52 protein-coding genes (2 of these 52 running past the window's edge) are annotated in these 57,265 nt (G+C 70.8%); 37 read left to right on the top strand and 15 right to left on the bottom strand.

All coding sequences use genetic code 11. From position 1 onward, the window contains the following. The 6 genes from ACWEOW_RS03805 to ACWEOW_RS03780 all read left to right on the top strand — a co-directional run. On the top strand, nt 1-310 hold the 3' portion of the coding sequence (locus ACWEOW_RS03805; protein WP_452267820.1) for a 1-acyl-sn-glycerol-3-phosphate acyltransferase. Its footprint begins 557 nt before the window's first position; the window shows 310 of its 867 coding nt (coding positions 558-867); its start codon lies off the left edge, out of view; it ends in the stop codon at nt 308-310. Nucleotides 311-315: 5 nt separating this feature from the next. Then, nucleotides 316-1,539 (top strand): MacS family sensor histidine kinase, encoded by a 1,224-nt coding sequence (gene macS, locus ACWEOW_RS03800; RefSeq protein WP_452267819.1) that lies wholly within the window; start codon nt 316-318, stop codon nt 1,537-1,539. A 45-nt stretch (nt 1,540-1,584) separates the two neighbouring features. Then, a complete protein-coding gene (locus tag ACWEOW_RS03795) occupies nt 1,585-2,295 on the top strand; it encodes a response regulator (protein ID WP_452267818.1) in 711 nt (236 codons plus the stop codon). A gap of 108 nt (nt 2,296-2,403) precedes the next feature. After that, nucleotides 2,404-3,786 (top strand): class II 3-deoxy-7-phosphoheptulonate synthase, encoded by a 1,383-nt coding sequence (locus ACWEOW_RS03790; protein WP_452268027.1) that lies wholly within the window; start codon nt 2,404-2,406, stop codon nt 3,784-3,786. Nucleotides 3,787-3,799: 13 nt separating this feature from the next. Next, nucleotides 3,800-4,861 carry a threonine aldolase family protein gene (locus ACWEOW_RS03785; RefSeq protein WP_452267817.1) on the top strand — a complete coding sequence of 354 codons (1,062 nt, stop codon included), beginning with the start codon at nt 3,800-3,802 and terminating at the stop codon, nt 4,859-4,861. Between the two features lie 107 nt (nt 4,862-4,968). Then, the gene (locus ACWEOW_RS03780; RefSeq protein ID WP_452268026.1) at nt 4,969-6,684 is read left to right on the top strand and encodes an alpha/beta hydrolase; all 1,716 of its coding nucleotides are present in this window, start codon (nt 4,969-4,971) and stop codon (nt 6,682-6,684) included. 89 nt (nt 6,685-6,773) lie between these two features. Here ACWEOW_RS03780 and ACWEOW_RS03775 read toward each other — a convergent pair whose 3' ends face one another. The 3 genes from ACWEOW_RS03775 to ACWEOW_RS03765 all read right to left on the bottom strand — a co-directional run bounded on the left by ACWEOW_RS03775 (nt 6,774) and on the right by ACWEOW_RS03765 (nt 10,755). Beyond that, nucleotides 6,774-7,673: a DMT family transporter gene (locus ACWEOW_RS03775; RefSeq protein ID WP_452267816.1), complete on the bottom strand. Its 900-nt coding sequence runs from the start codon at nt 7,671-7,673 to the stop codon at nt 6,774-6,776. 11 nt (nt 7,674-7,684) lie between these two features. Further along, entirely contained in the window at nt 7,685-9,724 is a 2,040-nt protein-coding gene (gene pknB / locus ACWEOW_RS03770) for a Stk1 family PASTA domain-containing Ser/Thr kinase (RefSeq protein WP_452267815.1), read from the bottom strand. A gap of 86 nt (nt 9,725-9,810) precedes the next feature. After that, nucleotides 9,811-10,755: a LysM peptidoglycan-binding domain-containing protein gene (locus ACWEOW_RS03765; protein ID WP_452267814.1), complete on the bottom strand. Its 945-nt coding sequence runs from the start codon at nt 10,753-10,755 to the stop codon at nt 9,811-9,813. 306 nt (nt 10,756-11,061) lie between these two features. On the opposite strand from ACWEOW_RS03765, the gene ACWEOW_RS03760 reads away from it, so the two are divergent. Then, nucleotides 11,062-11,445: an Rv2175c family DNA-binding protein gene (locus tag ACWEOW_RS03760; RefSeq protein ID WP_452268025.1), complete on the top strand. Its 384-nt coding sequence runs from the start codon at nt 11,062-11,064 to the stop codon at nt 11,443-11,445. A gap of 34 nt (nt 11,446-11,479) precedes the next feature. On the opposite strand, the gene ACWEOW_RS03755 is transcribed toward ACWEOW_RS03760, so the two are convergent. Next, nucleotides 11,480-12,586, bottom strand: a complete 1,107-nt coding sequence (locus ACWEOW_RS03755) for a polyprenyl synthetase family protein (protein ID WP_452267813.1) — start codon at nt 12,584-12,586, stop codon at nt 11,480-11,482. A gap of 92 nt (nt 12,587-12,678) precedes the next feature. On the opposite strand from ACWEOW_RS03755, the gene metF reads away from it, so the two are divergent. Next, nucleotides 12,679-13,587: a methylenetetrahydrofolate reductase [NAD(P)H] gene (gene metF / locus ACWEOW_RS03750; protein ID WP_452267812.1), complete on the top strand. Its 909-nt coding sequence runs from the start codon at nt 12,679-12,681 to the stop codon at nt 13,585-13,587. A gap of 10 nt (nt 13,588-13,597) precedes the next feature. Here metF and ACWEOW_RS03745 read toward each other — a convergent pair whose 3' ends face one another. Together ACWEOW_RS03745 and ACWEOW_RS03740 are read right to left on the bottom strand one after the other, a co-directional pair. Continuing rightward, nucleotides 13,598-14,350: a DUF4126 family protein gene (locus ACWEOW_RS03745; RefSeq protein ID WP_452267811.1), complete on the bottom strand. Its 753-nt coding sequence runs from the start codon at nt 14,348-14,350 to the stop codon at nt 13,598-13,600. Nucleotides 14,351-14,664: 314 nt separating this feature from the next. After that, a complete protein-coding gene (locus tag ACWEOW_RS03740; protein WP_452267810.1) occupies nt 14,665-15,201 on the bottom strand; it encodes a YbaK/EbsC family protein in 537 nt (178 codons plus the stop codon). A 238-nt stretch (nt 15,202-15,439) separates the two neighbouring features. Here ACWEOW_RS03740 and ACWEOW_RS03735 point away from each other — a divergent pair, with 238 nt between their 5' ends. The 6 genes from ACWEOW_RS03735 to ACWEOW_RS03710 all read left to right on the top strand — a co-directional run bounded on the left by ACWEOW_RS03735 (nt 15,440) and on the right by ACWEOW_RS03710 (nt 23,530). Next, nucleotides 15,440-15,934: a DUF6504 family protein gene (locus ACWEOW_RS03735; protein WP_452267809.1), complete on the top strand. Its 495-nt coding sequence runs from the start codon at nt 15,440-15,442 to the stop codon at nt 15,932-15,934. 43 nt (nt 15,935-15,977) lie between these two features. Further along, nucleotides 15,978-16,427, top strand: coding sequence for an SAV_6107 family HEPN domain-containing protein (locus ACWEOW_RS03730; protein WP_452267808.1), 450 nt, complete (start codon nt 15,978-15,980; stop codon nt 16,425-16,427). 185 nt (nt 16,428-16,612) lie between these two features. Beyond that, nucleotides 16,613-20,476 (top strand): DNA polymerase III subunit alpha, encoded by a 3,864-nt coding sequence (locus tag ACWEOW_RS03725; RefSeq protein WP_452268024.1) that lies wholly within the window; start codon nt 16,613-16,615, stop codon nt 20,474-20,476. 258 nt (nt 20,477-20,734) lie between these two features. Continuing rightward, nucleotides 20,735-21,499 (top strand): class I SAM-dependent methyltransferase, encoded by a 765-nt coding sequence (locus ACWEOW_RS03720; protein ID WP_452267807.1) that lies wholly within the window; start codon nt 20,735-20,737, stop codon nt 21,497-21,499. A gap of 123 nt (nt 21,500-21,622) precedes the next feature. Beyond that, entirely contained in the window at nt 21,623-22,996 is a 1,374-nt protein-coding gene (gene dinB, locus ACWEOW_RS03715; protein ID WP_452267806.1) for a DNA polymerase IV, read from the top strand. A gap of 129 nt (nt 22,997-23,125) precedes the next feature. Next, on the top strand, nt 23,126-23,530 hold the full coding sequence (locus ACWEOW_RS03710; protein WP_452267805.1) for a DUF3040 domain-containing protein: 405 nt from the start codon (nt 23,126-23,128) through the stop codon (nt 23,528-23,530). A 164-nt stretch (nt 23,531-23,694) separates the two neighbouring features. On the opposite strand, the gene ACWEOW_RS03705 is transcribed toward ACWEOW_RS03710, so the two are convergent. Then, the gene (locus ACWEOW_RS03705; RefSeq protein ID WP_452267804.1) at nt 23,695-24,183 is read right to left on the bottom strand and encodes a DUF456 domain-containing protein; all 489 of its coding nucleotides are present in this window, start codon (nt 24,181-24,183) and stop codon (nt 23,695-23,697) included. 106 nt (nt 24,184-24,289) lie between these two features. After that, nucleotides 24,290-24,514 carry a DUF7455 domain-containing protein gene (locus ACWEOW_RS03700; protein WP_452267803.1) on the bottom strand — a complete coding sequence of 75 codons (225 nt, stop codon included), beginning with the start codon at nt 24,512-24,514 and terminating at the stop codon, nt 24,290-24,292. A gap of 364 nt (nt 24,515-24,878) precedes the next feature. Between ACWEOW_RS03700 and ACWEOW_RS03695 the strand changes: the two genes are divergently transcribed. From ACWEOW_RS03695 to ACWEOW_RS03665, 7 genes are all read left to right on the top strand, one after another. Next, nucleotides 24,879-27,014: a DNA gyrase/topoisomerase IV subunit B gene (locus tag ACWEOW_RS03695; RefSeq protein ID WP_452267802.1), complete on the top strand. Its 2,136-nt coding sequence runs from the start codon at nt 24,879-24,881 to the stop codon at nt 27,012-27,014. A 164-nt stretch (nt 27,015-27,178) separates the two neighbouring features. Next, nucleotides 27,179-28,390 carry an AAA family ATPase gene (locus ACWEOW_RS03690; RefSeq protein ID WP_452267801.1) on the top strand — a complete coding sequence of 404 codons (1,212 nt, stop codon included), beginning with the start codon at nt 27,179-27,181 and terminating at the stop codon, nt 28,388-28,390. Between the two features lie 22 nt (nt 28,391-28,412). Next, on the top strand, nt 28,413-29,300 hold the full coding sequence (locus tag ACWEOW_RS03685; RefSeq protein WP_452267800.1) for a DUF58 domain-containing protein: 888 nt from the start codon (nt 28,413-28,415) through the stop codon (nt 29,298-29,300). Continuing rightward, nucleotides 29,287-29,766, top strand: a complete 480-nt coding sequence (locus ACWEOW_RS03680; RefSeq protein WP_452267799.1) for a hypothetical protein — start codon at nt 29,287-29,289, stop codon at nt 29,764-29,766. Before ACWEOW_RS03685 ends, ACWEOW_RS03680 begins: the two co-directional genes overlap by 14 nt. Continuing rightward, complete coding sequence (locus ACWEOW_RS03675) at nt 29,757-30,746, top strand: vWA domain-containing protein (protein ID WP_452267798.1); 990 nt, start codon at nt 29,757-29,759, stop codon at nt 30,744-30,746. Before ACWEOW_RS03680 ends, ACWEOW_RS03675 begins: the two co-directional genes overlap by 10 nt. After that, entirely contained in the window at nt 30,743-31,753 is a 1,011-nt protein-coding gene (locus tag ACWEOW_RS03670) for a vWA domain-containing protein (protein ID WP_452267797.1), read from the top strand. The genes ACWEOW_RS03675 and ACWEOW_RS03670 overlap by 4 nt, the downstream gene beginning before the upstream one ends. Then, nucleotides 31,750-32,598 carry a tetratricopeptide repeat protein gene (locus tag ACWEOW_RS03665; RefSeq protein ID WP_452267796.1) on the top strand — a complete coding sequence of 283 codons (849 nt, stop codon included), beginning with the start codon at nt 31,750-31,752 and terminating at the stop codon, nt 32,596-32,598. The genes ACWEOW_RS03670 and ACWEOW_RS03665 overlap by 4 nt, the downstream gene beginning before the upstream one ends. A 12-nt stretch (nt 32,599-32,610) precedes the next feature. Here ACWEOW_RS03665 and ACWEOW_RS03660 read toward each other — a convergent pair whose 3' ends face one another. The 3 genes from ACWEOW_RS03660 to ACWEOW_RS03650 are packed head-to-tail and all read right to left on the bottom strand — an operon-like array spanning nt 32,611 to nt 36,883. Continuing rightward, on the bottom strand, nt 32,611-33,720 hold the full coding sequence (locus ACWEOW_RS03660) for a sucrase ferredoxin (RefSeq protein WP_452267795.1): 1,110 nt from the start codon (nt 33,718-33,720) through the stop codon (nt 32,611-32,613). Continuing rightward, complete coding sequence (locus ACWEOW_RS03655; RefSeq protein ID WP_452267794.1) at nt 33,717-36,206, bottom strand: DNA gyrase/topoisomerase IV subunit A; 2,490 nt, start codon at nt 36,204-36,206, stop codon at nt 33,717-33,719. The genes ACWEOW_RS03660 and ACWEOW_RS03655 overlap by 4 nt, the downstream gene beginning before the upstream one ends. A gap of 56 nt (nt 36,207-36,262) precedes the next feature. Beyond that, nucleotides 36,263-36,883 carry a nitroreductase family protein gene (locus ACWEOW_RS03650; protein WP_452267793.1) on the bottom strand — a complete coding sequence of 207 codons (621 nt, stop codon included), beginning with the start codon at nt 36,881-36,883 and terminating at the stop codon, nt 36,263-36,265. A 55-nt stretch (nt 36,884-36,938) separates the two neighbouring features. Between ACWEOW_RS03650 and ACWEOW_RS03645 the strand changes: the two genes are divergently transcribed. From ACWEOW_RS03645 to ACWEOW_RS03630, 4 genes are all read left to right on the top strand, one after another. Continuing rightward, nucleotides 36,939-39,632, top strand: a complete 2,694-nt coding sequence (locus ACWEOW_RS03645) for a bifunctional acetate--CoA ligase family protein/GNAT family N-acetyltransferase (RefSeq protein ID WP_452267792.1) — start codon at nt 36,939-36,941, stop codon at nt 39,630-39,632. Nucleotides 39,633-39,751: 119 nt separating this feature from the next. Beyond that, nucleotides 39,752-40,354 carry a DUF5998 family protein gene (locus tag ACWEOW_RS03640; RefSeq protein ID WP_452267791.1) on the top strand — a complete coding sequence of 201 codons (603 nt, stop codon included), beginning with the start codon at nt 39,752-39,754 and terminating at the stop codon, nt 40,352-40,354. A 105-nt stretch (nt 40,355-40,459) separates the two neighbouring features. Beyond that, nucleotides 40,460-41,617 (top strand): alkaline phosphatase family protein, encoded by a 1,158-nt coding sequence (locus ACWEOW_RS03635; protein ID WP_452268023.1) that lies wholly within the window; start codon nt 40,460-40,462, stop codon nt 41,615-41,617. Nucleotides 41,618-41,628: 11 nt separating this feature from the next. Further along, entirely contained in the window at nt 41,629-42,309 is a 681-nt protein-coding gene (locus ACWEOW_RS03630) for a thymidine kinase (protein ID WP_452267790.1), read from the top strand. A gap of 107 nt (nt 42,310-42,416) precedes the next feature. Here the strand turns inward: ACWEOW_RS03630 and sepH are convergent, their stop codons facing one another. Then, on the bottom strand, nt 42,417-43,817 hold the full coding sequence (gene sepH / locus ACWEOW_RS03625) for a septation protein SepH (RefSeq protein ID WP_452267789.1): 1,401 nt from the start codon (nt 43,815-43,817) through the stop codon (nt 42,417-42,419). Between the two features lie 180 nt (nt 43,818-43,997). On the opposite strand from sepH, the gene ACWEOW_RS03620 reads away from it, so the two are divergent. The 3 genes from ACWEOW_RS03620 (at nt 43,998) to ACWEOW_RS03610 (ending at nt 46,674) form a co-directional block, all read left to right on the top strand. Beyond that, the gene (locus ACWEOW_RS03620; RefSeq protein WP_452267788.1) at nt 43,998-44,636 is read left to right on the top strand and encodes a trimeric intracellular cation channel family protein; all 639 of its coding nucleotides are present in this window, start codon (nt 43,998-44,000) and stop codon (nt 44,634-44,636) included. 68 nt (nt 44,637-44,704) lie between these two features. After that, nucleotides 44,705-45,805, top strand: coding sequence for a ferrochelatase (locus ACWEOW_RS03615; RefSeq protein WP_452267787.1), 1,101 nt, complete (start codon nt 44,705-44,707; stop codon nt 45,803-45,805). 11 nt (nt 45,806-45,816) lie between these two features. Beyond that, nucleotides 45,817-46,674 carry an inositol monophosphatase family protein gene (locus tag ACWEOW_RS03610; protein WP_452267786.1) on the top strand — a complete coding sequence of 286 codons (858 nt, stop codon included), beginning with the start codon at nt 45,817-45,819 and terminating at the stop codon, nt 46,672-46,674. Between the two features lie 7 nt (nt 46,675-46,681). On the opposite strand, the gene ACWEOW_RS03605 is transcribed toward ACWEOW_RS03610, so the two are convergent. Further along, nucleotides 46,682-46,867, bottom strand: a complete 186-nt coding sequence (locus tag ACWEOW_RS03605; RefSeq protein ID WP_452267785.1) for a hypothetical protein — start codon at nt 46,865-46,867, stop codon at nt 46,682-46,684. A gap of 360 nt (nt 46,868-47,227) precedes the next feature. Here ACWEOW_RS03605 and ACWEOW_RS03600 point away from each other — a divergent pair, with 360 nt between their 5' ends. The 5 genes from ACWEOW_RS03600 to ACWEOW_RS03580 all read left to right on the top strand — a co-directional run bounded on the left by ACWEOW_RS03600 (nt 47,228) and on the right by ACWEOW_RS03580 (nt 50,215). Continuing rightward, nucleotides 47,228-47,527 (top strand): DUF4193 domain-containing protein, encoded by a 300-nt coding sequence (locus tag ACWEOW_RS03600; protein WP_452267784.1) that lies wholly within the window; start codon nt 47,228-47,230, stop codon nt 47,525-47,527. A 44-nt stretch (nt 47,528-47,571) separates the two neighbouring features. Next, complete coding sequence (dut, locus tag ACWEOW_RS03595) at nt 47,572-48,150, top strand: dUTP diphosphatase (RefSeq protein ID WP_452267783.1); 579 nt, start codon at nt 47,572-47,574, stop codon at nt 48,148-48,150. Between the two features lie 102 nt (nt 48,151-48,252). Next, the gene (locus ACWEOW_RS03590; protein WP_452267782.1) at nt 48,253-49,032 is read left to right on the top strand and encodes a DUF3710 domain-containing protein; all 780 of its coding nucleotides are present in this window, start codon (nt 48,253-48,255) and stop codon (nt 49,030-49,032) included. Nucleotides 49,033-49,074: 42 nt separating this feature from the next. Continuing rightward, nucleotides 49,075-49,467 (top strand): OB-fold nucleic acid binding domain-containing protein, encoded by a 393-nt coding sequence (locus ACWEOW_RS03585; protein WP_452267781.1) that lies wholly within the window; start codon nt 49,075-49,077, stop codon nt 49,465-49,467. Further along, on the top strand, nt 49,460-50,215 hold the full coding sequence (locus ACWEOW_RS03580; RefSeq protein WP_452267780.1) for a DUF3159 domain-containing protein: 756 nt from the start codon (nt 49,460-49,462) through the stop codon (nt 50,213-50,215). Before ACWEOW_RS03585 ends, ACWEOW_RS03580 begins: the two co-directional genes overlap by 8 nt. Nucleotides 50,216-50,273: 58 nt before the next feature. Here the strand turns inward: ACWEOW_RS03580 and ACWEOW_RS03575 are convergent, their stop codons facing one another. Together ACWEOW_RS03575 and ACWEOW_RS03570 are read right to left on the bottom strand one after the other, a co-directional pair. Continuing rightward, nucleotides 50,274-50,960, bottom strand: coding sequence for a potassium channel family protein (locus ACWEOW_RS03575; protein WP_452267779.1), 687 nt, complete (start codon nt 50,958-50,960; stop codon nt 50,274-50,276). Nucleotides 50,961-50,983: 23 nt separating this feature from the next. Continuing rightward, nucleotides 50,984-51,646 carry a potassium channel family protein gene (locus tag ACWEOW_RS03570; protein ID WP_452267778.1) on the bottom strand — a complete coding sequence of 221 codons (663 nt, stop codon included), beginning with the start codon at nt 51,644-51,646 and terminating at the stop codon, nt 50,984-50,986. 237 nt (nt 51,647-51,883) lie between these two features. On the opposite strand from ACWEOW_RS03570, the gene ACWEOW_RS03565 reads away from it, so the two are divergent. The 4 genes from ACWEOW_RS03565 to acnA form a co-directional block, all read left to right on the top strand. Further along, nucleotides 51,884-53,845: an APC family permease gene (locus tag ACWEOW_RS03565; RefSeq protein WP_452268022.1), complete on the top strand. Its 1,962-nt coding sequence runs from the start codon at nt 51,884-51,886 to the stop codon at nt 53,843-53,845. Continuing rightward, the gene (locus ACWEOW_RS03560) at nt 53,842-55,119 is read left to right on the top strand and encodes a class I SAM-dependent RNA methyltransferase (protein ID WP_452267777.1); all 1,278 of its coding nucleotides are present in this window, start codon (nt 53,842-53,844) and stop codon (nt 55,117-55,119) included. Before ACWEOW_RS03565 ends, ACWEOW_RS03560 begins: the two co-directional genes overlap by 4 nt. Further along, entirely contained in the window at nt 55,119-55,583 is a 465-nt protein-coding gene (locus ACWEOW_RS03555) for an MOSC domain-containing protein (RefSeq protein ID WP_452267776.1), read from the top strand. Before ACWEOW_RS03560 ends, ACWEOW_RS03555 begins: the two co-directional genes overlap by 1 nt. 189 nt (nt 55,584-55,772) lie before the next feature. Further along, on the top strand, nt 55,773-57,265 hold the 5' portion of the coding sequence (gene acnA / locus ACWEOW_RS03550; RefSeq protein WP_452267775.1) for an aconitate hydratase AcnA. It continues 1,285 nt past the right edge of the window; 1,493 of the gene's 2,778 nt are visible here — the first part of the coding sequence; its start codon is at nt 55,773-55,775; the stop codon falls past the right edge of the window.

Here is a 57,265-nt window from a genome sequence, read left to right as displayed (position 1 = left end):
GGAGGACGACCGTTTCGTCCTGCGCTCGATCACCGACGAGATCATGTACGAGCTCATGCTGCTGTCGGGCCAGGAGTACGTCGACATGTACGCCACGTCGATGAAGGACCGTCTCGTCGCGGCGGCCCGGGCCAAGGCACGTGAGCTGCAGGAGGCGGCCAAGCCGGGCAGCGCGGCGCCCGAGCTGGAAGAGGCGCTCGACGCGGCCGAGGGGCGGGAGCGAGCCGCCAAGGCGGACCCGAGCGAGGCGGAGGCGGACTCCGACACCGACGACGACGAGGGCCACGGCCCCGTGGTCGCAGCCTCCTAGCCCTCATGCTCCGGTCGCTGCGACCGCGCGACGAGAGGCACGAGCTGGCGACCCCCTCGACGCCCACGCCGCGAGCCGTCCTCGACGACGAGCACGCGATCGTGCGCGCCCTCTGGCGCGCCGTCGACGTCTTCCGATGCCTGGCGCTGCTGTATGCCGTGTGGTCGGTGTGGGCGCGCCACGCCGAGATCGCACACCTGGGCGGCGCGATCGCCGTGCTCGGGGTGCTCACCGGGTGGACGGTCGTCCAGACCGTGCGCCCGATGCGCACGGTCCGGGCCTACTCGGTGGAGCTCGCGATCGGGTGCGCTGCGATCCTGGCTACCAGGCTCGTCGACACGCCCGAGGTGATCATGGGCGGCGCGCGGACACTCCCGTCCATCTGGCCGTCGGCCGCGATCGTCGGCTTCGCGATCCTGCGCGGTTGGCGGGGCGGCATCATGGCGGCCGCGATCGTCGCGACGTGCTCGTTCATCGAGGTCATCGAGCCGACTCCGAACACGATCTCGAACTCGGTCTTCGGCTTCCTCCTCGGCGGCTGCGTGGGCTTCTGCGTCGACCTCGCAAGGTCGAGCCACGCGGCGCTGGCCGAGGCGATGCGCCGCGAGGCGGCCCGGGTCGAGCGCGATCGGCTCGCCCGCACGGTGCATGACGGGGTGCTGCAGACTCTCGCCTTCATCCACCGTCGCGCGACCGACATCGGCGGCGAGACGGCCACCCTGGGCGCGATGGCGGGCGAGCAGGAGCGCATCCTGCGCACTCTCGTGAGCCAGACCGACCTCACCGAGGTCGACCGGGCGGTCACGGGCGACGCCGACCTACGCGCCCTGCTGCGCCACGTCGAGGCGGACGACGTGCAGCTCGTGGCACCGGCCGACCCGATCCTGCTGCCTCGCAAGGTCGCCGACGAGGTCGTCGCAGCGGTCGAGGCGGCACTGGACAACGTGCGCAAGCATGCCGGCGCCGGCGCGCAGGCCTGGGTCCTGCTCGACGACGAACGGTCCGGAGTCGCTGTCACCATCCGGGATTCCGGTTGCGGCGTGTCGGCGAGCCGGCTCGAGGAGGCCGTGGGACAGGGACGGCTGGGCGTCTCGTCAAGTATCAGGGCGCGCCTGGCCGACCTCGGAGGGAGTGCGACCATCACCTCGGGAGCGGCGGGTGGCACGACCGTGGAGCTGCGGGTGCCGCGGAAGGACACAGCCCGGCGCACCGGCTCTGCGCCCACCTGAGACCGCAGCAGCAACCGGCACCAGCCACACAGACGGAGGAGGACCGTGACCGACCAGCACGACCTGACCAGCGAGGCGAATGCCGGTGGGCGGATCCGTGTCGTCGTCGCCGACGACCATCCGATGTGGCGCGACGCGGTCGCCCGTGACCTCGCGAGCGCCGGCTTCGACGTGGTCGCGACCGCCGATGACGGTCGCTCGGCTGTGGCGCGGACGAGGGCGACGAGCCCGGACGTGCTCGTGCTCGACCTCAACCTCCCAGGTCTCAACGGGGCCCAGGTCTGCGCCGCGCTCGCGGCGGCCGAGGTGCCGACCAGGATCCTTATCCTGTCGGCGAGCGGTGACCAGCAGGACGTCCTCGAGGCGGTCAAGGCAGGCGCGCTCGGGTACCTCGTCAAGTCGGCCGGCCGGGACGAGTTCCTCGCGGCGGTGCGGGCGACCGCGGCAGGAGAGCCGGTGTTCACTCCGGGGCTCGCCGGCCTGGTGCTGGGTGAGTTCCGGCGGGCCCAGGCGGCGCCGAGCGACGAGCGTGCGATCCCCGAGCTCACGGCGCGCGAGACGGAGGTCCTCAAGTACGTCGCGACCGGGATGGGCTACAAGGAGATTGCGGCAACTCTGTTCCTGTCGCACCGCACCGTGCAGAACCACGTGCAGAACATCTTCGGCAAGCTGCAGATGCACAACCGCGTCGAGCTGGTCCGTTTCGCGATGGAGCGCGGGATCGACCTGTCGGACCTCACTGATCCGGATGCCTGACCGGATCGCAGCTCGGCGCGCCCGAGCTGCGGGAGCGATCGTCGTCATTTCGGGATGCGGACCCGTGCAGGTCCCGCACTGGGCGCCGTCTACGCTGTCTGGGTGAACATGAGGACCGTCACCGCCGATGTCGGCCTCGAGCCCGCTGCGGGCTCCGAGGCGCTCGCCGCCCTGACGGCGGCGGCAGCCGAGCTCGAAGCCGCACAGCAGCCGAGCTGGCCGGACACCGCCGCCCTCGCCCAGGCCACCGAGACCCTCGCCGCGTATCCGCCCCTCGTCTTCGCCGGTGAGTGCGACATCCTCACCGACCGGATGGCCAAGGCCGCCGTCGGCGAGGCCTTCGTGCTCCAGGGCGGCGACTGCGCCGAGACGTTCGCCTCCGCGACAGCGGACAACATCCGCGACCGCATCAAGACGATCCTGCAGATGGCCGCCGTGCTCACGTACGGCGCATCGGTGCCGGTCATCAAGGTGGGCCGGATGGCCGGGCAGTACGCCAAGCCGAGGTCCTCGTCGGTCGAGACCCGTGAGGGCGTGACGCTGCCTGCCTTCCGTGGCGACATGGTCAACGACTTCGCGTTCCACGAGACGGCCCGGATGCCCGACCCGCAGCGGCTTGTTCAGGCCTACCACGCGAGCTCGGCGACGTTGAACCTGGTACGCGCCTTCACCACCGGTGGCTTCGCCGACCTGCGTCACGTGCACGACTGGAACCGCGGCTTCGTCGCCAACTCTGCGAACGCGCGCTACGAGAAGCTGGCTCGCGACATCGACAAGGCGATGCGCTTCATGGCGGCCTGCGGCGCCGACTTCGATGCGATGCGGACGGTCGAGTTCTACGCCGCGCACGAGGCGCTGCTGCTCGACTACGAGCGTCCGCTCACCCGCATCGACTCGCGCTCGGGGCGCCTCTACGACACGTCCGGCCACTTCGTCTGGGTCGGCGAGCGCACTCGCCAGCTCGACGGCGCGCACGTCGACTTCGTCTCGCGGATCAGCAACCCGATCGGGGTCAAGCTCGGCCCCAAGGCCGACATCGACGAGGTGCTCCGGCTCATCGACAAGGTCGACCCCGACCGGACGCCCGGCCGCCTGACGTTCATCACCCGGATGGGAGCGGGCACGGTGCGGGACGCGCTGCCGGCGCTCGTCGACAAGGTCACGGCGTCCGGGGCGACGGTCACGTGGATCTGCGACCCGATGCACGGAAACACGTTCGAGTCCTCGACGGGCTACAAGACGCGCGACTTCGATGACATCGTCGAAGAGGTGCGCGGCTTCTTCGAGGTGCACCGGTCGCTCGGCACGATTCCCGGCGGCATCCATGTGGAGCTCACCGGCAACGACGTCACCGAGTGCCTCGGCGGCGCGGAGAAGATCATCGACTCCGACCTCGAGAAGCGCTACGAGTCCGTCTGCGACCCCCGCCTGAACCACCAGCAGTCGCTCGAGCTGGCGTTCGTCGTCGCCGAGATGCTGGGTCAGGCGTGAGACCATCGCGCCTGTGACCGCCAGCCCGTACCACGCAGACCTGCTCAGCGACACCCTCACCAAGCCGTCCGACGCGATGCGCGCCGCGATGGCCACCGCGGAGGTCGGCGACGACGTCTTCGGTGAGGACCCCACCCTGCGGGCCCTCGAGGAACGGGTCGCCGGCATGCTCGGCCAGGAGGCCGCCCTCTTCACGCCGTCCGGGTCGATGGCCAACCAGCTCGGCGTGCGCGTGCACGTCAGGCCGGGCGAGGAGCTTGTCGGAGACTCGCTTGCCCACGTGGTGCGAGCCGAGCTCGGTGCGGCGGCGGTGCTGTCGGGCATCTCGTCGCGCACCTGGGTGTCCGAGCGAGGCCGTTTTCGGGCGGACGACGCCGCCGCCCTGATGATCACCGGCGTCGGCCCGTACCAGGTGTGCACCTCGCTGGTCGTCGTCGAGAACACCCACAACTTCGGCGGTGGCACCGTCCAGCCGATCGAGGAGATCCGCCGGGCCCGCTCGGTCACCCGCGAGCGCGGGGTGGCGATGCACCTCGACGGGGCGCGCCTGTTCAACGCTCATGTCGCCTCGGGCGTGTCGCTCACCGACTACGGTCGCGAGTTCGACACGGTGTCGGTCTGTCTGAGCAAGGGCCTCGGCGCACCGGTCGGAAGCGTGCTCGCCGGCTCGGCAGAGGCGATGGCCGAGTCGCGCATCTGGCGCAAGCGCTTCGGAGGCGGCATGCGTCAGGCCGGGATCCTTGCTGCTGCGGGCCTCTTTGCGCTCGACAACAACATCGAGCGACTCGCCGACGACCACGCGCGCGCCCGGCGGGCGGCCGAGGCGATGGTGGAGGCTGTGCCCGGCTCGGTCGACCTCACCACGGTCGAGACCAACATCGTCATCGTCGACGTCTCCGCGGCCGGGTGGGCGTCTTCGGCGTTCGTCGCGGCGGCGCTCGACGCAGGCGTGCGGACGTATGCCGTGGGGCCGGGTGCCGTGCGCCTCGTCTGGCACCTCGACGTTGACGATGCAGGCACCGACGCCGCGATCGACGTCCTCACCGGCCTGCTCCGCAACCCGCCGACCGCCTGACTTCTCGGACTCCGACGGCGACAACCCGACGCGTTTCTCCGGTGCGCGTGGGTTCGAGGCCCTACGTTGGGGCCGTCAGGGGCCCGGACGTCCAGGAGGTCGCCTTGGTGCGCCAGACCGATCCAGATGAGTCCACGTCGGCCATGGGTGCGTCCACCCAGCCGGCGCAGACACCGCCTCCCACCGGCATGCTGAACCGCATGGTCCGGTGGGCGAGGCTCACGCTCCCCGGCTGCTGGGGCGCGGTCGTCTTCGCAGCGGTGTCCTACACCCCGTCGCTGTTGCCTCGGGGCGGGCTCCTCCAGGGCATCGTCTGCGGCATCACGGGCGCCATCGGCTACGGCCTCGGCGTGACCGTCGCGTGGATCTGGCGAGCCTTCGCCGACCGGCAGGCCCGTCCGCCGCAGCCGAGGTCGTGGCGGGTGTTCCTCATCGCCGGTGGCGCCCTGCTGGCGCTCGCGTTCGGCTTCGGCCAGTACTGGCAGTACGAGATCCGTCGGATCATGGGGGTCGACGAGTACAACATCGCCCTCGTCATCCTGTCGCCGCTGTTCGCGGTCGTGCTGTTCGGGCTGCTGCTCGCTGCCGGACGCGGCATTCGCGCGCTCTACCACCGCGTCGTCCACCTGCTCAAGCGGTGGATCGGCCCGCGCGCCGCGAACTTCGTCGGCTGGGCGCTGGTCGCCTCGTTCGTCTACCTGCTCGTCACCGGGGTGCTGCTCGACGGCCTCCGGAACATCGCGGACCAGACGTTCTCGGTCCGCAACGGCATCACCGAGGAAGGCGTGACGCAGCCGACGACGGCCCTGCGATCCGGCGGAGCCGGGTCCCTCGTGCCCTGGGACACGCTGGGTCGCGAGGGACGCACGTTCGCCGCGTCCGGCCCGTCGGCGAGCCAGATCCAGGCGGTCATCCACCATGCGGCTAAGGAGCCGATCCGCGCCTACGCGGGCCTGGAGTCCGCCGACGACGCCGAGGCCAGGGCCCGCCTGGCGGTCGACGACCTCGCTCGGGCCGGAGGCTTCGACCGAGCCGACCTGCTCGTCATCACGACGACCGGGAGCGGCTGGGTCGACCCGGCCCTCATCGACAGCTTCGAGTACCTCAGCGGCGACTCGGCGGCAGTGGCGATGCAGTACTCCTACCTGCCCTCGTGGATCTCCTACCTGGTGGACCAGTCCAAGGCCCGAGAGGCCGGGCGGGCGCTCTTCGACGCGGTCTACGAGCACTGGATCGGCCTGCCACAGGACCACCGCCCGCGGCTGTATGTCGCCGGCGAGAGCCTCGGGTCGTTCGGTGGGGAGACCGCCTTCAGCGGCGAGTTCGACCTGCGCAACCGGACCGCAGGCACGGTCTTCGTCGGACCGCCCAATTTCAACACCCTGTTCCGCGAGTTCTCCGACCACCGCGACTCGAACAGCATGGAGATCCAGCCGGTCTACAAGGACGGCCGCACCGTGCGCTTCGCCAGCGACGCCAGCGCGGACATCCCACCCGACGGCCAGCCCTGGGAGGGCAACCGGGTGCTGTACCTCATGCACGCCTCCGACCCGATCGTCTGGTGGAGCCCGAACCTCATCTTCAGCGAGCCTGACTGGACCAGCGAGCCGCCCGGCAAGGACACGCTCGACATGATCTGGATCCCCTTCGTCACGTTCTGGCAGGTGACGGCCGACCTCCCCTTCTCGACGGGCGTGCCGGGCGGGTTCGGCCACAAGTACACCGAGGAGCAGGTCGACGCGTGGAATGCCGTCCTCAAGCCTCAAGGGATCACGCCGGACGTGCTCTCCGCGGTGCGCGACGCCGTCGCTCACGACGACTGAGTCGGGCCGCCATGCTTGTGGGGCCGGAGGCGTGGCCCGACCCTGCAAGCATGGCGTGAGAGCCGAGGCAGAGCTTCCGGGGAGATGGGTCAGACCTCGTGGTGGAGGGCCTCCGCGGGCAGCTCACCGGGGCGTCGGCGCGCGAGGAGCTCGACGGCATACATGGCGGTCAGCACGAGGGCGCCGCCGACGAGCATTCGCCACGTCAGGGACTCGTCGCCGAGGGTGACGGCGAAGAAGGCCGCGAACACCGGCTCCAGGGTCATCACGATCGCCGCCCGCGTGGCGGGCATGTGCGCCTGGGCCCAGGTCTGGACCCACAGCGACAGGATGCTCGCAAAGACGACCATGTAGAGCACGGAGGCCCACTGCGCCGGAGTGGTCGGCAGGACCACCCCGCCCGGGAGTGCACCGATGAGGCAGATGACCCCGATGACGACCATCTGCACGACGGACAGGCCCGTCGCGCTGTCCGCCGAGGTGAACCTGCCGAGGCCGACGATGTGCAGCGCGTAGAGCGCCGCGGCGAGCAGCGTGATGGCCTCGCCGACACCGACCGAGAGCCCGTTGAGCGACAGGAGGGCCAGGCCGGCCGTCGCGAGTCCTACTGCGGCCCAGGTTGATCCGGGCACGCGTTCTCGAAGTAGCACGGCCGTGAAGATCGGTGTGAGCACAACGTAGGTGCCGGTGATGAACCCCGACACCGATGCCGGCGTCGTGGCGAGGCCCTGTGTCTGGAAGATCTGGGCGAGGCCATAGAGGGCACCGAGGCCGAGGCCGATGACGAGCTGCCGCCGGGTCAGGGCGCGCACCGGCTTCCAGAACAGCACCAGCATGATCACTGCAGCCAGGCAGAACCGCACGGCGAGGAAGTCGACCGGTGGGATCACGTCGACGAGATCGCGGATCAGGAAGAAGGTCGAGCCCCACACGGCGGTCAGGGCCACGAGCAGGAGCGTGGCAAGGCGCGACTGCGCAGCAGGGTGCATGGGGCGGCGACTCAGACGATCGTCAGCGTGATGGTGCTGCCCTTGGGGGCGGACTGGCCGGGCGTCACGCTCTGGACACGGACGAGGTCGAACAGCTTTCCGAACGGGTAGTCCTTCTGGACCTTGAACCCGAGGTTGGTGAGGGTCTTCTCGGCCTGTGCGACGGGCTGGCCCACGACGTTGGGCACCTGGACCATCACCGGTCCCTTGGAGACGACGATGGTGACGGTGTCGCCGCGGTGAAGGGTGCCGTTCGCCGGGGTCTGCGAAACCACCTGTCCCGCCGCCACGGTGTCGCTGTTGACGTCGTCACCGCGAGCGACCTTCAGGCCGGCACCGGTGATCGTTGCGGTCGCGGCATCGACGGGCGAGCCGCGGACGTCGGGGACCTTGATGGGCTGTCGGCCCTTGGACACGACGAGCGCGACCATGGTCGCCCGCCGAACCGACGTGCCCGGCGCCGGGATCTGCGAGATGACGACGCCCTGGGGCACTGTCTCGCTCCACTTCCCCTCCGTCTCGCCGACCCGAAGCGTGAGTGGCGCGAGCACTGCGGTGGCGTCGGCGGCCTTGGTGCCGACGAGCTTGGGCACGGCATACCGCTCCTGGCCCTTGGACACGACGACGTTGACCGTCGAGCTCTTGGCGACCTCGGTGCCGGGGGCCGGATCGACCCGGATGACCACGCCCTTGGGCTTGGTCTCGGAGAACTCCTCGGTCTGGTCGATCGACAGGGAAGCCTGGTCGATGGCGGCCTGAGCCGCGCTTACCGGCTGGCCGAGGACCGCTGGCACGACGGTCACGCCGCCGGGACCGGCGGTGAACCACCAGCCGGCCGCGCCGCCGAGCACGAGCAGTGCCGCTGCGAGCCACCAGGGCCACCGGGCCCGCCGGCGGCGAGTCCGGCTCAGTGGCAGGGCGGTGGTCCGCTCGACCTGCGGCTCGCGCGGGTCCTCGTCGTGGACGGGAAGCCCGGCGAGGGCCGAGCGGGACGATCGCGCGGCGTGGTCGTCGAAGTGGCCAGGACCCTCATCCGGCATGCGGCGCGAAGACGTGCCTGAGGGCGCCGCCTCGGAGAACGCGTCGGCGATCGCGTAGCGCGAGCCGTCGGCGACCGCGCCGGCCACCGCGCCGGCCGACGGCGGCAGGCCGGGGGAGGACCGCACGTCGACGGCGACGCCACGCCGGTCGAGGTCGGCCGGCGTGAGCTGGGACCGGACGCTGCGCAGCGCGGAGACGAACTCCGTCGCGGACTCGAACCGGTCGTCCGGCTCGAGGGCCGTGGCGCGAGCGACCAGCAGGTCGAGCTCGGGCGGGACGGCGTCGACGATCGAGGACGGCTCGGGAATCGAACCGTGGACGTGCTGGTAGGCGATCTGGATCGGGGTGTCGCCCGTGACCGCCTTGCGCCCGGTGAGCATCTCGAACAGGAGCAGCCCGGCTGCGTACACGTCGCTGCGCTGGTCGGCCATACCGGACTCGACCTGCTCGGGGGACAGGTACGACACCGTGCCGAGCAGGACGCCCGTCTGGCTCGTCGTGGACTGGTTGGTGATGGCCCGCGCGAGGCCGAAGTCGGCGACCTTGACCTCGCCGTCCCGCCGGACGATGACGTTCTCCGGCTTGACGTCCCGGTGGATCATCCCTGCCGAGTGGGCCGCCCGCAGGGCGAGCAGGATCGGCTCGAGGATCGCCAGCGCCTCGCGGGCCGTGAACGGCGCCTCCTCGTGGATGACGTCCCGCAGGGTCTTCCCGTCGACGAGCTCCATGGCCAGGAACACGTCGCCGTCGTCCTCGCCCTGGTCGTAGACGGCGACGACGTTGGGGTGGCTGAGGCGGGCGGCCGAGCGGGCCTCGCTCCGGAACCGCTCGACGAAGACGTCATCGGTGGCCAGGCCCGGGCGCATGATCTTGAGGGCGACCTGCCGGTCGAGGCGTCCGTCCAGCGCCACGTAGACAGAGGCCATGCCCCCGTCTGCGAGGTGAGAGAGGATCCGGTAGCGACCGTCGATGACCCGACCGACGAGCGCGTCCGCCACGCTGGACGTCACGGGGGAAGTTTACGGGCTGAACCAGCGCATCCCGTGCAGGCCAGCCGCGGGGACGGCAGCTTCGGGGGTGCGCCCGGCCTGGGCGTTCAGAGCTTGGCGTAGATGGCGAGGACTGCCGCGACGTACTTCTTCGTGTCCTCGTACATCCCTTTGGTCCGCACCGAGCGCAGTCCCTGGTAGTACCCCGCGATCGCCTCGTCACGGTCGTCGGCCGTGGCCTGCAGCGCACGGAGGATGAGCACACCGGCGGTGATGTTGTCCTGGGTGTCGTAGCGGTCGAGGGTGCGACCGGCGAGCTCCGACGCCCAGGCGATGGAGGTGGGCATGATCTGCATGACCCCGACCGCGTCGGTGTACGACACGGCCCGCTGGAACCAGCCGGACTCGAGCCAGCCGACCGCGAGCGCGAGCTTAGGGTCGACGCCGTGCCGGGTCGCCGTGGCTCGAATCATGTCGGCCGTCTGGGCGCGCGTCGGGACCTGCTCGTGGGCGAGCTTCGCCTTGCTTGCGGCAACTGCCTTCTCGGTCTTCGTGGATGGCTTGTACCCGGCCGGCGGGGCGGTGCTCGGAGCAGGAGGCGCTGGCGGCGCGGGCACGATGATGCGCTGGCCGACGAAGATGAGATGAGCGTTCTTGAGCGTGTTTGCGGCAAGCAGCTTGGTCAGAGACACGTGGTAGCGCACGGCGATGCCGGACATCGTGTCGCCCGCCTGCACGATGTGGACGCGTCCCGTGGCGGCCGGCTTGGAGGCCCCGGGTTTCGGCGTCGTGGGCTTCGAGGTGGGCTTCGAGGTGGGGGCCGCGCTGGCCGGGCCCGGCACCTGCAGCCGCTGCCCGATGTGGATCATCGCTCCGCCGCCGGCCAGCTCGTTCTTCTCCACGAGGGCGGCGACCGTGGTGTGGTGCGCTATCGCGAGCGCCCAGAGGGTGTCGCCTGGTCGCACCACGACAGTGGTCCAGGTCTGAGGTCTGACGGGGGCAACGACGGCGTGGGGCGGCTGCGCCAGCGCGGCGACGTCGGCGAGGGGCATTCCGGAGGTCCTTTCCTGAGCCCGAGTGCTGTGATGCGGCGCGTGGAGGGGTTCGGGAAGGGCTTTATGGTAGTTGAGTGAGCAGAGTGACGCATGTGACGTTAGCGCACAGTTGAGCACTAAAGTGAAAATACAACATTGTAATTCGTGCCTCTGCGAGCGCCCCGTGGCGCCTGGGCGCTACCTCGGCCAACCCGTATGCCGGCTCATCGCGTCACCATGTCGCGCCCCGCCAGGCGCGCAGTGGCAGACTTTTCGCTCGTGAGCGACAAGCAGGTGCGGTCGAGCCAGACCGACGGGACGAACCTGACCGAATCCGGTGACGACACGGCCGGCGACCTCGAGTCGCTGGTGGGCGAGTGGCTGACGGTCCCCGACATCGCGGAGCAGCTGGGAGTGCCGCTGGCGAAGGTGCGGCAGTACCTCGCGGACCGTGAGGTCCTCAGCGCTCGCATCGGGCCACGGCGGGTGCCGTCGGTGCCGGCGAAGTTCTTCGACACGGCGGGCCCCCGACCCGAGCTGCGGGGCACCTTCACCGTGCTCGCCGATGGTGGCATGGACGACGGCGAGATCATCGAGTGGCTCTTCACCCCTGACCCCACGCTCCCGGTCGAGGGGGCGCCGATCGATGCGCTCCGCGCTGGGCACAAGACCGAGATCAGGCGCCGAGCGCAGGAACTCGCCTTCTGACGAGCGGGCCCGCGGAGCTCGCCCGCCGCCGCGGTCAGGCGTGACGCGCCGTCGACACGTCGACGAGCTCCTCCAGCACGTCGAGCGCGTCGGCGTCGAACTCGCCGGTCCCCCGAGCCTGCTCCACCGCCTTGCGGGAGTCGTCGGCGAGCGCCGTGATCAGCCCCTCGACCCGATCCACCGCGCCGGTCCTGACGAGCACCTCCCGGATCTGCTCGACCCCGGACAGGTCGAGGTCGTCGCGGCCCAGCAGTCCTTCGACCGTCGCGCGATCCATGTCGGACGCCGCGTCGAGTGCGTGGGCGACCAGAACCGTCCGCTTGCCTTCGCGCAGGTCGTCGCCGGCGGGTTTGCCGGTCGCTTCCGGGTCGCCGAACACGCCGAGCAGGTCATCCCGCAGCTGGAACGCCTCGCCGAGCGCAAGGCCGTAGTCGGACAGCGGGGCGAGCGAACGATCTGGGGCCCCGCCGACAAGCGCGCCGATGAGCAGCGGGTGCTCGATGGTGTACTTCGCGCTCTTGAAGCGAATCACCTTGCGTGCCGATGCGACTCGCGCGTCGAGGTCAAGGCCTTCCCACCCGCGGACAGACTCCAGGAGGTCCAGGAACTGGCCGCCCATGAGCTGGGTCCGCATGGTGTCGAACAGCTGTCGGCCGCGGGCGAGCTCGGCAGCCGGCAGGCCACAGGTCGAGTAGAGCTCGTCGCACCAGGTGAGGCAGAGGTCACCGGCAAGGATCGCCGTGCCCTCGCCGAACCGGTCCGGGTCGCCTGCCCAGCCGCGCTCGCGGTGCAGCGTGGCAACGGCGCGGTGTGCGGACGGCATACCTCGTCTGGTGTCGCTGCGGTCCATGACGTCGTCATGGAGCAGCGCGGCACCCTGGAAGAACTCCATGCTCGCGGCCAGGCGGACCACGGCATCCGAGTCGGCCCCGCCGGCGGCGCGGTAGCCCCAGTAGAGGAAGCGGGCGCGCAGGCCCTTACCCCCGGTCAACAGGCCCGACACGGCCGCGACGAGCGGAACGGTCTCGTCGCCGATGACAGCCAACGACTCCGTGGCCCCGGCGATCTGGGCATCGATCGCCTGCTGGACCCGACGGCGGAGCACGTCGAGTTCGGTGGGGGTCTGCACGGCGTCCTCCATCGAGTCGGGAATCGTGGTCAGCCTACGCGGAGCCGTGGTCGGCCTGTGAACAGCCCGCACGACGTGGACACGAGCGGCCTATCGTGTGCGGCATGGCACACGGCACGGCATCCTCGATGGCTCGGGCGGAGCGGTTCACCCGATCGATCCCGGCGATGATCGCTGCTGACACGCCCACGTTCAGCTTCGAGTTCTTCCCGCCGCGCGACGAGGCCGCCGTCGGGCAGCTCTGGGAGGCGATCCGCAGGCTCGAGAAGGTCTCGCCGAGCTTCGTGTCGATCACCTACGGCGCGGGCGGAAGCACCCGCGACCGGACGGTGCGACTCACCCAGCGCGTGCTCGAGGAGACGTCGCTGACTCCGATGGCGCACCTCACGTGCGTCGGCCACTCGATCTCTGAGGTCCGCGGCATCGTCGGGTCGTACGCCTCGGCCGGGGTGCGCAACATCCTCGCGCTGCGCGGCGACCCTCAGGGCGGTCTGGGTCAGCCGTGGGTGGCGCACCCCGAGGGTTTCGACCACGCCGACGAGCTCGTCGGCCTCGTCAAGGCTCTCGGGGACTTCACGGTGGGCGTCGCGGCCTTCCCTGACGGGCACCCGGAGTCACGCTCCGTCGATGAGGACGCCGAGACGCTGATCCGCAAGGAGCGCGCGGGAGCGGAGTTCGCCATCACACAGATGGTGTTCGACGTCGACAACTACCTGCGGCTGCGCGACGAGCTCGCCCGACGCGGTTCCCGACTGCCCGTCGTGCCCGCGATCATGCCGATCACCAACGCACGCCAGGTCATCCGGATGGCCCAGCTGGCAGGGCAGCCGATGCCGCGAGCCATCACCGAGCGGCTTGACCGCCACGGTGACGACGCCGAAGGCGTGCGTGCCGAGGGCCTGGCGATCGCCACCGAGTCGTCCCGTCGCCTGCTCGACGAAGGTGCGCCGGGCATCCACTTCATCACGATGAACCGCTCGTCGGCGACGCTCGAGGTGTTCGGGAGCCTCTGAGCCGCGCGCCCTACCGCGGATCCTCGCCGGCGCTCTCAGGGTCGGCGGGAGCGGCCGACCGGGTCGACGGGCCCACCTGCGGCGACGCTTCTCGCCGCGGGATCGGCTGGGTCGGCGGTGAGCCTGGCGGTGAGCCTGCTCGCGGGGCGGTGCGCGGGGTAGACGGCTGCGAGATGCCGACGCGTTCACCCCAGGCGTCGTAGCGTCGCTTGAGGCGACGGATCCGCCCGGCCAGCTTGTAGACGATCCAGGCGCCCAGGGCGAGCAGGACCAGGGCGATCGTCGCCGCGGCCCAGGGATGGGCGATGGCCAGCGCGGTGACCCCGGTGACAGTCACGTCCTCGGAGGTGCTGACCACGATGTTGCTCGCCGGTTCGGGTGAGGTGTTGATGACACCGCGCAGGCCGGCCTTGATGCCGTGCGAGATGAGGGCGGTGACGCCGCCCGTGGCCGCACCGATCGCGGCGTCGAGGCTCGCGGTGTCATGGCCGATGAGGTAGCCGATGGTCGCGCCCACGGCCGGTCGGATCACCGTGTGGATGGTGTCCCAGACCGAGTCGACGTACGGGACCTTGTCGGCGACGAGCTCGACGACGAAGAGGATCCCGGCGATGACGAGCACGTCGGTGCGCGCCAGAGCGTCCGGGATCTGGCTGAGGTGGAACGCCTTGTCGGCAAGGCCCAGCACGAGCACCACAAGGTACGCGTTGATTCCGCTGCCCCACCCGGTGGTGAAGGCCATGGGGATGAGCTCGGTGCCCATGTCGCTCCTTGCGTGCTGTGGCGAGAACACGGTTCCAACATCTGGGACGGTGCCCTATTCCCGACCAGCGTGCAACGAGGTGACACGAGAGACGACGCACATGGAGCCCGATCCGCGAGCGGACGGCACCCCTGCAACCCTCCGTTCGCGGACCGTGCCCGCACGACAGACTCTGCCGGGTGGTGCGGGCGTGGCGCCTGAGCACTCCTACTCACGTGGGCGATGGCCGGGGTCCGCCGACCCGACATGCGGGTGCCCTGACCCGTGCGGGCGCAGCCTTGGATGGGCGTCGATGTGGCGTGTGGGAGGGCGGGTCAGCCCGGCGGGCGTACCGAGACCGAGCGTCCGCCGGTGATCCGGACGAGCTCGTCATGTGACGTGGGAAAGACGGTGTGCGGGTGACCAGCGGCCGCCCACACGACAGCCTGCTGGGCGAGTGCAGCGTCGACCAGCGTCGTCACCGGGGTCGTGTGGGCGACGGGCGCGACGCCACCGATCGCGAATCCCGTTGTGGCTCTGACGAACTCAGGGTCAGCTCTGCCAACCGACGTGAAGCCCTGCTCGGCTGCGAGGTGGCCGGTGTCGACGCGATGGCCTCCGGATGTGAGCACGAGCAGGGGGATCCGCGACCCGTCGGAGCGGGTCGCCAGGAACACGAGGGAGTTCGCGATCGCCGACACCGAGGTGCCGAGTGCCTCGGCTGCCTGGGCCGCCGTCCGAGCTGCGCCGTCGAGGACCACGACCTCGCCCGCGACGCCGGCATCCGTCAAGGCGGTGCGGACCCGTCGGACCGAGGGATGGTCGAGCACGGCGGACGGGTTCTGCGGCGTCGGGGCGTCTATCTGGACCATGAGCGCCACCGTAGCGTCGGCGTTCACCCGACTCGCCGGACTTGCTTGACACGGTGTCGGCGCCGGGGGCTACGCTGTGCGTATCGAACACATGTTCGAAACAGATGTTCGAGTCAGTGGTCTGTCCAGCCAGTATTTTCAGTCAGCTCAGTCGTCGGTTGGTGTCGGGTTGCTCGTGTGGGGCGCGAGCGGCCTGGGTCGTGATGTCCGGCCTCGACGTGTCCGAGGGAGACGTGTCGTGGTGCGCAGGTTCAGCGATCCCGTGAGGGTCAAGGTCCAGGTCGCGGTGCCGGCCGAGGTGCCGGTGCGAGTGCAGCGGAACGTGCCGGTCAGACGGCCTGAGAGCGTGCCGGTCGGGGTGCAGGGGGAGGTGCCCGCTGAGGCACCCACCGCCCCGGCCGGCACCCCGGACGTGCCGAGCGAGGTGCCGGTGAAGCTGCACTCGGGCGCCGTCCCCGCCGCGTTCATCTGGCGCGGCCGCCTCTATGTCGTCCGCGACGTGCTCGCCCACTGGCGGGAGCGGCGGGCCTGGTGGCGCGACGCCCTCGAGGCCGACGAGGAGCACGTACGCCCGGGCCAGACGCTCGCCGCGGCCGCGAGCGAGCAGCACATCTGGCGGGTCGAGGCGAGCCCCGGGTGGTCGTTCGCACCCGGCGTCTACGACCTGGCCCATGACGAGGCGGCGGGCCACGACCCGAGCGACCGGTGGTCGCTCGTCCGTATCGCCGACTGACCGCGTGACTGACGAACCATCCGTGACGAGAAAGGAGCCGATCGTGACCACCGCCCCGCTACGCCGACCGCCGATCTCGGTCGCCGTGCTCGACCTGCTCGAGCGAGCCCGCACGACCCTCGAGGCCGCGTGCCGCACCTCCGACGCGTCCGAGCGGTACCGCGACGCGCATCTCGGCGCGCTGCGGGCCGGGGCTGCGGTGGTCGCCGCCCGCACGGCGCCGACGCCGCGGGCGCGACCACGCAGTGTCTGGCAGGTGCTGCCCGGCGTCGCACCTGAGCTGGGGGAGTGGGCGGCATTCTTCGCGGCATGCTCGGCCCACCGCTCGGTCATCGACCGTGGCGGCCACATCTCGGTCCGGGAAGCCGACGACCTGCTGCGCCAGGCCGAGATGTTCCTCGAGATCGTCCAGGACCTCCTCGGGGTGCCACTGACCATCCCGCTGCCCCAGTCGATCACCCCCGTGTCGAGGAGCCGGGCGAGCGGAGCGTGACCAGTGGCATGACGAGCACCACCAGCACAGCGACGACAACCGGTACGACCAGCACGACGGACGCCACCAGCACGACGGACGCCACCAGCACGAACAACAGCGCGACGGACGCGACCGGCCGCAGCACCGCGCACCGTGTGCCGGTCGAGACCTTCGTGCACCTGCACGTCGCGTCGGGCTACTCGATGCGCTACGGCACGGCCAAGCCGCATGAGCTCGTCGAGCGGGCCGCCTCGTGGGGTCAGCCCGCCCTTGCGCTGACCGACCGCGACGGCCTCTATGGCGCAGTGAAGTTCGTCCGGTCGTGCATGGACCACGGGGTCGCCCCCATCCTGGGCGTCGACCTCGCGCTCGGCCGGGAGGCGCCGGAGCGCCGGGCCAAGTCCGTCCGCACCCCGGTGCGGGGCGGTGCCCTCGTCGACCCGCGGCTGCCCCGGGTCACGGTGCTCGCGCGAGGGAGCGCCGGCACCGGCCTGTCGCCGGGGGAGGGATGGGCTGCCCTCTGCCGGCTCGTCACGGCGACCCATCTGCGCGGCGAGCGCGGCACCCCCGTCACGACGGCGCGCGTCGTCGCCGACCACGCCGGAGCGCCACCGGAGCCCGGGGACCCCGCCACCCGGCATACCGGCCCATCGGGCATGGCGCAGGAGAAGTCGACCCGAGTCCCGCGGCTGGTCGTCCTGCTCGGGCCCGACTCCGACGTCGGCCGCGAAGTCCTCGCCAAGCGGCACGGCCGCGCCAAGGCGGCGCTCGAGCGCTGGGTGGCGCTCCTGCCGCCGGGCGGCGCCGTCGTCGAGGTGGTCTGCCACGGAGGCCCTGAGCACCTGCCCGGCAGCCTCGGCCAGGCGGGCCGGATGCTTGCCTTGGCGCGGGAGGTCGGGGTGCCGAGCGTCATCACCGCGGCGGTCCGACACGCCGACCCGCAGGACGCCGCCATCGTCGACGTGCTCGACGCCGCCCGTCGACTCGTGGCGCTCGACGAGCGCCACCTCGACCGCGTCACGACGGCGGGCCACCTGTCGCCGACGCCGCTCATGCACGCCTTGGCGCTCGACGTCGTCCAGGTCTCCGGCCCTGGCCTGGTCGGTGGCGGCGCCCTCGCGCGCGAGCAGGCCCGTGCGCTCATCGCCCGCACGACGACGCTCGCCACCGAGTGCATCCAGGACCCCCGCGCAGACCTCGGCATCGGCTCGGTGCACCTGCCAGAGCCAGGCGTCCTCGGGATCCGGGCCGGGGTCAACCCGCAGCAGGTCCTCGCGCGCCGGTGCCGTGAGTCGATCGCAGTCCGCTACCCGGGCCGCCCCGAGAGCGAGCTCGCTGCCGTGAGCGACCGGCTCGAGGACGAGCTCGCGGTCATCGACTCCCTCGGTTACGCGACGTACTTCCTCACCGTGGCGCAGGTCTGCGACCTCATCCGCGAGATGGGGGTTCGCGTCGCAGCGCGCGGCTCGGGCGCCGGCTCGCTCGTCAACTACCTGCTCAGCATCTCCGGCGTCGACCCCATGCGGCACGGCCTGCTCATGGAGCGGTTCTGCTCGCCCCTGCGGGCCGAGCTGCCCGACATCGACATCGACGTCGAGTCGGCCCGCCGCACCGACATCTACGAGCGGGTGCTCGAGCACTTCGGCGGGGAGCGGGTCACGTGCGTGTCGATGATGGACACCTATCGAGTGCGCCATGCGATCCGCGACGCTGGGGCGGCGCTCGGCCTGCCCCCACCCGAGGTCGACGCGATGGCCAAGGCGTTCCCGCACGTCGCGGCGCGCAACGTCCGCTTCGCGCTCGCCGAGCTGCCCGAGCTGCGGGCGAGCGGGCTCGACGTGCCACGCCTGCAGCTGATGTTCGACATCGTCGAGCGGCTCGACGGCCTGCCGCGACACATCGCGCTGCACCCGTGCGGCGTGGTCCTGTCGGACTCCGGACTCCTCGACCGCACGCCGGTCGAGGCGAGCTGGCTCGGTTTTCCGATGAGCCAGTTCGACAAGGACGACGTGGAGGAGATGGGGCTCCTCAAGCTCGACATCCTCGGCATCCGGATGCAGTCGGCGATGGCGCACGCCGTCGACGAGGTCGAGCGGGTCGACGGCCTGCGGGTCGACCTCGACGACGAGGGTCAAGTGCCGTTCGACGACGAGGCGACCTTCGAGCTGGTCCGGTCGACCCGAACGCTCGGCTGCTTCCAGATCGAGAGCCCAGGGCAGCGTGAGCTCATCGGCAAGTTCGGGCCACAGAGCTTCGACGACCTCATCATCGACATTTCGCTCTTTCGCCCCGGGCCGGTCAAGAGCGACATGATCATCCCGTTCCTCAACGCCCGACAGGGCTGGAAGGACCCGTCCTACCTCCACCCGACGCTCATCCCCGCGCTCGAGCAGACCGAGGGGGTCGTCGTCTTCCACGAGCAGGTGCTCATGATCGTCGCCGAGACGACCGGGGTGACCCTGGCCCAGGCCGACGAGGTGCGCCGGGCGCTCGGCACGACCGACGGGCAGGCCTCGGTCGAGAGCTGGTGGCGGCCGGCCGCAACGGCGCGGGGCTACGACCCCGAGGTCGCCGACAAGATCTGGGAGGTGCTCAAGGCGTTCGCGTCCTTCGGCTTCTGCAAGGCGCACGCAGCGGCCTTCGCCCTGCCGACCTACCAGTCCGCCTGGCTCAAGGCGCACCATCCGGCCGCCTTCCTCGCTGGGGTGCTCACCCACGACCCAGGCATGTACCCCAAGCGCCTCATTCTCGACGACGCACGTGCGTTCGGCATCGAGATCCTCGGCCTCGATGTCAACGCGTCAACCGGCACCTACCGGTTCGAGCGCACCGAGGACGGCCGGGAGGCGATCCGGCTGTCGCTCGCCGACGTGAACGGCATCAGCGGGGTCGAGGTCGCCCAGGTCGTCGCCGGTCAGCCCTACACCAGCCTCTCGGACTTCTGGCAACGCGCCCACGTCTCGCGTCCGGTGGCCGAGCGGCTCGTGCTGGCCGGTGCCTTCGACACGATCCACGCCATCGACCTCGGCGGGCCGTCCCGCCTCGACGAGGGCAGTGGCCGGGCAACGGTCCGGCGCGCGCGCAGCGGGCTGGGTCGCCGCGGGAAGGTGACCCGCCGCGACCTGCTGCTGCACGTCGCCGAGCTCGACCGGTGGTCGGCCTCCCAGCGGACCAGTCGCGCGGCCTCCGCCGCGGACCGGTCGCGGCGGCGAGTGACGTCTGTGTCCGCCGACGGCGACATCGGAGCGCTGGCGGCCGCCCAGTCACAAGCGCCCGCGAGCGTCCCCGACCAGATGCCCACCCAGCTGGCCCTCGACCTCGGCGACGCCCCACGGCTCTCGGCGACGAGCGGGCTGCCCGAGATGACCGGCCCGGAGCGGGTCCGGGCCGAGCTCGAGGTGCTCGGGCTCGACGCGAGCGGGCACGTCGTCGACTTCTACGCCCCGATGCTCGACGCGCTCGGCATCACCCGCGCCCGGGACCTGCTGACCGGGCGCAGCGGCCGGGAGGTCTGGGTCGCCGGCGTCAAGGTGGCCACCCAGACGCCACCGGTGCGTTCCGGCCGCCGCGTGGTGTTCCTCACCCTCGACGATGCGACCGGACCGGTCGACCTGACCTTCTTCGAGGACGTCCAGGGGCCGTATGCCGCCACCGTCTTCCACTCATGGCTGCTCCTGTGCCGCGGACTGGTCCGTCGCACCGGCCCGAAGGGCGTGTCGATCCGGGCCACCGGGGCGTGGGAGCTCAGTGCACTCCAGGACGCCTGGACGACCGGGGGGATCGGCGCGGTCCGGGATGCGCTCGACGCGGCCGACCGGACCGCGTGGGAACGCGCGGCGGCCCTCGACGGTCCCGGCGAGGCGCCACGCGGAGTGGGCGAGACCCGCGACGGCCGCAGGGTGCTGGTCCACGCGTCGGGGTTCAAGCAGTCGCCGTACGTCGACATCAGGCCTGCCGGCGAGGAGGTCCGCGGTGCCCGTGGCACGTCGGGGCTGGTCCCCGCCGACGCCGTCGACGGGCCGCCACGCAAGCTCTGGCATGCCAGTCCCGGCAGCGCGGGGCACTAGGGTGAACCTGCACACGAACCGCCCCACCACCGACCACTCGACCGACCACGCCACCGACCACGCCACCGACCACGCGACCGACCACGCGACCGACCATGTGACCGGCAAGCAGCCTGACCACCTGACCGGCCATCCGGCCCGCCAGCACACCCAGCGCCAACCTGGGCGCGGGGCCGGTGCGGCGGCCGTCCGGCAGGCAACCGGGCACGCGACCCGGCGCGCGGGCCGGTTCGCGCGACCCAGCAGACGGAGGATCCCGTGCCCGACGAGCACCGCCCCCAGCGACGTGGTGGGGTCCGGCCCTCTGCCGTCGTCTCGGCCGTCGCCCGGCTTGCCGCGGAGTGCTCCGAGCGCCTCGGCCGCCCGATCGAGGTCCTCGACCTGGGTGGCGGGACGGGCGGTGTCGCGGTCCCGCTCGCCGAGGCCGGCCACCGGGTCACCGTCGTCGACCCGAGCCCCGATGCCCTCGCTGCGCTGGCTCGACGGGCTCGCGAGGCGGGCATCGTCGACCAGGTCAGCGGGGTGCAGGGTGACGGCGACTCGCTCAGCACCGTCCTTGCCGGTAGCCAGGTCGACCTTGCTTGCTGCCACGGCACGCTCGAGTTCGTCGACGACCCGGCAGCCACCCTGCGCGCTCTCGGCGCCGCACTGCGGCCAGGCGGGGTGCTCTCGCTCCTCGTGGCCGGACGTCTCGCGGTCGTGTTCGCCAAGGCCATCGCAGGAGAGTTCGCGCAGGCTCGGTCCGCGCTCGTCGACCCGTCGGGCCGCTGGGGCGGCACCGACCCCCTGCCGCGCCGGTTCGACGTCGACGAGCTCGAGGCGCTCCTCGCCGGGGCCGGCTTCACCGAGGTCCATGTGCGCGGCACCGACATCCTGCGGCATCTCGTCCCGGCCTCCCTCATCGACTCCGACTCCGACCGCGCGGCGCTTGCCGAGCTCGACGACCTGCTCGTCACCGGCCCAGGCCGCGAGTTCCTCCGGACGCTCGGCAATGCCTTGCACGTCGTCGCCCGCCGCGGCTGAGGTCACGCCGGCTCTACCGCGCCGGAATGCGGTCCGGCCGGCACCGCGAGCCCCGTGGCACGCTTGCCTCGCCGGTCACATCGGGTCGCCGACGACCGGCGGGTGTCTTCGCGTAGGTGCACGGTGAGTCGCCGACAGTTCACGGCACCGACCCGCAACGACGCGGAGCCGCCCGACGACACCGGGTGCACCGTCCTGCATGTCGACATGGACGCCTTCTACGCCTCGGCATCACTCATCTCCCGGCCCGACCTCAAAGGCAGGCCGGTGATCATCGGCGGGGCGAGCGGCCGGTCCGTCGTGCTGTCGGCGACCTACGAGGCCCGGGCCTTCGGAGTCACCTCCGCCATGCCCATGGCTCGCGCACAGCGGCTCTGTCCGCAGGCGGTGATCATCGAGCCCGACCATCGGCGCTACTCGGCGATCTCCGACGCCGTCATGGCCACGTTCGCCTCGATCACCGACAGCGTCGAGCCGCTGTCCCTCGACGAGGCCTTCCTCGACGTGTCAGGGGCCGTGCGCCGCCTCGGTCGCCCGACGGCCATCGCCGAGCAGCTGCGCGACACGATCGCCGACGAGCAGGGCATCACCTGCTCGGTCGGCGTAGCCTCGACGAAGTTCGTCGCGAAGCTGGCCTCCAACCTCGCCAAGCCCGATGGCCTGATCGTCGTGCCCCGCGACGAGGTTGTCTCGTTCCTGCACCAGCTGCCGGTCGGTGCCATCTGGGGAGTCGGCGACAAGACCGAGGAGCAGCTGCACCGCCTCGGCCTGCGCACCGTGGCCGACCTCGCACACACCCCCGTCGAGACCTTGCAACGAGCCCTCGGTGACGTCGCGGGCCGCAGCCTGCACGACCTCGCCTGGGGTCATGACCCGCGCACGGTGGTCCCCGAGCGGCGGGAGAAGTCGATCGGCGCCGACGAGACCTTCTCGCATGACATCGACGACCCCCTCCGGATCCACCGGGAGCTGCTCCGGCTCGCCGACCGGACGGCGGCGCGCGCACGCGCGGCCGGGATGACCGGGCGGACCGTGTCGATCAAGGTCCGCTTCGCCGACTTCACGACCATCACCCGGGCCAAGACGCTGCGCCACCACACGGACGTGTCGAGGGACATCTTCGCCACCGCGCGAGAGCTCTACGACCGGCTGGGTCTGCAGCGGGCGCGGATCCGGCTCGTCGGGGTGCGGCTCGAAGGGCTGATCCCGACGGCGGCGGCCCCGATCCAGGCGAGGCTCGACGAGCCGGAGCACGGGTGGCGCGAGGCCGACCGGGCGGTCGACCGAGCCGGAGCCCGGTTCGGTGCCGGCTCCGTGCGCCCCGCGAGCCTGCTGCCCGATCAGCCCGCCCGTCCCGAGGACCCCGACCCTCGCGAGGCGCGCCGCAGGTCGAGCCCACCGGCGCGGCGCCGGACCGACCCCTGGACCCGCCGAGGCGAGGCCCGTCGGGCGGTCGACCGGCCGCCCGAGGACCGCAAGGACCCGCCGACGGGCTAGCGTGACCGACCTGACCTCCCCTCAGGTTCCCATCGCGGGCAACGCGACTTATCCTGAAGGAAAGCAACACGTGTCGGCTGGTTCGACATACGATTGCGAAACAGTCGAGATCGCACAGGGAGGTGCCGAGTGGCACTCTCGGAACACGAGGAAGCCCTGCTCCAGCAGATGGAGGAAGCCCTCTACGCCGAGGATCCGCGGTTCGCGTCACGGATCCAGAAGTCGAACTCGCGAGTCCTGGGCCGAGGCCGCATAGTGGCCGGCGTCGTGGCCGGCGTGGCCGGCCTGGCACTCGTCGTGTTCTCCGCCATGAGCAGCGCCATCTGGCTCGGCGCGGTCGGCTTCGCGATCATGGTTGCCGGCATCGTCTACGCGATCACGCCGTCAAAGACCAAGCTGGCCGCAGTGGGTAACGACGGCAACCCCAAGCCCCGCAGCGGCAGCGGCGGTGCGAAGACGGGTCCATCGAAGCAGGCGTCGTTCATGGAGCGCCTCGAGGAGCGTTGGGAGAAGCGTCGCCGCGACCAGTGGTGACAAACCCAGACATTCACGACGGCCGCCGGACGATGTCCGGCGGCCGTCGTGCTGGGCGGGCCCGGCCCAGTGCTCGCGCAGTGGCACCCCGCCGCCGACCTGGCCGGACGCCGGCCCGCTGCATCGGGGATCGACGCCTCCGAGCGCGCCGCCTCAGACCTCGGTCAGGGCCGGGTGAGGTAGACCGCGACCCCCCAGGTCGTCATGATGGCGAAGGCCGTGACCAGCTCGATCCCCATGTTGAGGCCCACGGCGCGGATCGCCTGCCCCGTGGCCCGCCAGGCCGCCGCGTGCTCGCGGTGCTTGGCCAGCTCCAGCAGGTAGATGGCCAGGACGAACGCCAGCGGTCCTCCGACGACAGGAACCACGAAGAAGCCCACCACCGCGACGCCCAGCGCGACCGCGATGACCCAGGAGTCGACCCCGGCCTTCTTCATCCGCCGCCCAGGCAGGACGTACTGCAGCACGATCGCTGCGGCATACAGCGCCGTCGCAATGCCGAAGACCAGCCAGCCCGCGGTGCCTTGGACCTCGAGCGCCCACACGAGGGTGGCCGCCCACACCAGCATGAGCCCGGGCAGCACCGGCACCACGATCCCCGCGGTCCCCACGAGCATCGCGAGGAACACCAGGACGTTGGTGCCGTTGATCACGGGGCACCTCGATCAGGGCTGGCCCCGACCGGCCCGGCTCCGCGACGGTTCGCAGGCACGGGCTCAGCGGGACGTGGTGGTATCAGAGGGTCCGACGGTCCAGGGGTCAGCGCTCGTCGACTGACGCCGAGGTTGCGGTCTCGTTGAGCCGCTCGGACTCATCGTGGATGTCGATCGCCTTGTCCATGAGCGCCGGGATGTGCTGACGGCCGTGGTGTGCGCAGAAGAGGAGCTCTCCGCCGGTGACGAGGCGGGCGCGGATGTACGCCTGGGCCCCACACCGGTCGCAGCGGTCTGCTGCCGTCAACTCGGGTGCCAGTGCTGTCGTCATCTCTGTGCTCGCCTTCTTTCTCTTCCTCAGGGGTCCCGTCGTACGAACCCTGTCACGTACCTACGACGCTCGACGCGGGCTTTTCGTGCCCGGCCGCACCTCGCGGACGTTCCAACAGTGAATCACGCCGAAACCTTCCCGGCGGCGAGGCCGGGGCCACCTGCCGCCCCTCGCACCCGGATCGTTACGTGTCAGCCCTCCCGGAGAACCGCACATCGGGGCGGTCCCGGGACGAACCGGTCGGTCTCGACCGGTGGACCGCGAGCCTGCGTGGCCCCGTCGGCGCGGGTCGTTAGGCTGCCAGTGCCGGCCGGCGTACACCTGCCGACCGACTGCTCACCGAACGAAGGAAGACCGACTCACCGTGGCCTCCGCCTCCCGCCCCGCACCCTCCGGCAACGGCGACTACACCGCTCGCCACCTCCAGGTCCTCGAAGGTCTCGAAGCGGTCCGCAAGCGGCCGGGCATGTACATCGGGTCCACCGACCAGCGCGGCCTCATGCACTGCCTGTGGGAGATCATCGACAATGCGGTCGACGAGGCCCTGGCCGGAGTCTGCACGGACATCTCGGTCATCTTGGGCGCCGACGGCTCGATCGAGGTGCGCGACAACGGCCGCGGCATCCCGGTGGACATCGAGCCCCGCACGGGCCTCTCCGGGGTCGAGGTCGTCTTCACCAAGCTGCACGCGGGCGGCAAGTTCGGTGGCGCGTCGTATGCCGCCACAGGTGGCCTTCACGGGGTCGGCGCCTCGGTGGTCAACGCGCTGTCCTCTCGCCTCGACGTCGAGGTGGACCGGGCGGGCAAGACCTACGGCATGAGCTTTCGCCGCGGCGAGCCCGGCACGTTCACCGACGCCGCAGGTCGCCCGCACTCGCCGGAGTCGTCCTTCACGCCGTACGAGAAGAAGAGCGCCCTGCCGGTCATCGGCAAGGCGCGGCGTGGCGCGACGGGGTCACGGATCCGCTTCTGGCCCGACCGTCAGATCTTCCTCAAGGACGCCGAGCTCGACTACCCCGCCATCGCCGACCGGGCGAGGCAGACCTCCTTCCTCGTGCCTGGGCTGCGGCTCGTCCTGCGCGACGAGCGGGGCCTGCCGGGCACGCCCAGCGCCGATGGGCCGGTCGAGGAGGTCTTCCAGCACGACGGCGGCATCACCGACTTCGTCGAGTTCCTGGCGCCGGACGCCGCGATCACCGACGTCTGGCGCCTCGAGGGATCGGGCACCTTCACCGAGACCGTGCCCGTGCTCGATGTCAACGGCCACATGACGCCGACCGAGCTGGAGCGCGAGTGCGAGGTCGACGTCGCGCTGCGCTGGGGCCAGGGCTATGACACGAAGGTCCAGTCCTTCGTCAACATCATCACGACGCCGAAGGGCGGCACTCATGTCGTCGGCTTCGAGCAGGCCCTGCTCAAGGTGTTCCGGCGGCAGCTGGAGGTCAACGCCCGGCGGCTCAAGGTCGGCAGCGACAAGCCGGAGAAGGACGACATCCTCGCCGGGATGACCGCGGTCGTCACTGTGCGCCTCGCCGAGCCGCAGTTCGAGGGCCAGACCAAGGAGGTCCTCGGGACCAACGCAGTGCGGGCCATCGTGGCGCGGGTGGTGGAGGAGGCGCTCGGCGCCCGTCTCGGATCCACCCGTCGTGCCGACAAGGACCAGGCCACCCGGCTGCTCGAGAAGGTCGTCTCCGAGATGAAGACGCGCATCAGCGCGCGTCTGCACAAGGAGACCCAGCGTCGCAAGAACGCCCTGGAAAGCTCCTCGCTCCCGGCGAAGCTGCGGGACTGCCGCACTACCGACGTCGACCGCTCCGAGCTGTTCATCGTCGAGGGCGACTCCGCCATGGGCACCGCGAAGGAGGCCCGCAGCTCCGAGTTCCAGGCGCTGCTGCCGATCCGGGGCAAGATCCTCAACGTCCAGAAGGCGACGATCTCGGACATGCTCAAGAACGCCGAGTGTGCCTCGATCATCCAGGTGATCGGCGCCGGCTCCGGCCGGACGTTCGACCTGGACGCCGCCCGCTACGGCAAGGTCATCATCATGACCGACGCCGACGTCGACGGCGCCCACATCCGCACGCTGCTGCTCACGCTGTTCTTCCGCTACATGCGCCCCCTCGTCGAGGCCGGGCGCGTCTATGCGGCCATGCCCCCGCTGCACCGCATCGAGGTGATCAACCAGGGCTCGAAGAAGAACGAGCTCATCTACACCTACAACGAGCTCGAGATGCGGCGCACCGTCTCGCGGCTCGAGAAGAGCGGCAAGAGGATCAAACAGCCGATGCAGCGCTACAAGGGCCTCGGTGAGATGGACGCCGACCAGCTCGCCGACACGACCATGGACCCGCGTCACCGCACCCTGCGCAAGGTGACGATGCGCGACCTCGAGGCCGCCGAGCGGATCTTCGACCTGCTCATGGGCAACGAGGTCGGCCCTCGAAAGGACTTCATCATCGAGTCCGCCGCCGACGTCGACCGTGAGCGGATCGACGCCTGAGGCCCAGGCCCGGCCTCTGAGGCGCGGGCGCTCGGGAGGAGCCTGCCGGACCCAACCGGTCGCCCCTTCCAGGGCCGAACACCACCGCGTCGCACAGCCCTCGTGCTTACGATGTCGGTGCCGGCGCGACTCCCTCCGCCGGCAATCGTCGAGAAGGGGAATCGATGGTGGGCAACGTCAATGCGGAGGAGTCGGTCGCCGACGAGCAGCCGGACGCGTTCCGAGCGGGCCACGACAGCTATGCCGTGGATCTGCCGGCGGGCGCGCGTCCGGGCGCTGAGGCAGCGGCAGGCATCGCAGGGGCGGCGTCGGGCACCGACGGCAGCACGAACCCCGACGGCAGCCCGGGCTCGCTCGGCGCCCCTGCGCTCATCAGCTCGTCGCCTCCGGCTGCCCGGTACCTCACGCCGGACGAGCTGCACTGGGCTGGGGAGACCATCGAGGCGATCTCGACCGCGTTCGCCTCGAAGGTCGTCGGCCAGTCGCGGCTCCAGGAGACACTGCTCGTCGCGCTGCTGACGGGCGGTCACGTCCTGCTCGAGAGCGTGCCGGGCCTGGCCAAGACGACGGCGGCTCAGACGATCGCCCAGGCCGTCGGCGGCCGGTTCCACCGGATCCAGTGCACGCCCGACCTGCTGCCGAGCGACATCGTCGGGACCCAGGTCTACAACCAGCACTCCGGGACCTTCGAGACCCAGCTCGGGCCGGTCCACGCGAACTTCGTTCTGCTCGACGAGATCAACCGCAGCAGCGCCAAGACACAGTCAGCGATGCTCGAGGCGATGCAGGAGCGGCAGACCTCGATCGGCGACCGCAGCTACACCCTGCCCGACCCGTTCCTCGTGCTTGCGACGCAGAACCCCATCGAGCAGGAGGGCACCTACCCGCTGCCCGAGGCCCAGATGGACCGCTTCATGCTCAAGGACGTCCTCGACTACCCGTCGCCGGCCGAGGAGGCCGAGGTGCTGCGCCGCATCGACTCCGGCGTCTTCCTCAGCGCTTCCCGGCCCGTGGTGTCGATCCCCGACGTCAAGCGCCTGCAGGGACTGGTGGGCCGGGTCTACATCGACCCGGCCATCGTCAACTACGTCGTCGGGATCGGCTACGTCACGCGCCACCCGCGTGACTACATCGAGCCGCGTCTGGCGGCATACGTCGACTTCGGCGCGAGCCCCCGCGCGAGCATCGCGTTCACCAGCGCGGCCCGGGCTCGGGCGCTCATCGACGGGCGCAACCACGTGGTCCCCGACGACATCAAGGCGCTGACGCACCGGGTGCTGCGACACCGCGTCACGCTCGGTTTCGAAGCCGCCGCGGACGACATCGCCGTCGAGACCGTGATCGACGCCATGGTGAACGGCATCCGTACTCCCTGAACGGGACTCGGGGTAGACAGCCATGCCGACGACGTTGCTGACGAGGGTGAAGAGCAAGCTCTTCGTCCACGCCCGCCGGCGGTCTCGCAGCCTGCTCGAGGGGGAGTACTCCTCGGTCTTCCACGGTCGCAGCCTCGACTACGACGACCTGCGCGCCTACGTGCCCGGCGACGAGGTGCGCGACATCGACTGGAAGGCCACGGCCCGGCACCAGGCGCCGCTCGTCAAGCGGTACGTCGCGACGCGCAAGCAGAACCTCATGCTCGTCATCGACACCGGTCGCGGGATGGCGGCTACGACGAGCAGCGGGGAACCGAAGAAGGATGTGGCGATCGCCGCGGCCGGTCTCGTCGGGTACCTCGCCCAGCGACACGGTGACCTCGTCGGGCTCGTCCGCGGCACCGCAGCGTCGACCGTCGCGCACGACATGCGCGGCACGGAGGCGCACCTGGAGCTGCTCCTGCGCGCGGTCGACTCGGCCACCCGCCTCGACGGCGACCAGAGCAACCTCGCCACCCAGCTGCGCTGGATCGTGCGCAACGTCCGGCGCCGGCTCGTGCTCCTCGTGGTCGCCGACGACAAAGAGCTGGACCCGGCGCTCGACGACCTGCTGCGCCGGTTGCATGTCCAGCACGAGATCCTCTGGATCACCGTGGAGGACGCCGATCCGACGGCGATCGGCGGCGACCGGACGGCATACGACGTCGCCGACACGTACACCCTCCCGACGCTCGTTCGCCTCGACCCGAAGGTGAGGCGCGCGTACGCCGCTTCGGTGGACGCACGCGTGCGCCGCACGAGTGAGCTGCTCGACCGGCGAGGGATCAACCACGCGCGGCTGGGTTCGAGCGACGACGTCGTGACGACCGTCTTCACTCTGCTGGAGAGGCAGCGTCGTGCTCGCCGCTGAACCGCCCCCAGGCTTCTACGCTCCCGACCCCTATGCCACGAAGTGGCTGTGGATCGGGATCGGGATCCTCGCGCTCGTGGCCACCTGGTACGCGTGGGTGTGGTGGTCGACCCGCAGGCGCACCATCGTCATCCCGCCCCGCATCACGGCCGACCGGCTCACCCGCCTGCGCGCGGACTACACCCGTCAGATCGACGTCGTGCTCGACCGCGCAGCAGCCGGTGAGATCACCCAGCGCCGCGCTCACCAGCAGCTCAGCGTCCTCGTGCGCCACTTCGTCGAGGAGGTCTCGGGGATCCACGCGCCGACGATGACGCTGACCGAGCTGAACGCCCGTGGGGCGCGCCTCGAGCCCGTCTCCGGCGTGGTGCGCACCTTGTATCCCGGCGAGTTCGGCCCGCACGAGACCGCCACGCTCCTCGGCGCGGGCACTGTCGCGAAGCAGGTGGTCGCGCGATGGAGCTGACCGGCCTCGACCTCAAGTCGCCGGCGACCCTCACGCTCGGCCTCGTCCTCGCCGCCGCGCTCGCGTATGCGGTGTTCCGCCGGCTGTCGCGGCGCGCGGCGCGCGACGGCGCCGCCGTTGCGAACTCCACCGCCCTGACCGACCTGCCCGAGTACCGCCGGGCCCTGCGCCTGCATCGGGTGCGGATGGTCGTCCTCGCCGGCAGCGGCGCCCTGCTCGCCGTCGCTGCGCTCGTCGGCGCCGCTCGACCGTTCGACACGACGGTCGAGCGGCCTCAGACCCGCAGTCGCGACATCATCATGTGTCTCGACATCTCCGGGTCGATGGCCGCCTACGACGCGGCTGTCGTGGCGACGTTCAAGTCCCTCGTCCAGAGCTTCGAGGGCGAGCGGATCGGCCTCATCATCTTCAACAGCTCGGCGGCGACCGTCTTTCCCCTCACCGACGACTACGACTTCATCAACGACGAGCTGGACACGGCCGCGAAGGCGCTCACCGGAGACCCCGAATACGACTCGTTCTTCGCGGGCACCTTCAACGGGCGGGGCACCTCGCTCATCGGCGACGGGCTCGCGACGTGCGTGTCGAGCTTCGACAAGGTCGACGTCCGACGGGCTCGCTCGGTCGTGTTCGCCACCGACAACCACCTCGCAGGGCGCCCGATCATCGACGTCGACGAGGCGGGAGAGCTCGCCAAGGCCAAGGGCGTGCGGGTCTACGGTCTCAACCCCGAAGAGGACGGGGCAGACCAGGAGGCGGCCCAGATGCGCTCGATCGTCACGGGGACGGGCGGTCACTACTACCCGATGAGCGACCCTTCGGCCGTGCGCGGCATCGTCGAGGCAGTCCAGTCGCAGGAGGCCACCCTCATCGACGCGGCCTCCCGGGCGCTCTACTCAGACAACCCGAGCGTGCCCATCGTGCTGGCCGGAGTCGGCCTGGTCGGCGTCATCGGCGCGAGCCGGCGGTGGGCATCATGACGCTGCTCCCGATCGTGCCCTGGCCGCTGCTCGTGGTGGCCGTCATCGGTGGTCTCGCCGCCGTGTGGTGGAACCCGACCTCCCGGACCATCCCCGGAGAGTCGAAGACCACGCACTGGCGACTCACCGCGGCGGTGATCCTGCTCGGCGTGGCGGCCTTCAGGCCGGCCGTGCCCGGCGACGAGGTGGACACCACCGCAGCCAACCTCAACGTGTACTTCGTCGTCGACACGACGAGCAGCATCATCGCCGAGGACTACGGCGACGAGCGTCCGCGCCTCGAGGGCGTCGCGAGCGACATCGCGGCCATCGCGACCGCTCTGCCAGGTGCTCGCTACTCGGTCCTCACGTTCGACCAGGCGGCGCGCGTTCGGCTGCCCCTCACGACCGACACGACCGCGCTGGATGCCGCACTCGAGACCTTGCTGCCGGAGCCGTCCGAGGTCTCACACGGGTCGTCGGTCACCGAAGCGAACGACAGACTGAAAACGCTTCTGCAGCAGTCGGACTCACGACAGCCGGAACGCGGGCGGATTGTCTACTACTTCGGGGACGGCGAGAACACCGCACCCAGCCCGCCTGCACCCTTCGACATCGACCGGCGCCTCATCAACGGCGGGGCGGTGCTCGGCTACGGCACGACAGAAGGCGGACGGATGAAGGCGACCCGGTCCCGGTTCGACTCCACCACGTCCTACATCAAGGACCCGACCACCGGCGAGGACGCCCGGTCCGTGATCAGCGAGCCCACGTTGCGGGCGATCGCCGACCAGCTCGGCCTGACGTACGTGCACCGTGAGTCGGGAGACTCCATCAGCCCGGCCGTCGACGGCGTCGACCTCGAGCGATTCGGCACGAGCGAGGAGATCGAGAAGCACAAGGTGCTCTCCCGCCGCGAGCTCTACTGGCCGCTGCTGCTCGGTGTCGCCGGCATCGCCGCGTGGGAGGTCGGCGCCAGCGTGACCGCCCTCGTCCAGACCCGCCGCAGAAGGGAGGCGCAGCCGTGACCCTTGTCGACGAACGTCCTGCCTCGGCAGGTGAGCCGCGGCAGTCCCGGCGAGCACGGTTCGGCCGCGGGGCGGGGGCCGGCGAGCGGGTACGCCAGCCACTGACGCCGCGCATGCGGCGCCGACGCCGGCGGCTGCTGCTGGCGTCCCTGCCGGTGGTCGTCCTCGCGGTGCTCGTCGCCCTCAAGCTGCTGTCTCTCAACCTCGTGCACAGCCAGACGCTCACGGCATACCAGGAGGGCGACAAGGCGGCGACGATGACCTGGGGCGAGCGACAGGGCTGGGTCAATATCGTCGAGCAGTTCCGCTCGCCGTTCGCCATCGGCGACGCGCACCTGCTGACCGGGCACTACGACCTCGCACGCCCGTGGTTCGAGCAGGCGTTCGAGCAGGTCCCCAAGGGTGGGATCGACGACTGCAAGGTCAGGGTCAACCTCGGCCTCACCTACGAGGCGCTCGGCGACGCCGCGAAGGCACGCGAGCGGACGGACGAGTGGCAGCAGTACTACGCCAAGGGAATCAAGATCACGAGCGAGCGTCCGCCGCTGTGCGACCTGCCGGAGGGCCAGCAGACAGGGGACCAGCTCCAGCAGGCGCAGCAGCGGATGCAGGAGAAGAACTCCGACACCCCAGCGCCCGACCAGCCGCAGGAGCAGGGCCCGCAGGCGGGCCCCGCCGACCCGGTCCAGCCGACTCCCGACCCTGGCAACACGCCCAGCCAGGAGGAGCAGGACTACCTGCAGGAGCAGCAGCGCCAGAACACGATCGAGCGCAACCAGCAGCAGGGCAACGACGATCGGACGGCACCCGATGGCGGCTCCGACACCTACCCCAAGCCCTGGTGAAATCCGGTTGGCTCAGGCGTCGAGGGTGATCGTCGGCCGGTGCTCGAGCACCTCGACCGCGGCCTTGCCGCACGACTCGGGCCGGGTCCTTCCGGCCGGGACGCGATCGACGCGGACCTCCCAGGTGCGGCCGTCGGCATGGTGCACGCTCACCTCGAAGCCGTCGCCCGCGGGCACCGGCTCGTCGGCCCACACCGCAGGCAGATGGGTCTCGCCGATCTGGGCTCGCACGTGGGACTCGGCGCTCTGCGCGGGTGCGGAGAGCCCGGAGCGGCCCCGGTCGTGAACCGTGCCGAGCAGCTCCTTCGGAGTGTGGCCCGTCAGGCTGGCCCCGAGCACCCACTCCGCCGAGGTGTCGTCGATGCGGGCATAGGTCTGACCCCAGGGCAGCAGCACCGCCGTCGGCGCGAACCGGTGACCGCCCGTGTGCGAGACCTCCCACACGCGGCCGGGCGCGAGCCGCGCGGCGTGGGCGGCGAGTGGGCGTCCACGCACCGCGCAGCAGACGTCGCGGCGCCCGTTGGTGCAGACCAGAAGGGCCGGCTCCGCTTCCTGTGCCCCGGGCAGGGAGGCCTGCACCAGGGCCCGGCTCCCACGCTCGAGGGCGCCCCAGTCGAGGCCCAGCAGGCCTCCGATGTCGGTGACCTGTGCGCCGAGGAGCCAGGCGTCGCCCGGAGCGCCACCGGCGTAGGCGAGAAAGACCTGCCGCGGCCCTTGGTTGTCGGGGTGGCCGCCAGGCCGTCGAATGAGCATGAACCGGCCGCCCGCGGCAGCGGTGCGGGCGTCGATCTCGCCACCCAGCTCGTGGTCGAGGTGTGACTCCCGAGCCGCGTCCCGGCCCCACGGCCCGGACTGCTCGAGGATGACGAAGAACCGGGCTCGCGCGGCGGTGCCGTACGCGCTCGTGCCGTCGTGGTCCCACAGCACCGAGCAGGCGTCGGCGGCGGGGCTGCCGTAGCCGGTGGTCGACGGGTGCACGTCGTGGTCGACGGGCCCACCACCGACCTCGCCGTCGGGCACGTGCTCGGACGCCTTGGACGGCGCTCCCGCCTTGGGCGACGAGGCCTTGGGCCCCGACCTCTTGCGCGCGGTCTCCTTCCGTGTGGCCGCCCTCGGCGTCACTGCCCTGCCTCCTCAGAGGCCCCGGCGGTGTGCTCGGTAGCCGGTGGGCCGGCCACGTGGGCGATGACCGAGGTCGTCGGGGTGCCCGAGCCGTCACGTCGGCCGTCGGCAGCCGGGAGGTCGATCGCGACGCCGTTGGCGGCCGCCGCACGAGCGGGCGCGTTGGCCGCGAACGCGACGACGAGCGTGTCCTCACCCTTGAGGAAACGGTGGCAGCGCACGCCGCCGGTGGCGCGGCCCTTGGGTGGGTACTCGGCATACGGCGTCACCTTGAGCGAGCCACCCTGGGTGCCCGGCAGTGCGCCCGATGACCCGGCCGCGGTCACGACGATGCCGTCTCGGCCGGGGTCGACGACACCGAAGTAGGCGGCTCGGGCGCCGGCAGAGAGCTTGATCCCGGCCATCCCGCCGGCCGAACGTCCTTGGGGCCGAACGGACTTCGCCGGGAATCGAAGCAGCTGGGCGTCCGAGGTGACGAACACGAGGTCGAGCTCGTCGTTCGCGGCGACACCGGCCCCGACGACGCGGTCGCCGTCCTTCAGGCTGATGACGGACCAGTCGTCGTTCTTGGGTGCCTCGGGGGTGACGCGCTTGACGACACCGGTCGCGGTGCCGAGCGCGATGACCGGGGCGTCCGCCCCGATCGGCAGGATCGTGACCGGGTCCTCGCCTTTGGGCAGGTCGACGTATGCCGCCAGCGGGGCCCCGCCCGAGAGGCTGGGTGCGCCGTTGGTCGGGGGAAGGGTCGGCAGGTCGAGCGCGGACAGCCGGAACATCCGTCCGGCCGAGGTCACGAGGCCGAACTCGCCGCGGGCCGTCGTCGCCACCGCGCCGACCACCACGTCGTGCTTGGAGCGTGACCCCTCGGCCGTGACGGGATCGGCGCTTCCGGTGCGGGCGAGCAGGCCGGTCGACGACAGCAGGACCCAGCACGGGTCGTCCGCGATCTCCAGCGGCGACGACGAGGCCGCGGTCGCGCTCACGCCGGAGCTCTCGAGCAGGACGGTGCGCCGCGGCGTGCCGTGGCTCTTGGCGACCTCGGCGAGCTCGTTGGACACGAGGCGCATGAGCAGCTTCTCGTTCTCGAGGATCGCGCGCAGCTCCTCGATGCCGCGCTCGAGGTCCTCCTTCTCCTTCTCCAGCTCGATCCGGGAGAACTTGGTCAGGCGCCGCAGCTGCTGGTCGAGGATGTAGGTCGCCTGCGGGTCCGACAGGTCGAACACGTCGATGAGCCGGGCCTTGGCCGCCGTGGCGTCGTCGGAGGACCGGATGACCTGGATGACCTCGTCGATGTCGAGGATGGCGATGAGCAGGCCCTCGACCAGGTGGAGGCGCTCCTGCTTCTTGGCGAGCCGGAAGGCGCTGCGCCGGCGGACGACGTCCGTGCGGAAGTCGACATAGACCTTGAGCAGCTCCTTGAGGCCCATGGTGCGCGGCTGCCCGTCGACGAGCGCGACGTTGTTGATGCCGAAGTTCTCCTCCATCGGCGTCAGCTTGTAGAGCTGCTCGAGGACCGCGTCCGGGTTGAAGCCGTTCTTCACCTCGATGACGAGGCGCAGGCCGTTCTTGCGGTCGGACAGGTCCTTGAGGTCGGCAATGCCCTGCAGCCGCTTGCTCTGGACGAGGTCCTTGACCTTGTCGATGACCTTCTCTGGCCCGACGAGGTAGGGCAGCTCGGTGACGACGATCCCCTTGCGGCGCGGGGTGATCGCCTCGATGCGGGAGGTGGCCCGGGTGCGGAAGCTGCCCCGGCCGGTGAGGTACGCGTCGCGGATGCCCTCGAGGCCGACGATGCGCCCGCCACAGGGCAGGTCGGGTCCCGGCACGAACTTCATGAGGTCCTCGAGCGAGCACGTGGGATTCGCGATGAGGTGCCGGGCTGCACCGATCACCTCGACGAGGTTGTGGGGCGCCATGTTGGTGGCCATGCCCACCGCGATGCCCGAGGCGCCGTTGACCAGGAGGTTCGGGAACGCGGCCGGCAGCACGCCGGGCTGCAGCTGCGTGTCGTCGTAGTTCGGGACGAAGTCGACGGTGTCCTCGTCGAGCCCGGCGACCATGAGCAGGGCTGCGTCGGCCATCCGGGCCTCGGTGTAGCGAGCCGCCGCGGGCCCGTCGTCGAGCGACCCGAAGTTGCCGTGGCCGTCGACGAGCGGCAGCCGCAGCGTGAACGGCTGGGCCATGCGCACGAGTGCGTCGTAGATCGCCTGGTCGCCGTGCGGGTGGTACTTGCCCATCACCTCGCCGACGACGCGCTGGCTCTTCACATGGCCGCGGTCGGGGCGCAGCCCGAGCTCGTTGGCGCCGTAGAGGATGCGGCGCTGGACGGGCTTCAGGCCATCACGGGCGTCGGGCAGCGCCCGCGAGTAGATGACGCTGTAGGAGTACTCGAGGAAGGCGTTCTGCATCTCCTCCTCGACGTCGATGCCGACGATCTTCTCCTCGAAGTCCTCGGGGGGAGGCGGGGTGGTCGTGCGTCGCGCCATGCCGGGTGGTGCTCCTTGCCGGTCGTCGGTGAACACCCCATCTTCGCGCAGGCCGTTCAGTCGTCCTCACGTGCCACGCCGAAACGTCCCCAGTGGGCCACGTCGCGGCCGGTGCGTCGATGCCGCCGCAGGCTCGGGCTCTTGGGGCCAGGGACGGCATACCCGATCGACACCACCCCGATGACGGTGCGGTCCAGCGGGATGCCGAACGCCTCGTGAACGGCGGCGTGTCGCTCCGGCGGCACGCCGAAGAACAGGCTGCCCAGCCCCTCGTCGGTCGCCGTGAGCAGGATGAGGAGCGAGGCCATCCCTGTGTCGATGTGCCAGTAGGGCACCGGCCAACGCGACTCGTCCCGGTCGGTCCAGCCCTTGTCGGGAGCGGCATACCGTTCGAGGTAGGCGTCCTTGTCGGACAGGCACAGCACGAGCACCGGAGCCGCCCGTATGCCGTCCAGCCAGGGGTCGCTAGGCCCGTCCGGGTCCGTCGTGACCGCCCAGAACGCCTCACGCTCCGCCGGTGTCGTGAGCACGACGAAGTCCCAGCCCTGGCTGAACCCGGCGCTGGGAGCGCGCACCGCGTTGGCCAGGGCCCGCTCGACGACCTCGAGGGGCACCGGGCGGTCCGGGTCGTAGCGACGGACCATCCGGCGGTTCCTGACGACCTGCGAGAACTCCATGCCGCCCACGATGCAACACGATCGCCCGCTTCGCAGGACATGACACGATGTGCGCATGGTGGACGGTTCGGAGCCCGCGACGCCGGCCCAGGTTGCAGACGAGGACTGGCCCGCGGCCCCCCTGGAGTGGGAGGCGGACGTCGTCCTCCGCGACGGCTCCGTCGCGCACGTCCGCCCGATCACGCCGAAGGACGCCGACGGCATCCGGTACTTCCACAGCCGCCAGTCGGACGAGTCGATCTACCTGAGGTTCTTCGCACCGCTGCGCCAGCTGAGCGACCGCGACGTGTACCGGTTCACCCACGTCGACCACCACGACCGCGTGGCGCTCGTGGCGACCCTCGACGGCGAGATCATCGGCATCGGCCGTTACGACCGGATCGACCCCAGCTCGGCCGAGGTCGCCTTCAACATCTCGGACCACTTCCAAGGCAAGGGGATCGGGTCGGTCATGCTCGAGCACCTCGCTGCCATCGCGCAGGAGCTCGGCATCTCACGGTTCACCGCGGAGGTGCTCCCGCAGAACCGCAAGATGCTCGCGGTCTTCCGCGAGGCCGGCTACGAGGTGAACCACCATATCGAGGACGGCGTCATCGAGGTCTCGTTCGACATCCTCCCGACCGAGCAGAGCAAGGCCGTGCAGCTCTCGCGCGAGCACCGCTCCGAGTCGCGCAGCATGCGCACGATCCTGTTCCCGGAGCGGGTGGCGATCATCGGGGCGAGCCGCAACGACCAGTCCATGGGGTCGCTGCTCATGCGGAACCTGCTCGCTTACGGCTACCAGGGCGAGGTCTACCCGATCCACCGGGAGGCCGAGGAGATCCAGGGTCGCACGGCGTACCCCACCATCCGGGACGTGCCGGAGCCCGTCGACCTCGCGATCGTCGTGGTCCCGGCCGAGCAGGCCGTCGACGTCGTCAAGGACTGCGGAAAGGCTGGGGTCAAGGCTCTGCTCGTGCTGTCGTCCGGGTTCGCCGAGGCGGGCGACGAGGGGGTTCGCCTGCAGGAGAAGCTGCGCCGCCGGGTCCGGCGGGCCGGCATGCGCATCGTCGGGCCGAACAGCTTCGGCCTCATCAACAACGACCCGTCGGTGCGCCTCAACGCCACCATCGCCGCGGTCGTCCCGGACCATGGGCGGCTCGGGCTCTTCGCCCAGAGCGGTGCCCTCGGCGTCGCGGTGCTGGCCTCCGCGGCCCGCCGGGGCCTGGGCATCTCGATCTTCGCCTCGGCCGGCAACCGGGTGGATGTGTCGGGCAACGACCTCATGCAGTACTGGATCGACGACCAGGAGACCGACACCGTCGGGCTGTACCTCGAGTCGATGGGCAACCCGCGCAAGTTCTCCCGAATCGCGCGCCAGCTGGCCTCGGTCAAGCCCGTCGTCGTCGTTTCGTCCGGCGTGTCGAGCTTCGCCGCGCCTCCCGGCCACCGCACCCGCGTGACCAACGTCCCGCGTCAGGCGTTCAGCGCCCTGCTGCGCCAGGCAGGCGTGATCCGTGTCGAGAACATCCACCAGCTCTTCGACGTCGCTCAGCTGACGCTGCACCAGCCGCTTCCCCAGGGCGACCGGGTCGCCATCGTCGGCAACTCGGATGCCCTCGGTGCTCTCAGCGCCAGCGCCTGCGTGAGCTGGGGACTGCGGGTGACGCACGGCCCCGTGTCGCTCCTTCCCCATGCCTCGGCCGAGGAGTTCGCCGACGCGCTCGACGCGGCCTTCGCAGACCCCGAGGTCGACAGCGTCGTCGCGGCCTTCATCCCGCCGCTGCTGATCCAGGACGAGGAGGTCTCCGGCGCCGTTCAGAAGGTTGTCGCCAGATACGAGAAGCCTTGCGTCGCAACGTTCCTGGGTATGCGCGGTGTTGACGGCCTGAGCTACGTGCAGCCCGACGGGGTGCAGCGCTCGGTGCCGTCGTACGGCATGCCCGAGGACGGCATCAGGGCGCTCAACGCAGTCACGCGGTACGCCCTGTGGAAGCAGCGTGACCGCGGCACCCCGGTGGCACCCGTCGGGCTCGACCGCCAGCGCGCCTTCGGTCTCATCGAGCGATACCTCGCCACGGCGCCCGAAGGGCGGGCCCTGACCAGGGACGAGGCGCGCGAGCTGCTCGCGGCATACGGCATACGGGTGTGGCCCGCTGTCGAGGTCACGGGGGTCGAGGCGGCCGTGGCGGCCGCCGACGAGCTGACCTACCCGGTGATCCTCAAGTCGACCTCTCCGGTCGTGCGGCACCAGCCCGGCCTGGTCGGCGTGCGGGGCGATCTGGTCGACGCCGAGTCGGTCCGCGACGCCTTCGCGTCCCTGACCCAGCGGCTGGGCCCCCTCGGCGCGGACCGGTTCGTCGTCCAGCGGATGGCCGTCCCCGGCGTGTCATGTGTGATCCGCGCCAGCGAGGACCCGCTGTTCGGACCGGTCGTGAGCTTCTCGGTCGCCGGACCACCGACCGAGCTGCTCGGGGACATCGCCTACCGGGTCCCGCCGCTCACCGACGTGGACGTCACCGACCTCATCGACGGGGTCAAGGCGGCTCCGCTGCTCGCGGGCCATCGGGGCGCCGCGCCGGTGCACCGCGCCGCGCTCAGCGACCTGGTCGCCCGTCTGTCGGTCCTGGCCGACGACCATCCCGAGCTCGCGTCCGTCGAGCTCAACCCGGTCAACGCGTGGACCGGGGGAGTCGACGTGCTCGGCGCCGAGGTCGTCGTACGCCCGGCCCTGGTCCGCAAGGACCCCGGCCGGCGACGGATGACCTAGGCGAAGCGCCGCCTGACGGCCCGCCGGAGTCGCGCGGAGGCCCGCCGGGGCCCCTCCTCGCGGCGACCACCAGGGGACAGCGACCCGGCCAGGCGGCCTCCGGGTGCAAGGATGGGGGCATGCGACGCGTCTCCCAGGGCACCGGACAGGCCCTTCCCGAAGACCTCACCGAGGCGATCACCCGAGCCGGGTACTACCCGTCGCTCGTCTGCGACGTGGTCGAGTCGGCCGTGGGCGACGACGAGGTCGTGTCGCACCTCGTGCACCAGGAGACGACCTTCGACCACGAGACGGTCCGCCGCCATGTGACGGTGCTCGTCGTCACCCCCAAGCGTCTGGTCATCGCCCACGCGGACGACCACGCCGAGTCCGACGACAAGCTCATGGCCACCGCGACCACCGAGACTGTCCCGCTGGCGGCGGTCCGCGGCGTCATGCTGACGCACGTCGTGTCCGAGCCCGACACCTTCGCACCGGGCACCCACGGACGCGACCTCACGCTCACGCTCGGGTGGGGTGCGGTGAGCCGGCTCGACATGATCCCCGCCCAGTGCGGCGACCCGGACTGCACGGCCGACCACGGCTTCGAAGGGACCATCGCCTCCGACGACATCTCGCTGCGGGTCAGCTCCGCAGCCGACGGCGAGGAGGCGGTCGGCAGGGCCATGGAGTTCGCGCGGGTGTTGTCGGCCAGCATCGGCACCGGCACGGCGGCCCTCTGACCCGTGGTCGGCTCTGAGGCACCTGTGTCCCAGTCCCCCAGCGAGCCGGTGGCCCGCGACGACGCCCCCGCCCCCGGTGACGTACGCGGCACGGCGCCCCGCCAGATCCCCATCGACTGGACCGGCGGATCGGCCCGCGACGGCTGGTCCCGGGGCACGCTGGCGTCGGTGCTCCCTTCGGTCGCTGAGGGGCTCGGTGTCCCGCGGTATGCCGGACGCGACGTCTTCGGGCTCCCCGCGGTCCCGCGCACGGTCGTGGTGCTCGTCGACGGGCTCGGGTTCGACCAGCTGCGCCAGCGCAGCGGGCATGCTCCATTCCTGCGGTCCCACCTGGATCGTGCGGCCCGGGTGCCGTGTGGTTTCCCCACGACGACCGCGACCTCGATGGGGTCGTTCGGCACCGGTCTGCCGCCCGGCTCCCATGGGCTCGTCGGCATGCAGGTGCTCGACCCCGAGACCGACCTGATCGTCAACGAGCTGTCCTGGGAGAACGGTCCGGACCCCCTTCGCTGGCAGCCCCACGAGACCGTTTTCGAGGCCGCCGAGAGCTCCGGCGTCTCGGTGACGATGATCGGGCCGTGGTACTTCAACGGCTCGGGACTGACCACGGCGGCCCTGCGCGGGGCGAGGTTCAAGGCCGGCGCCACGATCGAGGACCGCGTCGACGCTGCAGTGACCGCGCTGCGCGCCAGCCGGCGAGCACTCGTGTACCTCTACTGGGGCGAGGTCGACAAGGTCGGCCACGTGCACGGCTGCCAGTCGTGGCAGTGGGGCGACGAGGTCGAGTCGGTCGACCGGGCGCTCGCGCGCCTCGCGGCGTCGGTGCCGGATGACACCTCGATCGTCGTCACGGCGGACCACGGCATGGTCGACGTGCCCTTCGCCGACCGCATCGACCTGGTCGACGAGCCGGACCTCATGGCCGGCGTGCGCCACCTCGGCGGAGAGCCGCGCAGCCTGCAGATCTATGTCGAGCGGGGGGCCGTGGCTTCCGTCGCCACCGCCTGGGCGGAGCGGCTTGCCGGTCGCGCCTCCGTCATCACGCGTGAGCAGGCCGTCGACGAAGGCTGGTTCGGTGCTGTGCGGCCCGAGGTGCTCGACCGGATCGGTGACCTCGTCGTGTCGATGGAGACTGAGTTCGCCGTGGTCCACTCGGGGCTCATGCGTCCCGAGATCGTCGCGCTCCTGGGCCTGCACGGCTCCACCAGCGCAGCGGAACTCGCCGTGCCCGTGGTCGTGGTGCCACCTCGTCGCGGCGCCTAGGGTGGGGCCTCGTGGCTGAGCTCGTCTTCTTCTCCGGGACCATGGACTGCGGCAAGTCGACGCTCGCCCTCCAGATGGACCACAACCACGGGGCCCGCGGCCGAGTCGGGCTGATCTTCACCAAGATGGACCGGGCGGGCAGCAACGTCCTGTCGTCCCGGCTGGGCCTGTCGACCGGCGCGCTGGAGGTGGTGGACGACCTCGACTTCTGGGAGACGATCGTCGAGCGGGCCACGTCAGGGCAGCGGATCGACTACCTCATCTGTGACGAAGCGCAGTTCTACACCAGTGACCAGGTCGAGCAGCTCGCCCGCATCGTCGACGAGATGGAGATCGACGTCTTCGCCTTCGGGATCACTGCCGACTTCCGCACCGAGCTCTTTCCGGGGAGCAAGCGGCTCATCGAGCTCGCGGACCGCGTCCAGGTGCTCCAGGTCGAGGCGTTGTGCTGGTGCGGCCGCCGGGCCACCACCAACGCCCGCGTCGTCGACGGCGTCATGGTCATCGAGGGCGAGCAGGTCGTCGTGGGCGACACCGCCCCGAGCACGTCCGGCGTCGTCGAGTACGAGGTGCTCTGCCGGCGCCACTACATGCGCCGGATGACCTCGCATGCGGCCAAGGCCGCGGCGCTGTCTCCTGAGGTCCTGCCGTTCGACCTCGACGTGTGCCCGCTCCCGCCGTTGCCGAGCTGAGCCTTTGGCGTCTCGCTTCGCTCCGGCCCGGGCCGCTGTGTGCGTGCGTTGGGGTGATAGCCCCGATCAATGCACACGCGACCAAGGCAGAGCGAGGCGCCAAGAACTCAGTCGGTGCGGCGGCCGAACATGATGTCGTCCCAGCTGGGGACGCTGGGCCGCCCCGAGCGGCGTGTCGAGGCCGGCTTCGTCCCGCGCGCGGGCACCCGCTGCTCGACTAGCTCACCGTCGGTGCCGTCCGCGAGGTCGCTCACGTCGGTCAGGTCGTCATCCGCGCCGCTCGCTCCAGCCGCTCCGGTCGCCCTGGTGACACTGGTCGAGCCCGTAGCTCGGCCGTTGGCCGGCGCGTCGGGGACGTCGGTCAGGTCGGCGAGGTCGGCCAGGACGGCAAGGTCGGACGGGTCGAAGCTGTCGTCGTCGGTCCGTGCTTCGCGCGGCTCGGGATCGGGTCGGGGCTGGCGTTCCTTCGCCGTGGGGGCGCTGGTGCCGTTGCGACGCCTGCCCGCAGGCCGCTCGGGTGCCGAACGCGACTGCCGGACGGGCTGCGTGGGCTCGGCCCGTCGGGCCTTGCGCGCGGCCGCGTCGGCGCCGATGCGGCGCTCCGCCGGCCCCTCCTTGGTGATCTCGGGGTCGTCCTCGGGGTGGGTGTGCGCTGCAGGCGGAAGCTCCTCCCGCGGGTCCTTGGCCAGGTCCTCGAGGGGCAGCGCGTCCTCGGGCGCGTTCTCGATGCCGGGCACCTCCGCGCCCTTGGGCCGGCGTCGGCGGCCCCGCTGGGCACTGCGCTCGCGCATGGCGGCCATGAGGTCGACCGTCTCGGCCTCGCTGTGCCGGGTCGGCAGCCCGAGGCCACCCTCGGCCTCGACGTCGTACACCCGGTTGGGCCGAGAGGACGCAGCCAGGTGCGGAGCCGGGATCGGACCGGGCGCCTGCTGGTCCTCGTCCTCGCTGAGCCAGCGCGCCTCGTCGTCCGAGGCGGTGACCGTGCGCGCAAGAGGGTCGAACTGCCACGTCGCCTCGCGCTCCTGGCCGCCGGCATTGAAGACGAGCAGCACCGTCCAGGCGCCGTGGTCGGATCTGCGTGAGTCCCACTGCGCCGAGCCGACGTCGAGCGCCCGTGAGTGCAGCCGGTCGAGGACGCGGGCCTCCAGGGTCGGGGCAGCGCCGGCGGACCCCCCACGGGGGCGCAGCCGGACCTGGCGAGCCATGCCCGCGACGTGTTCGCGCTCGGCCAGGATCGGCCCTTCGTAGCGGTGCACCTTCTCGACGGGCCAGCCGGCCCGCTCGGCCACCTCTTCCGCGCTCATTCCGGCCCGGATCATGGCCTGGACGTCCCTGGGCCGCAAGCCGCCGGTCATCTCGATCTGCAGCTGCCCGAGCCGTGGGCGGTCACGCCGGACGGCCGCGCGCAGCGGCTCGTCGAGCGGGACGGCATACCGCTCGCCACCGTCGTCGGCCAGCAGCAGGTGCAAACCGTCCTCGTGGACGCCGACGAGCCTGAGGTGCTGCATGGGTGGATCTCCCGGTTGGACGAGTCTGCGGTCGTGCGAAGGATCCCTGGAGGATCCGTAGGTGCTGGGTGGTGCTGGGGGGTGCTGGTTCGTGACTGGGTCGTGCCGTCGCTGTCGAGCATGCCATTGCCACAGGTGGCATAAAAGCGACCACGCCGCGCGGGTACCGTTTGCCTTGGCATGCCTACCTCCTTCCAGTCCGCCCAGACCGCCCTCGATCTCGTGGGCGTCTTCGTCTTCGCTCTCTCGGGCGGTCTGGTGGCGGTGAAGAAGCGTTTCGACCTGTTCGGTGTCATCGTTCTCGCGCTCGCCGCGGCCCTCGGTGGCGGCATCGTTCGCGACCTGCTCATCGGCTCCGTGCCGCCGGTCGGGATCAGCGACTGGCGCCTCATCGCGGCTGCGACGCTCGGCGGGCTGGCGACGTTCTTCTTCCAGCCGGGGATCGAGCGCGTCTCGCGGCTCGTCCGCATCCTCGACGCGGGAGGCCTCGCCGCGTTTGCGGTGTCCGGCAGCCTCAAGGCGATCACGACGATCGACGTCGTGCCGATCGCGGCCGTGCTCGTCGGGGTGATCAGCGCCGTCGGCGGCGGGGTCGTGCGCGACCTGCTCGCCGACCAGGTGCCCGAGGTGCTGCGGCGCGAGCTCTACGCGATCCCGGCCCTGATCGGTTCGATCATCATCGTGGCCGCCTTCCAGGCGAGCGTCCTGCAGCTGTGGATGCTGTGGGCCGTCGCGGCGCTCGTCTTCGTGGTGCGCCTCGTCGCCGTCTACTTCGACCTCAACGCGCCCACCCCACTGCGCTCCTCGTCCACCCCGTGACCCGGACCTAGTGGCTCCGACCTCACCCTGAGACCCCAAGCCCAGCCAAGCCGAGACAAGCCCGAGAGATGACTGCCGAGAACCCGCTCCTGCACCCCTATGACGCCATCCTCCTGCTCAGCTTCGGCGGCCCGGAGGAGCCCGACGAGGTCGTCCCCTTCCTGCGCCGTGTCACTGCCGGCCGCGGCATCCCCGACGAGCGCCTTGCCGAGGTCGGTGAGCACTACTTCCTGTTCGGCGGCCGGAGCCCGATCAACGACCAGAACCGCGCTCTCATCTCGGCGATCCGAGCGGAGCTCGATACGCGCGAGATCGACACGCCGATCTACTGGGGCAACCGCAACGGCGCGCCTTTCATCGACGACGCGCTGCGGCAGGTCGCGGCGGCCGGTCACGGCCGGGTTGTCGCGCTGACCACGAGCGCCTACGCGTCGTACTCCTCGTGCCGGCAGTACCGCGAGAACCTCGCCGCGGCGGACGCCCTGCTGCGGGCCGAGGGCGTGGAGCTCGAGATCGACAAGATCGGGCCGTATGCCGTCAGGCCGGGTTTCGCCGAGGCCAACCTCGGGCACCTGGTGCGAACCCTTCGTGCGGTCGACGGCGCTCCCGACGAGGAGCTCGCGCTGCTGTTCGTCACCCACTCGATCCCGGACGCCATGGACGACACGTCGGGACCGGGTGACGGCGACGGCAACCTCTACCGTCGACAACATCTGGTGTTGGCCTCGCGGCTCACGGACGCTGCGAACCAGGCCCTCGGGCGCGACCTCACCGGCGAGCTGGTCTACTGCTCTCGGTCCGGCCCGCCGAGCCAGCCGTGGCTCGAGCCGGATGTCAACGTCCGCATCGAGCAGCTCGCCGCCGAGGGCGTCACCACGGTGATTGCTGCGCCTGTCGGGTTCGTCTCCGACCACATGGAGGTCGTCTACGACCTCGACACGGAGGCGATGGCCACGGCGCAGCGGGTGGGCGTGGACCTGCTCCGCGTGCCCACTGTCGGCACCGACGCCGTCTTCGTCCGCGACCTGGTCGACGCGCTCCTCGAGCGCGCCGCGGAGGCGCGAGGCGAGGCAGTGGCGACGTTCGAGGGACGCATGCCATCGGTGTGTGCCGCCGGCTGCTGCCCGAACCTGCGCGAGGCCAGGCCGGCCCTGTGCGGTCTCGACTGAGGGAGATAGGCATGACAACGAGCCAGTCGGTCCTGGACCTGCCTGACGGCGTCGACCTCGGCGAGCTCGAGCGCCTCTGCGTCGAGTTCGCGACCGAGGCCGGCCGCTTCATCCGTGACGAGCGCCCCCCGCGGATGGGAGTCGCGGCGACCAAGACGACCGATACCGACGTCGTCACCGTCATGGACCGGCGCTCGGAGGAGCTGCTGCACCGGCTCATCCACGGGGCCCGGCCTGAGGACGGCATCCTCGGCGAGGAGGGCGCGGACGTTGCGGGCACCTCCGGCCTGACCTGGGTCGTTGACCCCATCGACGGCACGGTCAACTACCTCTACGAGGTGCCGGCATATGCCGTGTCGGTCGCGGTGGTCGTCGGGGACCCGGCGACCCAGACGGGGTGGCGGCCGGTGGCCGGGGCTGTGGCCGACCCGTCGCTGTGCCTCGTGCACCACGCCCGGCGTGGGGGCGGCGCATGGACCCGGCCGGAGACGCCGGACCAGAGCCCTGAGGTGCCGCTCGCCGTGTCGACCGAGGACCGGATCGGGCGAACGCTGCTTGCGACCGGGTTCGGCTACGCACCCGAGGTGCGGGCACGCCAGGCCGAGGTGCTGCGTCGCGTGCTCCCGCAGGTGCGGGACATCCGCCGCATCGGTAGCGCCGCCCTCGACCTGGTCCGGGTCGCCGAAGGCTCCGTGGACGCCTACGCGGAGTCCGGGCTCAACGCCTGGGACCTGGCGGCCGGCTGGCTCATCGTCGAGGAGGCCGGGGGAGTGGTCGTAGGGGACGGTCCGACGCCCGGCAAGGCGCTCACCGTTGCGGCCGGTCCGGCGCTCGTAGAGCAGGTTCGCGGGCTGTTCCTCGGCCGGTAGCCGGCACTCAGGCGGCCCGGAACGGCTCGAGCTCGGGCACCCGGATGCCGTTCTCCGCGGCGAGGCGTGCGAACGACTCCAGCTCGCCGGTGTGGACCCGGATGCGGTACTCGTCGCCGGCCTCGGTGGCGTCGGCAAGGTCGCTGAGGGCATCGCTGACGCGCTGCCTGATCTGGTCGACGAACTCGGTCATAGGTGCACCTCCGGGCCGTGGGAGTGTTCTGACGGGTCCGCCGACCCTACCGTGCCGCCGGATCTCCACTGTGCACCCGCTTGGGTAGGCGGATGGCAAAGGAAAGGTGAACTGTTGGTCCGAAAAGGACAGCTGTCACCCTCCCTTCCGGGCAGATGTCTCAAACCGTGGTTCGCGCAACGTGACAACGACTCCGGGATCAGGCACAATCCGCCGCACGCGGAGATGTTTCATCCCGGTAACGGGAGCGGTTTCGAGGTGATGTGACGCATGGCTTCGTGCGGGAACAAGCACGGGCCTGCAAGCGTTCTCCGCCTCACAGACCGCAAGGCGCAGCACGAGTAGAAGCGAGAGAACACGATGGCAACCGATTACGACGCGCCACGCAAGACGGACGACGACCTCAGCGAGGACTCGATCGAGGAGCTGAAGTCGCGGCGTGTCGACAAGACCTCGTCGAGCGTAGATGTGGACGAGACGGAGCAGGCAGAGGGCTTCGAGCTGCCTGGTGCCGACCTTTCGGGTGAAGAGCTGTCGGTCCGGGTCCTGCCCAAGCAGGCCGACGAGTTCACCTGCTCGCGGTGCTTCCTCGTCCACCACCGCAGCCAGCTCGCCAAGGAGACGAACGGCATGATGATCTGCACGGAGTGCGCCGCCTGAGCGGAGCCGTGCGTCAGGGGCAGGAGCAAGTAGGGTCGGTCCTCGTGACCGACCCTTGTGCTGTTCCGGCGTCCACAGCGGCGCCGTCCGAGGACCGCTCGGCGGGTATCCCGGCGGCAGCCGAGGGCCTTTCGGACGTCGAGGTCGCGGTGCTGCGTCTCGACTCGGGCCTGGCACTGCCGGCATACGCCCACCCCGGCGACGCCGGCGCCGACCTGTGCTCGCGCGTCGAGGTCACGATCGGGCCGGGCGAGCGCGTGCTGGTGCCCACCGGGGTGGCGATCGCATTGCCGCCCCGCCACGCCGGGTTCGTCCACCCGCGCTCAGGCCTGGCCGCGCGTCACGGGATCTCGATCGTCAACTCGCCGGGAACCATCGACGAGGGCTACCGGGGCGAGATCCTCGTCAACCTCGTCAACCTGGACCCGCGCGAGCCGTTCACCGTTCGGCGGGGCGACCGGATCGCACAGCTCGTCGTGCAGCGCGTCGAGCGGGTGAGGTTCGTCGAGGTCGATTCGCTCGACGAGACCAGTCGGGGGGACACTGGACATGGATCCACCGGTGGTTTCGGTGCCGGGGGTGACGGCTCGCCGAACGTGGGGGAGACGCCGCCCACGCGGTGACCATCGGATACGGTTCGCCGGGCGCTGCGTGCAGGCACGGCTGCCTTTTTCCCGGCCGGGCGCGACGCCCCCGGGCAGCAGGACTCAAAAGGACGGAATGACGTGGGACTCTTCAGCCGCAAGCCGAAGGACCGGCCCGAGGCGGTCAGTGACGAGCTCGACGAGCTGCACGATGCTGACGAGGTCGGCGACGGCACCGAGTACGACGACTACGACGACGAGGGCGACGACGCCAGCCTGGGCGGCCCCGCGTCCGCCCCGCCCACGGGGCCGCTCGACCGCTCGAGCGTCACCGACAGCACCGACTACCTCAACCTCGGCGCGATCTGGCTCCGAGGCCAGCAGGGCATGGAGCTGCGTCTCGAGATCAACGAGCAGGAGCAGCAGATCACCGGAGTCACCGCCGTGCTCGGAGAGTCCGCGGTGCAGCTTCAGGCCTTCGCCGCGCCACGCACCGAGGGCGTGTGGATCGAGATCCGCAACGAGATCGCAGGCAGCATCGTCGACTCGGGCGGCACGGCCGAGGTGGTGACGGGGGAGTTCGGCGAGGAGCTGCTCACCCGGATGCCGCAGGCCGGTCCGGACGGGCGCACGGTGTTCATGCCGGCGCGGTTCATCGGCGTCGACGGTCCTCGCTGGTTCCTCCGGGCGGTGGTGTCCGGTCGTGCGGCCATCGAGCCGGCCGCGTCGGACGCGGTCCACGAGGTCATCCGTACCGCGGTGATCGACCGTGGGGAGGAGGCCATGCCCCCTCGCGAGCTGCTGCCTCTGCGCCTGCCAGACGCCCAGGACGCCGCCCAGGCGGAGGCCCCTGACGCCGATGCGCCTGGAGGCGAGCTCAAGCCCTTCGAGCGCGGTCCCGAGATCACCGAGGTCCGCTGAGATGTCTGGCTGTTGCCGTGCTCACCCGCGTGGGGAGCACCTGTGAGCTCGGGGCATCCCGGCGCGCTGCGCCGGTTCTCGCACCGGCTCACGCGGTCCTCGCACGAGATCGAGGCGGACGAGCTGCGCCAGGAGTCGTCCGACCTCGGCGTGGTGCACATCGGCGACGCCAGGCCGCGGACTCGGGTCACCGTGTCCGGTGAGGTGCGGTCGGTCACTCTGCGCCCTCGCGACGAGACACCGGCGCTCGACGTCGAGCTCTGGGACGGCACCGACTCGCTGCACCTCGTGTGGCTCGGTCGCCGGCGGATCGCGGGCATCGTGCCCGGCATCAAGATGCAGGCGACCGGCCGCATCACCAAGCAGCGGAGTGTGACGACGATCTTCAACCCCGAGTACGAGATCATCTACCGGTCGGCGCCCTCCGATGGCTGAGGTGGACGGAGAGGCAGCGCGCCGCGGCGGCGCACCGGAGCCAGGCGACGCCATCGCCCGGTCCGAGGCCGACCTGCGCCGCTACCACACGGTCGAGGAGCTGCTGCGCGACAAGCTGTCCGAGGCTATCGGCGGCTGGCGCGGCGCCACCGAGTCGGCCATCCCCACGCTGGCCTTCGCGTTGACCTGGTCCCGCACCGAGAACCTGCAGACCGCGCTCATCGTGGCCGGAGCCTGCGTCGGTGTCCTGCTGCTCGTGCGGCTGGTGCAGCGGACTGACATCCGGTTCATCGCGTATGCCGCGGTGGGCGTGGGCATCTCGGCCTTCTTCGCGCTTCGCTCCGGCAAGGCGGAGGACGCCTTCCTGCCGGGCATGCTCCAGAACGCCGGGCTGCTGCTGCTCCTGCTGGTCACGAACCTCGCTCGGTGGCCGCTCTTCGGCTTCGTCGTCGGGGTCGCCGAGCCCGAGGCCTTCGCCGAGAGCCCCACCTGGTGGCGCAGGCACCCCGGCATCGTCACCGTCGCGGCGCGCCTCGCGTGGGTGCTCATCGCCCTCAACGTCGTACGCCTTGCGATCATGGTCCCGCTCTACCTCGCGGAACAGGTCGAGGCGCTCGGGGTCGCCAAGGTCGTCCTCGGCTGGCCGGCATACCTGCTCGCCGTCACGGCGATGGGCGCCATCCTGCTGCGCGGCAGCACACCGATCGACCCCGAGCGGCACGCGGGCGAGCGCGAGGCGGCGGCCTGACGGTCTGGCGCGGGCCGTCGCCGCGTCCGGCGTCGGCTGGTGCCGGCTCAGTGCCGGCTCAGTCTTCCTCGTCGCGCCGAGGACGGCTGCCGGGGGCCACGAGCTGCTGGAGCTTCTCCTCCTGCTCGGTCGTGGTGATGAAGAGGAGCTCGTCGCCCGCCTCCATCGCATCATCGGCGGTCGGGGCGAGCGGGCGCTCCTCGCGGATGATCGCGACGAGGACGGTGTCGGTCGGCCAGTCGACGTCGCCCACCCGGCGCCCGGCGAAAGGGCTGCCTTCAGGGAGCGTGATCTCCACCATCGAGGCGCGGCCCTGCTGGAACTCGAAGATCCGCACGAGGTCGCCGATGCTCACGGCCTCCTCGATGAGGGCCGTCATCAGGCGAGGGGTCGACACGGCGACGTCCACGCCCCAGGACTCGTCGAACATCCACTCGTTCTTCGGGTTGTTGACCCGGGCGACGGTCCGCGGCACGCCGAACTCCGTCTTGGCCAGCAGCGACAGAACGAGGTTGGCCTTGTCGTCCCCGGTGGCGCCGACGACCACGTCGGCCTCTTCCAGCCGCGCCTCCTCGAGGGCCGCGAGCTCGCACGCGTCGGCGAGCAGCCACGACGCTTCCGGCACCCGCGAGGCCTGGACGTCGTCGGCGTCCTTGTCGATGAGCAGCACGTGGTGCCCGTTGCCGAGCAGCTCTCGGGCGATGGAGCGGCCGACGCTTCCCGCTCCGGCGATGACGACGCGCATGGGTTCCTTCTCCTCGGGGCCGCTCAGTGGGGTGCCGGCGGCTGGTCGCACAGCCGCTCGACCCGCGCGAGGTCGTCGCGGGGGACGACCAGGTGGACGAGGTCGCCCTGCTGGATCACGGTGTCGATGCGAGGGATGACGCCCTCGCCCAGCCGGGTGAGGTACGCGACGCGCGCGCCGGTCTGCTCCTCGATGAGCAGGAGCGGCTTGCCGATCCAGCCCTGCGCCATCGGCACCTCGGCGATGACGATCTTGCCGCTCGGGTCGGTCAGCTCGGGCACCGCGCCCTGGGGCAGCAGCCGCTGGATCATCTGGTCGGCCGTCCAACGCACGGTGGCGACCGTCGGAATGCCGAGGCGCTGGTAGACCATCGCCCGCTGCGGGTCGTAGATGCGGGCGGCGACATGCTCGACTCCGAAGGTCTCCCGCGCGACACGCGCGGCGAGGATGTTGGAGTTGTCGCCGCTGCTGACGGCGGCGAACGCGTAGGCCTCGCGGATCCCCGCAGCGATGAGGGTGTCGCGGTCGAACCCGATGCCGGTCACCGTCTGCCCCTCGAACGAGGTGCCGAGCCGACGGAAGGCCGAGGCGTCCGCGTCGATGATCGCCACGTCGTGGCCGCTGCGCCCGAGCGTACGGGCCAGGGTCGACCCGACGCGGCCGCAGCCCATGATGACGAAGTGCACGGACGCGACGCTACACCGTGCGAGCACCACCGACCCCGCACCCACCGGGGTGTGCCCAGCCCGTGAAACGCGCCGGACGGCCTACCGTCTCGGCACGGTCGGGGACAGTCTCGGACGCACCCGCCTCGCCCCGACCTGCCTGTGGACCGGCGTCGCGTGCGGGCGCCGGTTACGTCATACAGTTGCGTCGTGCCTGGTACCGGTTCGCTGTTCAAGCGCCTCCTGCTCGGTCGCGCGATGCGCAGCGACAAGCTCGGCGAGACCCTGCTGCCCAAGCGGCTCGCCCTGCCGATCTTCGCCAGTGACGCGCTGTCCTCGGTCGCGTACGCCCCCGACGAGATCCTCCTGATGCTCGGCCTCGCAGGTGGGGCCTTCGTCATGACGCACAGCTGGCAGGTGACGCTGGGCGTCATCTTCGTCATGGTCGTCGTCGTCGCGTCGTACCGCCAGAACGTCCACGCCTACCCCTCGGGTGGCGGCGACTACGAGGTCGCCACCGTCAACCTCGGGCCGAAGGCGGGCCTCACGGTCGCGAGCGCGCTCCTGGTCGACTATGTGCTCACCGTGGCGGTGTCGATCTCCTCGGGCGTGCAGAACGCGGCGACCGTCCTCGGGTTCGTGCGAGGCAACGAGGTGATCATCGCGGTGGGGCTCATCGTGTTCCTCACCGCCATGAACCTCCGAGGTGTCCGCGAGTCGGGCAAGGCCTTCGCAGTCCCGGTCTACGCCTTCATGGTCGCGATCATCGGGATGGGCATCGTCGGCTTCATCCAGAAGGTCACCGGCACCCTGCTGCCGGCCGAGAGCGCGAACCTGACGCTCGTCCCCGAGGGCGGCGAGGAGGTCACTGGCCTCGCAGCAGCCTTCCTGCTGCTGCGCGCCTTCTCGTCGGGGTGTGCGGCCCTGACCGGAGTCGAGGCCATCAGCAACGGCGTGCCGGCGTTCCGAAAGCCCAAGAGCAAGAACGCCGCAACGACGCTGCTCCTCATGGGCACCCTGTCCATCACGATGCTGGCGTCGATCATCGCGCTCAGCATGTGGACGGGCGTCAAGATGGCCGACAACCCGGCGACCCAGCTGCTCAAGGACGGCGTGCCCGTCGGTGACACCTACGTCCAGCACACGACGATCGGGCAGCTCGCGACCACGGTGTTCGCGAACTTCCAGCTGGGCGTCATCTTCGTCTCGATCGTCACCGGCATCATCCTCGTTCTCGCCGCGAACACCGCCTTCAACGGTTTCCCGGTCCTGGCCTCGATCCTGGCCCGCGACGGCTACCTCCCGCGGCAGATGCACACCCGCGGAGACCGGCTCGCCTTCTCGAACGGGATCCTCATGCTCTCGGCGGCGGCCATCGTCCTGGTCATCATCTTCAAGGCCGAGGTCACTGCCCTGATCCAGCTCTACATCGTGGGCGTCTTCGTGTCGTTCACGACGAGCCAGACCGGCATGATCCGGCACTGGACAAGGCACCTTCGGCTCGAGCGGGACCCGCGCGAGCGGAGCCGGATGCAGCGCTCGCGCGTCATCAACGCCCTCGGCGCAGCAATGTCTGCCACCGTGCTCGTCGTGGTGCTGATCACCAAGTTCCAGGCCGGGGCGAGGTACGCGATCCTGGCCATGATCGTGCTCTTCGTGCTCATGCTCGGCATCAAGAAGCACTACGCCCGTGTCCGGGACGAGCTTGCGGTCGACTGGGAGGTCGACCGGCCGATGCTCCCCAGCCACGTGCACGCCATCGTCTGCATCTCCAAGGTCCACAAGCCGACGATGCGGGCCCTGGCCTACGCCAGGGCGAGCCGGCCGTCGTACCTCGAGGCCGTCACGGTGGATGTCGACCACGACGAGACCCAGGCGCTGCTCGCCGAGTGGGACAAGCACGACATCCCGGTCCCGCTCAAGGTCCTCGCCTCCCCGTACCGTCAGATCACCCGGCCGATCCTCGACTACGTCAAGTCGATCCGCTCGGGCAACCCGCGCGACATCGTCACCGTCTACCTGCCTGAGTACGTCCTCGGCAAGTGGTGGGAGCAGGTGCTGCACAACCAGAGCGCACTGCGTCTCAAGGGACGGCTGCTGTTCACCCCGGGTGTCATGGTCGTCAGCGTGCCCTGGCAGCTCGCGTCGTCCGAGGGTGCCGAGCGGGCGTGGGTGGACGAGCCCCCGATCAGCGGCTCGCTCCGCGGCGGCAACCTGTGACTGACCGTCGACCACGGGCTCGGGAGTCGGACGCGCCGTCGCTCGTCGGCACCGAATGGACCGTCGAGGTCGGTCCGGTCGCCCACGGCGGCCACTGTGTGGCCCGCCACGAGGGGCAGGTCGTCTTCGTGCGTCATGCGCTACCAGGCGAGCAGGTCGTCGCGCGGGTCACCGAGGGCAACGTCGGTGACCGGTTCGTCCGCGCCGACGCGGTGCGGGTGCTGGTCGCCGCGCCCGGGCGGGTCGACCCGCCGTGTCCGTATGCCGTCCCCGGAGAGTGTGGAGGCTGCGACTTCCAGCACGTGGCTCCGTCCGTGCAGCGCGCCCTCAAGGCCGCGGTCGTCCGCGAGCAGTTCGCGCGGATCGCCGGACTCGAGGTCGACCTCGAGGTGAGTCCGGTGCCGGGCGACACCGACGGGCTCCGCTGGCGCACCCGGGTCGAGTTCGCCGTCGACGGGCAGGGTCGTCCCGGTCTGCGGCGACACCGGTCCCACTCCGTCGTGCCCCTCGACGACTGCCTCATCGCGACGCGCGGAGTCATCGACTCAGGGGTGCTCGACACCGAGTGGCCAGACGTCGAGTCCGTCGACGTCGTGGACGCCGCTCACCCGGACGAGCCCGTTCTCGTGCCGGTGGGTGGGGCAGGCGGCGCTCGCGGGTCCGTGGCATCCGGTGGCCTGGTCGGCGAGCTGGCTCGACACGGCGACTGGGTGGGGGAGTACGTCGTCGCCGCGCGCGGCTTCTGGCAGGTCCATCCCGGGGCCGCCTCGACCTTCCTGTCGCGGGTCGTCTCCCTGCTCGCGGCCCGTCCCGGCGACCGGGTGCTCGACCTGTATGCCGGCTCCGGCCTGTTCACGATGCGCCTCGGTGAGCTCGTGGCGCCCGGGGGTTTCGTGCTGGGAGTCGAGGGCGACGCACGGGCCGTTGACAACGGCATACGCAACACCGAGCACCTGGACAACGTCGAGTGGCGGGCCAACCGCGTCGACCGCGAGTTGAGATCCCTTGTGGCCCAGGACATCTCGGCCGACCTGGTTGTGCTGGACCCGCCGCGCACCGGCGCCGGCAAGGACGTCATGGCCATGGTCGCCGGGATGCGGCCTCGCCGGGTCGTGTACGTCGCCTGTGACCCGGCCGCGCTGGCGCGGGACGTGCGCGCGGCCGCTGACCACGGGTACACGCTCGGCTCGGTCGAGGCCTGGGACGCGTTCCCGATGACCCATCATGTGGAGTGCATCGCGGTCCTGGAGCCCGCCCCGGACTCGGAGGTCTGATGAAGCCGTCGGTCGTGTCGATCCACATCGCCCCGGGGCGACGCCTGCCGACCAAGTCCGTCGACCGGGTGGCGGCCGAGGCGGGAGCGGGGCTCGTCGGGGACCGCTACCACGGGAGCAGGCATCGCCACGTGACGGTGCAGTCGGCGGAGGCGCTCAGGGCCGCCGCGGACGACCTCGGCGCCCCCATCGACCCAGGGCTCACGCGACGGAACATCACCATCAGCGGTGGGGACATCCCGACCAGGCCGGGCGCGCGAGTGCTCATCGGGGATGTGGAGCTCGAGGTCGTCAGGGTCGCCGCCCCATGCCGGCTCCTCGACGACGAGATCGGCCAGGGTGCGGCCCGGGCCCTGCACGACCGCGCCGGTTCGGTGCTGCGGCTGCTGACATCGGGCACGATCCGGGTCGGCGACGAGGTCGACCTCGACCCCGATGACGACGTCGTGGTGCACGAGGTGTGACCGTGCCGGGGGCGGGCGCCGACGATCCCTGCGGCCGAGGCACCCGGGGCAGACAAGCGGCATGGATGCGACCAAGATGGGCCGCAGGTGTGGACTGACAGCGCCGAGCGCGTGTGGTTAGATATATCTTGACGTCAAGATAAATCGAGCACCGTGACATCCAACTTCAGCTGCTGGAAGGAGCCCGTCGTGGGCAGTGTTGACAGCTTCAAGGCCAAGGGGACCCTCGAGGTCGACGGCAAGTCCTACGAGATCTACCGCCTCGCGGGGATCGACGGCCAGGAGACTCTGCCGTACAGCCTCAAGGTGCTCCTGGAGAACCTGCTCCGCACCGAGGACGGCGCGAACATCACCGCAGACCACATTCGGGCCCTCGGCTCCTGGGACGAGGACGCCGAGCCGGACACGGAGATCCAGTTCACGCCGGCCCGCGTCATCATGCAGGACTTCACGGGCGTCCCGTGCGTGGTCGACCTCGCCACGATGCGCGAAGCGGTCTCCGACCTCGGGGGCGACCCCGCCAAGATCAACCCGCTGGCGCCCGCCGAGCTCGTCATCGACCACTCGGTGATCATCGACGTGTTCGGCCGTCCTGACGCCTTCGAGCGCAACGTCGAGATCGAGTACCAGCGAAACAAGGAGCGGTACCAGTTCCTGCGCTGGGGCCAGACGGCCTTCGACGACTTCAAGGTGGTGCCTCCGGGCACCGGCATCGTCCACCAGGTCAACATCGAGCACCTCGCCCGGACCATCATGGTGCGCGAGATCGACGGCGAGGTCGTGGCCTACCCCGACACGTGCGTCGGCACCGACTCCCACACGACGATGGTCAACGGCCTCGGCGTCCTCGGCTGGGGCGTCGGCGGCATCGAGGCCGAGGCCGCCATGCTCGGCCAGCCCGTCTCGATGCTCATCCCGCGCGTCGTCGGGTTCAAGCTCTCCGGCTCGATCCCGTCCGGCGCGACGGCGACGGATGTGGTCCTCACGATCACCGAGATGCTGCGCAAGCACGGCGTCGTCGGCAAGTTCGTCGAGTTCTACGGCGAGGGCGTGGCCCAGGTGCCCCTCGCGAACCGCGCGACGATCGGCAACATGAGCCCCGAGTTCGGCTCGACCTGCGCGATCTTCCCGATCGACGACGTCACGCTCGACTACCTCCGCCTCACCGGCCGCTCCGACGAGCAGGTGGCGCTGGTCGAGTCGTACGCCAAGGAGCAGGGCATGTGGCTGGGCGCGGACACCCCCGAGGCCCGCTACAGCGAGTACCTCGAGCTCGACCTGTCGACCGTCGTCCCCTCGATCGCCGGTCCGAAGCGCCCACAGGACCGCATCGAGCTCTCGGCGGCCAAGGAGTCCTTCCGCAAGGTCCTGCCGACCTATGTCGCCCACGACGAGGGCGACCCGGGCTCGGCGGCGTCCTTCCCCGCGAGCGACCCGGGCGACGACAACGGCGGGGACAAGCCGCACGACGGCAAGGCCAACGGCCGTCCCTCCAAGAAGGTCGCGGTGACCGATGCCGAGGGCCGCGAGTTCGAGATCGACCACGGCATCGTGTCGATCGCCTCGATCACGAGCTGCACGAACACGTCCAACCCGTCCGTGATGATGGCGGCCGCGATGCTCGCCAAGAACGCCGTCGAGAAGGGCCTCACGGTCGCTCCGTGGGTCAAGACCTCGATGGC

The sequence above is a fragment of the Monashia sp. NPDC004114 genome (assembly GCF_053603855.1).
Note: the sequence above shows the minus strand (reverse complement) of the source record. Positions and strands in the feature narration are given on the sequence as shown.

Bases quoted from the DNA above. Each gene is read 5' to 3' on its own strand.
- ACWEOW_RS03790 (WP_452268027.1), top strand. From the start codon at position 2,404: ATGAGGACCGTCACCGCCGATGTCGGCCTCGAGCCCGCTGCGGGCTCC.
- ACWEOW_RS03640 (WP_452267791.1), top strand. From the start codon at position 39,752: ATGCGACGCGTCTCCCAGGGCACCGGACAGGCCCTTCCCGAAGACCTC.
- ACWEOW_RS03725 (WP_452268024.1), top strand. From the start codon at position 16,613: ATGCGCTACGGCACGGCCAAGCCGCATGAGCTCGTCGAGCGGGCCGCC.
- ACWEOW_RS03565 (WP_452268022.1), top strand. From the start codon at position 51,884: ATGCGCAGCGACAAGCTCGGCGAGACCCTGCTGCCCAAGCGGCTCGCC.
- ACWEOW_RS03610 (WP_452267786.1), top strand. From the start codon at position 45,817: ATGACAACGAGCCAGTCGGTCCTGGACCTGCCTGACGGCGTCGACCTC.
- ACWEOW_RS03670 (WP_452267797.1), top strand. From the start codon at position 30,743: ATGACGCTGCTCCCGATCGTGCCCTGGCCGCTGCTCGTGGTGGCCGTC.
- ACWEOW_RS03580 (WP_452267780.1), top strand. From the start codon at position 49,460: ATGGCTGAGGTGGACGGAGAGGCAGCGCGCCGCGGCGGCGCACCGGAG.
- ACWEOW_RS03650 (WP_452267793.1), bottom strand. From the start codon at position 36,883: ATGGAGTTCTCGCAGGTCGTCAGGAACCGCCGGATGGTCCGTCGCTAC.
- ACWEOW_RS03765 (WP_452267814.1), bottom strand. From the start codon at position 10,755: ATGCCCCTCGCCGACGTCGCCGCGCTGGCGCAGCCGCCCCACGCCGTC.
- ACWEOW_RS03745 (WP_452267811.1), bottom strand. From the start codon at position 14,350: ATGGGCACCGAGCTCATCCCCATGGCCTTCACCACCGGGTGGGGCAGC.
- ACWEOW_RS03655 (WP_452267794.1), bottom strand. From the start codon at position 36,206: ATGGCGCGACGCACGACCACCCCGCCTCCCCCCGAGGACTTCGAGGAG.
- ACWEOW_RS03685 (WP_452267800.1), top strand. From the start codon at position 28,413: ATGCCGACGACGTTGCTGACGAGGGTGAAGAGCAAGCTCTTCGTCCAC.
- ACWEOW_RS03690 (WP_452267801.1), top strand. From the start codon at position 27,179: ATGGTGGGCAACGTCAATGCGGAGGAGTCGGTCGCCGACGAGCAGCCG.
- ACWEOW_RS03645 (WP_452267792.1), top strand. From the start codon at position 36,939: ATGGTGGACGGTTCGGAGCCCGCGACGCCGGCCCAGGTTGCAGACGAG.
- ACWEOW_RS03615 (WP_452267787.1), top strand. From the start codon at position 44,705: ATGACTGCCGAGAACCCGCTCCTGCACCCCTATGACGCCATCCTCCTG.
- metF (WP_452267812.1), top strand. From the start codon at position 12,679: ATGGCACACGGCACGGCATCCTCGATGGCTCGGGCGGAGCGGTTCACC.
- ACWEOW_RS03755 (WP_452267813.1), bottom strand. From the start codon at position 12,586: ATGGAGGACGCCGTGCAGACCCCCACCGAACTCGACGTGCTCCGCCGT.
- ACWEOW_RS03775 (WP_452267816.1), bottom strand. From the start codon at position 7,673: ATGCACCCTGCTGCGCAGTCGCGCCTTGCCACGCTCCTGCTCGTGGCC.
- ACWEOW_RS03555 (WP_452267776.1), top strand. From the start codon at position 55,119: ATGAAGCCGTCGGTCGTGTCGATCCACATCGCCCCGGGGCGACGCCTG.
- ACWEOW_RS03675 (WP_452267798.1), top strand. From the start codon at position 29,757: ATGGAGCTGACCGGCCTCGACCTCAAGTCGCCGGCGACCCTCACGCTC.
- sepH (WP_452267789.1), bottom strand. From the start codon at position 43,817: ATGCAGCACCTCAGGCTCGTCGGCGTCCACGAGGACGGTTTGCACCTG.
- ACWEOW_RS03620 (WP_452267788.1), top strand. From the start codon at position 43,998: ATGCCTACCTCCTTCCAGTCCGCCCAGACCGCCCTCGATCTCGTGGGC.
- ACWEOW_RS03575 (WP_452267779.1), bottom strand. From the start codon at position 50,960: ATGCGCGTCGTCATCGCCGGAGCGGGAAGCGTCGGCCGCTCCATCGCC.
- ACWEOW_RS03740 (WP_452267810.1), bottom strand. From the start codon at position 15,201: ATGGTCCAGATAGACGCCCCGACGCCGCAGAACCCGTCCGCCGTGCTC.
- ACWEOW_RS03605 (WP_452267785.1), bottom strand. From the start codon at position 46,867: ATGACCGAGTTCGTCGACCAGATCAGGCAGCGCGTCAGCGATGCCCTC.
- ACWEOW_RS03700 (WP_452267803.1), bottom strand. From the start codon at position 24,514: ATGACGACAGCACTGGCACCCGAGTTGACGGCAGCAGACCGCTGCGAC.
- ACWEOW_RS03600 (WP_452267784.1), top strand. From the start codon at position 47,228: ATGGCAACCGATTACGACGCGCCACGCAAGACGGACGACGACCTCAGC.
- macS (WP_452267819.1), top strand. From the start codon at position 316: ATGCTCCGGTCGCTGCGACCGCGCGACGAGAGGCACGAGCTGGCGACC.